The organism is Pseudomonas sp. 25 R 14, from assembly GCF_900004755.1.
Classification (GTDB): Bacteria; Pseudomonadota; Gammaproteobacteria; order Pseudomonadales; family Pseudomonadaceae; genus Aquipseudomonas; species Aquipseudomonas brenneri.
This window is the reverse complement of sequence record NZ_CVTS01000069.1, coordinates 1-56,358: the sequence shown is the minus strand read 5'-3', so window position 1 is coordinate 56,358 and position 56,358 is coordinate 1. Positions and strand designations below refer to the sequence as shown.

Here is a 56,358-nt window from a genome sequence, read left to right as displayed (position 1 = left end):
ATTGAGGTGCAACACCCCAAAGCCCATGTCAGCGCCCAGGCCGAACACCGTGGCGATAATGCCAAAGCCGTCCACCGCATAGCCGATGGGGCCGTTGATGCGCTTGCCGATCAGCGGGTACAGCGCCGAGCGCAGGGCCAGCGGCAAGTTATGTCGATAGGCGAAATACGCCAGGGCCATGCCGACAAACGCAAACACGCCCCAGCCATGCAGCCCCCAATGCAGGAACAGCACCTGCATGGCCTGGCGCGCCGCATCGGCATTCAAGGCTTCACCCTGAGGCGGTTGCACCAGGTGGGTCAACGGCTCCGAGACGCAGAAGAAAAACAGCGTGATGCTGATCCCGGCGGCGAACAGCATGCCGGCCCAGGACAGGTAACTGAATTCGGGCTCGTCGTGGTCGGCACCGAGTTTGATCTTGCCGTAGCCAGACAGCGCGGTGACCACCACGAAGACCAGATACAGGGTCATCGCCAGCATGTAGTACCAGCCAACCGTATTGGCCGCCCAGTTTTGCGCGGCCAGCAACCAGGCACCGGCCTGTTCGGGGATCGCGATGACGGTGAGGCCAAATAGCAGGATGAAACTCGCGGCGAAGTAAAAAACCGGCGCATTCATGCGCACCAGGCCGCTTGAAGGGGTAGAGGATGCACTCATGAACGGTGCACCTCGATGGGGTCGGATGTGGCTGTAAAAAACGGACTCAGCAAAGGTAAGCCTCCTGTTGTGAGCGGGCAGCGAACCACCGGTTTAACTTGAACGAACGTTCAAGTTAAACATGGATAGGTGGTCTGGGACTAATCGCAGGGCTGAGTGGTAGGTAATTCCTACACTAGCTCAAGGAAGGGTATGACGGGTGGGAAAGGCAAAACGTTCAGCATTTACTGATTGAATTTGGAATACAGGCAAATGTGGGAGCGGGCTTGCTCGCTCCCACATTTGGGTCTTCATTGTCCTGAATGATGCGCTCGCAACACTACTTCTGCGTACCGTCATCATGCTGCAAATTCGCCTGCGTGATGTTCGCCCCCGCCGGCACGCTGCGGGTCAGCCACACATTGCCGCCAATGGTCGAGCCCTTGCCGATGGTGATCCGCCCCAGGATCGTCGCCCCGGCATAGATCACCACATCGTCCTCGACAATCGGGTGGCGCGGGTGGCCCTTCTGCAACTGCCCATCTTCGTCTGCCGGGAAACGCTTGGCGCCCAGGGTCACCGCCTGGTAAATGCGTACTCGCTCGCCAATGATCGCCGTCTCGCCAATCACCACGCCCGTACCGTGGTCGATAAAGAAACTCGGGCCGATCTGCGCGCCTGGGTGAATGTCGATGCCGGTGGCCGAATGCGCGATTTCCGCGCTGATCCGTGCCAACAGCGGTAACCCGGCACGATACAAATGGTGGGCCAGGCGATGGTGGATCACCGCCAGGATCCCCGGATAGCACAGCAATACCTCATCCACACTGCGTGCGGCCGGGTCGCCGTGATAGGCCGCCAGCACATCGGTATCCAACAGGCTGCGCAGTGCCGGCAAGGCCAGGGCAAAGTCCTGGATCAAGCGGATGGCCAGCGCATCGACCTGATTGTCGGCTTCGCCACCCTGGCGTGCGGCATAACGCAACTCCAGGCGGGCCTGGGTGAGCAAGGCATTCAAGGCCACGTCGAGGGTATGGCCGACATAGAAGTCCTCACTTTCTTCGCGCAAATCCACCGGCCCCAGGCGCATGGGGAACAGTGCGCCACACAACGCTTCAAGAATCTGCGCCACCGCCTCACGGGAAGGTAATTCACGACCACCCTGCTCGCCGCTGACCCGCCCGTTGCGGGTACGCCACTGATCCCGGGCGCCTCGCAACTGGCTGACGATGGTCTGTAATTGCCAATGACTGGAACGCTCGCTCACGATATTCACTCCTGACGTAATGGCCATCACTTTACGATATGCCACCGGGTCGCCATTAAGAACCAATGGTGCATTGCTAATAACCATTTGGCATAAGCAACTGAAGGTTGCCCGCGCAAAAAGCCCTGCCTATAGTCCTTCCCATCTCCTATGACTCGTGCGTAACCATGATCAAACAACAGCTCGACCGTTTTAATCGTCTGGAACTGCTGGGTGGCGCCACCGCCCTGGAAAAACTCGAACGACTGTCGACCTGGCTGGGCCGTGATATCTACATCAAGCGTGACGACACCACGCCGCTGGCCATGGGCGGCAACAAGCTGCGCAAGCTCGAATACCTCGCCGCCGATGCCCTGGCCCAGGGCGCCGACACGCTGATCACCGCCGGTGCTATCCAGTCCAACCATGTGCGCCAGACCGCCGCCCTCGCGGCCAAGCTGGGCCTGGGGTGTATCGCCCTGCTGGAAAACCCCACGGGCACCGACGACCCCAACTACCTGGGCAATGGCAACCGCTTGTTGGTAGAGCTGTTCGACGCCAAAGTCGAACAGGTCGAAAACCTGGACAACGCCGACGAGCAACTCGACGCCCTGGCCGAACGCCTGCGCAACAACGGCAAAAAGCCATACCTGGTGCCTATCGGCGGTTCCAACGCCCTGGGCGCCCTGGGTTATGTGCGCGCCGGCCTGGAACTGGCCGGGCAGATCAAAGACAGCGGCCTGCAGTTCGCGGCGGTGGTCCTGGCCTCTGGTAGCGCTGGCACCCACAGCGGCCTGGCACTGGCGTTGAGTGAAGCGCTGCCGGACTTGCCGGTGATTGGCGTCACGGTATCGCGCACCGACGAAGCGCAACGGCCCAAAGTGCAGGGCCTGGCCGAGCGGACGGCGCAATTGCTGGGGGTGGATGTACCCGACGCGTTCAAGGTGATTCTGTGGGACGAATACTTTGCCCCACGCTACGGCGAACCCAACGCTGGCACCCTGGCGGCAATCAAGCTGCTGGCGAGCCAGGAAGGCCTGTTGCTCGACCCGGTGTACACCGGCAAGGCGATGGCGGGGTTGCTTGATGGTATCGGGCGCGGGGCATTCGAGGACGGCCCGATCATCTTCCTGCACACCGGCGGGGCGCCGGCGTTGTTTGCCTATGACTCATTGTTCTGACGGGAGGCATGTCCGCTCTCACAATTGAATTTTCATCGAATTCATATTCCTTAATAGAATATAAAACTTAATTTATATTATTTTTAACACTTTAAAACCCGCCCTATAGTCGCGCTCCCACACACCGCGTTTTTAGGGCAGGATACGACCACTGCGTCACCTGCTTCGCACACCATAAAAAACACAGGGGCTTGTCATGACTATTTCTGTATTGCGTCGCACATTGCTGGTTGGCACGTTGGGCCTGGCCCTTGGCGCCGGGTTGCTGGGCCAGGCGGTTGCCGGCGAGCAACTGGACAAGATCAAGAAGGCCGGCGAGATCAAGATCGGCCTGGAAGGCACCTACCCACCGTTCAGCTTCGTTGATGAAAGCGGCAAACTCAGCGGCTTTGAGGTCGAGTTGTCCGAAGCCCTGGCCAAGGAGCTGGGCGTCAAGGTCAAGCTGCAAGCCACCCCATGGGACGGCATCCTCGCCGCACTGGAATCCAAGCGCCTCGACGCCGTGGTCAACCAGGTGACGATCTCCGAAGAGCGCCAGAAAAAGTACGATTTCTCCAAGCCCTACACCGTCTCCGGGATCCAGGCCCTGACCCTGGCGAAAAACGTCGACACCATCAAGACCGCCGACGACCTGGCCGGCAAGAAAGTCGGGGTAGGCCTGGGCACCAACTACGAACAATGGCTCAAGGACAATCAACCCAAAGCCATCATCAAGACCTATAACGACGACCCGACCAAGTTCCAGGACCTGCGCATCGGCCGTATCGACGCGATTCTGATCGACCGCCTGGCGGCCCTGGAATATGCCAAGAAAGCCAAGGACACCGCCGCTGCCGGTGATGCCTTCTCGCGCCAGGAAGCCGGGATTGCGCTGCGCAAAGGCGAGCCTGAACTGCTCGAAGCGGTCAACCAGGCTCTCGACAAACTGCGCGCCAACGGCAGCTTGAAGAAGCTGTCCGAGAAATACTTCAACGCTGACGTCACTCAATAATGGAAGCAGGTTTCCAACTCGCGCTCGACTCCGCGCCCTTTCTGCTCAAGGGCGCGTATTACACGGTGATCCTCAGCCTCGGCGGGATGTTCTTCGGCTTGCTGCTGGGCTTCGGCCTGGCCTTGATGCGCCTGTCGCGCTTCAAGCTCTTGAGCTGGACCGCCCGGGTGTACGTGTCGTTCTTTCGCGGCACGCCGTTGCTGGTGCAGCTGTTCTTGATCTACTACGGCTTGCCGCAAGTGGGGATCGAGCTGGATCCGATCCCGGCGGCGATGATCGGCTTTTCGCTGAACATGGCCGCCTACGCCTGTGAAATCCTGCGCGCCGCCATCGGTTCCATCGAGCGTGGCCAGTGGGAAGCTGCCGCCAGTATCGGCATGACCCGCGCGCAGACCCTGCGCCGGGCCATTCTGCCGCAGGCGATGCGCACGGCCCTGCCACCTTTGGGCAACAGCTTTATTTCGCTGGTCAAGGACACGGCGCTGGCCGCTACCATCCAGGTGCCCGAGTTGTTCCGCCAAGCCCAACTGGTGTCTGCGCGCACCTTTGAAATTTTCACCATGTACCTGTCTGCGGCCCTGATCTACTGGGTCCTGGCAAGCATCCTGGCGCATTTTCAGAATCGCCTGGAAGACCGGGTCAACCGGCATGACCTGGAGTCTTGAAGCATGATCGTGGTTGAAAAACTGACCAAACAATTCAAAGGTCAGGTGGTGCTCAACGGGATCGACCTGGAGGTCAAGGAAGGCGAAGTCGTCGCCATCATCGGCCCCAGCGGTTCTGGCAAGACTACCTTCCTGCGCTGCCTGAATTTCCTCGAAGAACCTACAAGCGGCCGGATCAAGGTGGGCGACATCGAGATCGACAGCAGCCGCCCGCTCAACCAGCAACAGAGCCTGGTACGGCGCCTGCGCCAGCACGTAGGTTTTGTATTCCAGAGCTTCAACCTGTTCCCCCATCGCACCGCGCTGGAAAACGTCATCGAAGGCCCGCTGGTGGTCAAGAAGATGCCGCGCGAAGCGGCCGACCGCCTGGGTCGCGCACTGCTGGCCAAGGTCGGCCTTGCAGGCAAGGAAGACGCCTACCCCCGGCGCCTGTCCGGTGGCCAGCAGCAGCGGGTGGCCATTGCCCGTGCGTTGGCGATGGAGCCTGAAGTGATCCTGTTCGATGAGCCGACCTCGGCCCTCGACCCGGAGTTGGTCGGTGAAGTGCTGGCGACCATCCGCAGCCTCGCTGAAGAGAATCGCACCATGGTCATCGTCACCCACGAAATGAGCTTTGCGCGGGATGTAGCCAACCGGGTGATCTTTTTCGACAAGGGTGTGATCGTCGAGCAAGGCGAAGCCAAGGCGTTGTTTGCCAACCCCAGGGAGGAACGGACCCGGCAGTTCCTCAGCAAATTCCTCACCCACTAAAACAACCCTGGCCTACTGTAGGAGCGAGCTTGCTCGCGAAAAACGTCAACGATAACGCGCAGAATCAGATTAACCGTGTCGTCTGGGCGTTCTTCGCGAGCAAGCTCGCTCCTACAGGGATTGGCGCTACTCACATAGAAAAGCACCCCACCCGATCCCGCCTTTAAAACCCCTCTCAGTAAGACCCTTCTGAATAATCCCAAACCCGCCGTTTAGCCTTTTGCCGCCATTGACGCCCTCCGGCCAACCCTCTTATCTAAGGCCCAGAGGATTGGATCCTATCCTGGCTTTTCAAAAAATCGTTCCTTTCGAACCCCATCCCTGAGGTTCGGAACGATTGCTGCTGGCTGCATCAAGGAGATTATTTATGACGTACATCCGCCCCCTGGCCATGCTCGCCGCGCCGACACTGCCCCAGGCCATCAAACAAGGTATCAATGCGCAGGCCGCTACCCATTTGCAGGTCGATATCGCCCCCTATCCGGACATGGGCAAGGGCGACTTGATCGAGCTGTTCTGGAACAACTGCTTTGCCGCCTCCAAGCGCGTGAGTACCGCCGATATCGGCCAACCCAGCAGTCTGCGAGTGCCGGAGAGCTTTGTGCAAAATGGCGCCGCGCGGGTTCATTACCGGGTCATGCAGGTGGGGCGCGGACCGGCACGTTCCCTGATCACCCGCGTGCAGGTCAAGACCGCTTGCCCAGGCGGCCAGCCCTCGGTGCTATGCGGTGAAGAAAACCAGAGTCTGGCCCCCGTCGACCTGCCTGAAACCATCCGCCGCCATGGCGTCAACCCCAGCCAGATTCGCCGGGGCGTACCGTTGACCATCGAGCCATACCTGAACATGGCCGCCGGTGATGCAATCACCCTGCGCTGGGGTGATGCGCGCCTGGACCTGCCTCGCATCCAGGCCAACGAGGTGGGCCAGCCTGTACAAGTGTGGGTGCCTTCGGCGCTGATCCTGGAAGCCGGCGACGATGCCCGCCAGGAGGTCACCTACTGCGTGATAGACCGCGTGGGCAACAACTCCCGCTGGGCACCGGCACGTACCGTGAGCATCGCCCAGGCGCATGCGCATGGCTCGGCAGGCAGCCTGTCGGTGTACCAGCCACGGCGTCCTGGCTCGCCCTGCGAGCCGGGGTGACAGACCTTCTATGCATATTCCTAAAAGTTAGTTTATTTAAAAAATAAACACGCTTAGGGTATATGAACCGGACCACCGGACATTCCTGATTTTTAAGCTTTCCACGGATGTGAGGTAGGTATGGTCAAAATTACCCCGGTGCACAACGCCAGGGCATTACGTGTCGCCACGCAGGGGCGCACCGATGTCTAACTTGGCGCAATCGCCTCTCCAGAGTGATCTGGATATCGCCCCGCTGCTGTTGCCCACCAAGGTGTTGCGCAACGACAGTGAAGCCCTTGCCGCTGCCCATGAGCTTGCCCAGGCCGCCCGCCTGCAAGCCGGGCTGCGCGACCGCCAGCGCAAACTGCCCTGGGCCGAGATCGAACAGTTCACCCGCAGCGGCCTGGGCAGTATTTCCATCCCCCGCGAATACGGTGGTCCGCAAGTGTCGTTCGTGACCCTGGCCGAAGTGTTCGCGATTATCAGCGCCGCCGACCCGGCCCTGGGGCAGATCCCGCAGAACCATTTCGGCATCTTGCATGTGTTGCAAGGCGCCGCCAGCCAAGAGCAGAAGAAGCAGTTGTTCCAAAGCGTCCTCGATGGCTGGCGCATCGGCAATGGCGGCCCGGAGCGCGGCACTAAAAACACCCTGGACTTGAAGGCCCGGATCAGTGCCGAGGGTGACGGTTTTGTCATCAACGGCCAGAAGTTCTACTCCACCGGCGCGCTGTTTGCCCATTGGGTCGCGGTCAAGGCGCTGGACGACGAAGGTCGCCAGGTCATGGCTTTTGTGCGCCGCGCCGCGCCGGGGTTGCGCATCGTCGATGACTGGTCGGGCTTTGGCCAGCGCACCACCGCCAGCGGCACCGTACTGCTGAACAACGTGCCGGTGGACGCCGATCTGGTGGTGCCGACCTGGCGCCTGGGGCAAAGCCCCGGCATCCAGGGCGCGGTCTCGCAATTGATCCAGGCGGCCATCGACGCCGGTATCGCCCGTGGCGCCCTCGACGACACCATCAGTTTTGTACGTGAGCGCGCGCGACCCTGGATCGACGCCAAGGTCGAGCGCGCCAGTGATGACCTCTACGTGATTGCCGATATCGGCAAACTGAAAATCGAACTGCACGCCGCCGAAGCGCTGCTGCGCAAGGCCGGCCAGGTACTGGACCAGGTCAGCGCCGCGCCCATCACCGAGCACTCCGCCGCACGGGCCTCGATTGCCGTGGCACAAGCCAAGGTGCTGACCACCGAAGTCTCGTTGCTGGTCAGCGAGAAGCTCTTCGAACTGGCCGGCAGCCGCGCCACCCTTGCCGAATTCAACCTCGACCGGCACTGGCGCAATGCACGGGTACACACCCTCCACGACCCGGTGCGCTGGAAGTATCACGCGGTGGGCGCCTGGCACCTCAACGCAACATTGCCGGCCCGGCATTCCTGGATCTGACGACCAGACATCTGGAGAAAAACATGACGCTTTCCCATCCTGTCGCGGTCATCACCAGCGATGAACAAGCCCTGATTGTCGCCAGCGACCTGGCCGAAGACTTTCGCCGCGACAGCGCCCTGCGCGACCGCGAACGCCGCCTGCCGCTCGCCGAGCTGGAAGCCTTTTCCCGCTCCGGCCTGTGGGGCATCAGCGTGCCCAAGGCCTACGGCGGCGCTGGCGTATCCAACGTCACCCTGGCCAAGGTCATCGCGCTGATCGCCCAGGCCGATGCTTCATTGGGGCAGATCCCGCAGAACCATTTCTATGCCCTGGAAGTGCTGCGGGTCAATGGCAGCCCGGCTCAGCAGCAACGCCTGTACGCCGAGGTCCTGGCCGGCCAGCGCTTTGGCAATGCCCTTGCGGAACTGGGCACCAAGACTGCCCATGACCGGGTGACCGCGCTTACCCGTGACGGCGACGGATTTCGTATCAGTGGCCGCAAGTTCTACGCCACCGGCGCGATCTACGCCCAGCGCATTCCCACCTCGGTGGTGGACGAGCACGGCGTGCAGCAACTGGCTTTTGTCCCGCACGACAGCCAGGGCCTGACGGTGATCGACGACTGGAGCGGCTTTGGCCAGCGCACCACCGGCAGCGGCTCGGTGGTGTTCGACAAGGTATGGGTCGCGGCCGAAGACGTGATCCCATTCCAGAGCGCCTTCGAGCGCCCGACCACCGTGGGCCCGCTGGCCCAGATCCTCCACGCCGCCATCGACACCGGCATCGCCCGCGCGGCCTTTGAAGATGCCCTGCATTTTGTGCGCACCAAGACCCGGCCGTGGATCGACTCGGGCAACGACAAGGCCAGCGAAGACCCGCTGACCCTCAAGAGCTTCGGCCACCTGAGCGTGCGCCTGCACGCCACCGAAGCCCTGCTGGAGCGCTCCGGTGAATACCTCGACCGCGCCCAGGCCGACAGCAACGCGCAAACTGTCGCTGCGGCGTCGATTGCGGTGGCCGAAGCCCGCGCCCTGAGCACCGAAATTTCCCTGGCCACCGGCAGCACCCTGTTCGAACTCGCCGGCAGCCAGGCGACCCTCGCCGAACATGGCCTGGACCGCCACTGGCGCAATGCCCGGGTGCACACGTTGCACGACCCAGTGCGCTGGAAGTATCACGCAGTCGGCAATTACTACCTCAACGATGAAAACCCGCCACTGCGGGGGACCATTTGATGCCGAAGAAAAAGATCCTGCTCAATGCCTTCAACATGAACTGCATCGGGCATATCAACCATGGGCTGTGGACCCATCCACGGGACACCTCGACCCAGTACAAGACCGTCGAATACTGGACTGAACTGGCGCAACTGCTGGAGCGCGGCCTGTTCGACGGATTGTTCATCGCCGATATCGTCGGGGTGTACGACGTCTATCAAGGCTCGATCGACGTGCCGCTCAAGGAGTCGATCCAACTGCCGGTCAACGACCCGCTGCTGCTGGTCTCGGCCATGGCCGCCGTGACCAGGAACCTCGGCTTCGGCCTGACCGCCAACCTGACCTACGAGCCGCCGTATCTGTTCGCCCGGCGCATGTCCACCCTGGATCACCTGAGCCGTGGCCGGGTGGGCTGGAACATTGTCACTGGCTACCTGGACAGCGCCGCCAAGGCCATGGGCCTCACCGAGCAGGTCGAGCATGACCGGCGCTACGACCAGGCCGACGAATACCTGGAGGTGCTGTACAAACTCTGGGAAGGCAGCTGGGAAGACGACGCGGTACTCAACGACCCGCAACAACGGATCTATGCCCTGCCGGGCAAGGTGCACAAGGTCGAGCACCATGGCGAGTTCTACCAGGTGGAGGGCTATCACCTGTGCGAGCCCTCGCCGCAGCGCACGCCGGTGCTGTTCCAGGCCGGCAGTTCGGAGCGCGGCCTGCTGTTTGCCGGGCGTCATGCCGAGTGCGTGTTTATCAGCGGGCAGAACAAGGCCGCGACCAAGGTGCAAGTGGACAAGGTACGCGCCAGTGCGGTCGAGGCCGGGCGCAACCCAGACGACATCAAGGTGTTCATGGGCCTCAACGTGATTGTCGGCGCCACCGAGGAACTGGCCTGGGCCAAGCATGCCGAGTACCTGAGCTACGCCAGTGCCGAAGCCGGCGTGGCGCATTTCAGTGCGTCTACCGCCATCGACTTTTCGCAGTACGAACTGGATGAACCAATCCAATACGTGAAGAGCAACGCCATCCAGTCAGCCACCAAGGCCTTGCAAAACAACGACTGGACCCGTCGCAAACTGCTGGAGCAACACGCCTTGGGCGGGCGCTATATCACCCTGGTGGGTTCGCCTGAACAGGTGGCCGATGAGCTGGAGTCCTGGATCGCCGAGACCGGCCTGGATGGCTTCAACCTGACGCGCATTGTTACACCGGAGAGCTATGTGGACTTTATCGAGCTGGTGATTCCCGAGTTGCAAAAGCGTGGGTCATACAAGACTGCTTATGACGCGGGCACCCTGCGCGAAAAAGTCTTCCACCGCGATGCCCATTTACCCAAACAACACACCGGCTCCACCTACCGCCACTAACCCCTGTAGGAGCGAGCTTGCTCGCGAAAATCGTTAACGATAACGCGGGGTGCCTGATACCCCGAGGCGCACTCAGGGCTTTCGCGAGCAAGCTCGCTCCTACATTTGGAATATCAATGATGAAAAAAACACTGCTCTCCCACCCAGTCAAAGCACTGGCCCTGGCCCTCGGTCTATTCAGCTCGGCGGTGTTTGCCGCCGATGCGCCGCTCAAAGTCGGCACCACCGCCGCCTTTGCCATTCCCCTGGAGGCCGCCGTCGAAGAGGCCGGCAAGCAGGGCCTGAAAGTCGAGTTGGTGGAATTCACCGACTGGATCGCGCCCAACGTCAGCCTCGCCGCCGGCGATATCGACGTGAACTACTTCCAGCACATTCCGTTCCTGGAAAACGCCAAGGCCGCCGCCGGTTTTGACCTGGTGCCGTACAAGCCCGGGATCATCAATAACGTGGGCCTCTACTCGAAAAAATACAAAAGCTTCGACGAACTGCCCCAAGGCGCCAGCGTGGCCATCGCCAACGACCCGATCAACAGCGGGCGTGGCCTGCAACTGCTGGCCAAGGCGGGCTTGATCACCCTCAAGCCGGGCGTTGGCTACAAGGCTACCGAAGAAGACATCGTCGCCAACCCGAAAAAGATCAAGATCCTGCAAGTCGAAGCGGTGCAACTGGTGCGCGCCTATGACGATGCCGATCTGGTGCAGGGCTACCCGGCGTATATCCGCCTGTCCAAGACCTTCAATGCCGAGTCGGCGCTGCTGTTCGACGGCCTCGACCACCCGGAATACGTGATCCAGTTCGTGACCCAGCCCAAAGGCACAACCGACCCACGGGTGATCAAGTTCGTCGAGATCTACCAGCACTCGCCGGTGGTTCGCGCGGCCCTGGATAAATCTCTGGGCAAGCTCTACCAAGTCGGCTGGGAAGGCTAAGCATGAGCGCCGCCAACGCCCAACTGCGCGACCTGGGCACACCGCCCAGGGACGCCCGGCAGACAGAACTGCATCCTGACCTGAACCACGCCCATGTGCGTTTTATCAACCTGGGCAAAACCTATGACGGCACAGTGCATGCGCTGCAAGGCATCGACCTGGCGATCCAGCGCGGCGAAGTCTTCGGCATCATCGGCCGCAGCGGCGCCGGCAAGTCGTCGCTGATCCGCACCATCAACCGCCTGGAGCAACCCAGCAGCGGCCGGGTGCTGATCGATCAAGTGGATATCGGCGACTTCGACGAAGACCACCTGGTGGCCCTGCGCAGGCGCATCGGCATGATCTTCCAGCACTTCAACCTGATGTCGGCCAAGACCGTGTGGCAGAACGTCGAACTGCCGCTGAAAGTCGCCGGCGTACCCAAGCCACAGCGCGAGCAAAAAGTGCGTGAACTGCTGGAACTGGTGGGCTTGCAGGACAAGCACAAGGCTTATCCGGCGCAGTTGTCCGGCGGCCAGAAGCAACGCGTGGGCATCGCCCGCTCGCTGGTGCACGACCCGCAGATCCTGCTGTGCGACGAGGCCACCTCGGCCCTGGACCCGGAGACCACCCAGTCGATCCTCGGCCTGTTACGCGAGATCAACCAGCGCCTGGGCCTGACCATCGTGCTGATCACCCATGAGATGGCGGTGATCCGCGAAATCTGTGACCGCGTGGTGGTGCTGGAGCACGGGCGGGTCGTCGAGCAGGGCCCGGTGTGGGAAGTGTTTGGCAACCCTCGGCATGACGTCAGCAAGACCTTGCTCGCGCCCCTGCAACACGGCTTGCCCGAGGAGCTGCAAAAACGCTTGCAGGCCACGCCACAGTCAGCAGATGCGGCCGTGGTGCTGCGCCTGCAATTCACCGGCGCCAGCGCCGACGAGCCGGACCTGGCAGCGCTGTTCAGCGCCCTCGGCGGGCGCGTGCGCCTGCTGCAAGGCGGGGTCGAACGCATTCAAGGGCATGCACTGGGGCAGTTGCTGCTGGCGGTGACGGGCTCAACCCTGGACGCCGACACATTACGCACCCGCGCCACGCGCTGGGCACAACAGGTCGAGGTGCTGGGCTATGTGGTTTGATCGTTTATTGCAGGGCGCCATCGACACCTTGTTGATGGTGGGCGTGTCGTCGCTGATCGCGTTGCTGGTGGGTATCCCGCTGGCGGTGTTCCTGGTGACCAGTGACAAGGGCGGCATCTACCAGGCCCCGGCGTTGAACCGGGTGCTGGGGGCGTTCGTCAATCTGTTCCGCTCCATCCCGTTCCTGATTCTGATGGTGGCGCTGATCCCCTTCACCCGCCTGATCGTCGGCACCACCTACGGCGTGTGGGCCGCCGTGGTACCGCTGACCATCGCCGCCACGCCGTTCTTTGCGCGGATCGCCGAGGTCAGCCTGCGCGAAGTCGACCATGGCCTGATCGAAGCCGCGCAGGCCATGGGCTGCCGGCGCTGGCATATCGTCTGGCATGTGCTGTTGCCGGAAGCGCTGCCGGGGATTGTCGGCGGGTTCACCATTACCCTGGTGACCATGATCAACTCGTCGGCCATGGCCGGGGCGATTGGCGCCGGTGGCCTGGGCGATATCGCCTACCGCTACGGCTACCAGCGCTTCGACAGCCAGATCATGCTCACGGTAATTGTGCTGCTGGTGATCCTGGTGGCGGTGATTCAACTGGGCGGCGATCGCCTGGCGCGCGTGCTCAACAAGCGCTGAGGTATAGTCGGCACCTCTCTTTGCCCTGGTGCCGACTGCCATGAAACTCGCCCCCGACGACCTCGACCAGATCACCTCCACCACCCTGGGCCACTACAACCAGGTGGCCGAGGACTTTCGCGAAGGCACCCGCGACCATGATGTGAGCCAGAACATCGAGGCGTTGCTGCGGCATATCCAGGGTGATGCACCGTTTACCGTGCTGGATTTCGGCTGTGGGCCGGGGCGGGATTTGCAGACGTTTACCCGGCGGGGGCATATCGCCGTCGGGCTCGATGGCGCCGAGCGTTTCGCGCAGATGGCGCGCCAGGACAGCGGCTGCGAGGTGCTGCACCAGGACTTCCTCAAGCTCGACCTGCCGGCCGGGCGGTTCGATGGGATCTTTGCCAATGCGGTGCTGTTTCATATTCCCAAGCAGGAACTGCCGCGTATTCTCAGGCAGTTGCATGGAGCGTTGAAGCCGGGTGGGGTGTTGTTCAGCTCCAATCCCAGGGGGGAAAACCAGGAGGGCTGGAATGGGCCGCGTTATGGCTCGTATCACGACCTTGCGGCCTGGCAGGAGCTGCTGACCACGGCGGGGTTTGTGGAGCTGGAGCACTACTATCGCCCGGCAGGACTGCCGCGCGAGCAGCAGCCCTGGTTGGCCAGTGTGTGGCGTAAGGCTTAGAGACCGGGGTGTCTGATCTGGCGCTTTCGCGAGCAAGCCCGCTCCCACATATTGATTTGTGAACACTCTCAAATGTGTGTGCGAGCTTGCCCGCGATGGACTCACAGGCGCCGCTAATCCACCTGATACACCACCGGCTCTGCCCCCACCACCAACGCCGTCACACTGCGCCCCGCATACCCCTCCCTCTGCTCACTCGCAAAATTGGCCACCAACCGCGTGCCATCGGTAAAGGTCGTCTGCTGCAGCAGCCGGTCGCCGCTCAGCCAGCGAAAATCTGTCAGTGCCTGGGTCGCCAGACGCTCATGCAACGGGCGAAAGAACCCATCCTGACGCTGGATCATTGGCAAGCGCTGTTTCAACGTAGCAGCGCTCAAGTGATAGAGCGGCGGTACGTTGTAAAGCAGTTGGGTCAGTTCGTTCTCCGCCTGCACATTGCTCAGCTTCAGGCTATCGAACAGCCAGTGATGGGTGGTGATGACCGAGCCATGGAACACCGCCTGATACAGCGGCAGGCGCATCGCCGGGGCAAAGTACACAGTGCGCAGCGGCTCTTTGAGTGGCACGCGCTTGAAGAATACCGCTGGCTGTTCCGGTGGGTACCAGGCCCCCACGTAGTAAGGCGATTGTTTATCCTGGGTCATCTCGCGGTCGCCCCAGCCCATGACCGGCGTCTGCATGCCATGGGCGAACAGCACGCCTCGGGCGGTGGTGGCGTTGCCGTCTTCGGAACCCACCGGCAACTGGAGGTGGTTGGCGATCCAGCGCGCCGCGTCGACATTCCCCTCGGCGTTCTGCGCCTGGGTCATGCCCAGTACTGAGCGATAGCTGTCAAACAGCATGCCGGTGGCGTAGGCATCGAGAAACCAGGCATTGAACCCGGCCTTGGCCTGCACCGCCGCCACCCGTGCTTGCAGCAGCGGGCGCACGCAACGTGGGTCGGTGTAGTGCCCGGACTTCTGGAAGCCGGTCTTGAGCTGGCCATTCTTCAGCATGATCGCGCAGTCACGGTAGGCACGGCTGCCCAGGTGCGCGGTGGTCCAGTCAGGGTTTTCCGTATCTGCCAGTGCGGTCTCGTAGGAGTCGTAAGGCGCCATCAAGTACCCGGCCTCGACCCCCTTGCGCACCACCTCCGGGTGCCAGAGCCCGCCCTCCCAGCCTTCGCCCAGGGTCAGCAGCAGGCGTTGCAGGCCGCTGTCCCGTAGGGTTTTTATCGTCGCAGCGGACAACGTGCTACCCCAGGTTTCGGGGGTGACACTCAAGGCGCCGGCGAACGCCAGCGCCAGTTGCCGGCGGACAGTGCCATAGCCTTCGGCAAGCGCGTGCATGTCGGGCTCGGTCCTGGCTTGCCAGCCCTGGCGCGCCTTTTTGTTAAGCGCCGCATTGAGTCCTCGCAGCAGCACGGCTTGCTGGTAGCGATCCAGAAACGGCTGGGCGGCTTGCACCACCTGCGCCGCCTCAGCATCCAGCAGGCCATTGAGTTGCGCGCCCAACCCATCCGGTGCGCGCAACAATGCGCGTAACTGCACCCAGTCGCGTACATCGCCAAGGCCAAGCAGGTCATTGCCCCACAGGTACACATGGCTCGCGCCCAACAGTTTTTCGCCGGCAGGCAGGCGTTGCAGTTTTTCTGCCAGCGGCTCGTACAGCCCCTGCTCCACCAGCCACTGGCGATAGCGCTTGGCACCGGCCAGCAAGTCGGCCTCGCCCAGGTTCAGGCGCAGGGTCATGGGCGCGGCCGGGTCCAGTGCGGTGAACTCATGGCGCACCGACAACCCCAGGCGCTGCCCCTCGGCCTGCCACTGCAAGCGATTGTTGTACGGGTTGGTCAGCAGCCAGTTGAGGGTAAACGTGCCATGGTCGACGCCCCATAACGGCAGGCTGAGGTCCTGAGTGCTGTTCACATCGCCATATTCAAGCAGGAAGTCTTGCCACAGGCGATTGCCGGCGGGGATGTAATGCCCTTCGGCGAGCGGCCAGATCAAGCCCTTGCCCATGGCGCTGGCCGGTTGTCGGAGGATTTCCAGCTCAGCCGCCTCGCGGGCGGTGACGGTGAGGATCAGGTCGCGCTGGTCCAGGGTGGCACTCAGGCGATAGGCCCCGTTATCCCATTGCCAATCGGCCTGTCGGCTGGACTGTTGCAACTGGCTGACCCCATGGGCCGCAACGCCACTGGAGGCCTGCACCGGCTCGCTGCCAGCAGGGGTGACGCGCACGGCCAGGGTCGCCGGGTCGAGCTCAATGCGCCATAGGGCGTTTTCCAGCACGGTACCGGCAATCGCCAGGGGCGAGAGCAACAGCATGCAAACCATCAAGGTATGGCGCAGACAACGAGACATGGCAAAGACCTTCACACAAGTGAAAGCCTGGAGGGTAAAACAATTGGTTACCCGAAAAGCGACCCATTAAGACTTTGAGACGTTTCCCACAGCCCCCACCGCACTGTAGGACCCGTCTTACCGGTTCCTACGAGGGCTCGCGGATTTTGTACCAGGCCACATACAGCGCCGGCAAAAACAGCAACGTCAGCAAGGTGGCGATGATGATGCCGCCGATCATCGCGTAGGCCATCGGGCCCCAGAACACTTCCCGGGCGATGGGGATCATGCCCAGGCTGGCCGCCGCCGCCGTCAGCAGGATCGGCCGGCGCCGATGCTCGGTGGCCTGCACCACGGCATCCCACGGTGTGTAGCCCTCCGACTCGTAGGCATCGATCTGCGTCACCAGGATCACCGAGTTGCGGATGATGATGCCGATCAGCGCCAGGATCCCCAGGATCGCCACAAAGCCCATGGGCGTACCCGTGGGAATCAGCGCCAGGACCACGCCGATCAGCCCCAGCGGGGCGACGCTGGCGACCAGGAACATCTTCTGCACACTGTGCAACTGGATCATCAGGAAGGTCGCCATCAAAAACAGCATCAACGGCACCACGCTGGCAATCGGGCCCTGGGCCTTGCCGCTTTCCTCCACGGTGCCGCCGGTAGCGACCTTGTAGCCCACCGGCAAACCGGCGCTGAACTTCTCGATCTCAGGCTCAAGCTGCTTGACCAAATCGGTCGGCTGCATCTCGTCGCGCACGGCGGCCTTGATGGTGATGGTCGGCTTGCGATCGCGGCGCCATACCAGCGGCTGCTCCAACTCGTAGCGCACGGTGGCAAAGGCCAGCAACGGGATCGACGTGCCACTCGGCGTGACAATCTGCAGGTTCTGCAAGGTTTCCGGCGTACCGCGCTCAGCGTCTTCGGCACGGCCAACCACGTTGATCAGGTAGATATCATCGTGCACCTGGGTCACAGCCGAGCCGCTGACCACGCTGTTCATCAGTTGCGCCACGTCTTCGGACGACAGCCCGAGCTGGCGCGCCTTGTCCTGGGCGATATCGACCCGCAGCACTTTGCCCGGCTCATTCCAGTCGTAGATGATCTCGCCCAGGTGCGTGTTTTTGTCCAGCAGCGTCGCCAGTTCGATGGCGTGTTTGCGCACCTGGTCGATGTCCTTGCCCGATACCCGGTACTGGATCGGGCGCCCGACCGGCGGGCCCATTTCCAGGGGTTGGACAAAACTGCCGACGCCCACGAAGTCATCACGCAGGCGTTTTTGCAGGCGCTCGATCAACGCACCGCGCTCTTCCAGGCCCTTGCTGACAATCACCAGTTGCGCGTAATACGGGTTCTCCAACTGCTGGTCCAGGGGCAGGTAGAAACGGATCGCGCCCTGGCCGATGTAAGTGCTCCAGCGCGCGATATCCGGGTCGTCCTTGATGATCGCTTCAAGCCGGTCCACGGCCTTGCGGGTTTCGTTGATCGAGGCGTTTTGCGGCAGGTTGAGGTCAACGAGGATTTCCGGGCGATCCGACGACGGGAAAAACTGGTTCTGCACAAACTGCATGGAAAACACCGACGCCACGAACAGCAGCACCGTCAGGCCGATCGCCCACCAGCGATTGCGCATGGCCCACAGCATGCCGCCATTGAATGCCCGGCCAATGCGCCCCGGCTCTTCATTGTGCGGTTTGACCTGGCTGCTGAGGATATGCACGCCAATCACCGGCGCAAACAACACGGCCACCACCCACGACACCAGCATCGCCACGGCAATCACCGCAAACAGGGTAAAGGTGTATTCGCCGGCCGAGCTGGCGTTGAGGCCAATCGGCACAAAGCCGGCCACGGTCACCAGGGTGCCGGTAAGCATCGGGAACGCGGTGGAGGTGTAGGCGTAGGTCGCGGCCTGCTCCAGGGTTTCGCCTTTTTCCAGGCGCGTGATCATCATTTCCACGGTGATCATCGCGTCATCCACCAGCAAGCCCAGGGCGATGATCAACGCGCCCAGCGACACGCGCTGCATGGTGATGCCGCTGTACTCCATAAATACAAATACCAGCGCCAGTACCAGCGGGATCGAGCACGCCACCACCAACCCGGCGCGCAGGCCGAGGCTGATAAAACTCACGACCAGCACGATGATCACCGCCTCGAACAGCGCACTGGTGAAGCCGCCGACCGCTTCTTCCACCACCTCTGCCTGGTCCGACACCTTGTGTACGCCAATGCCCACCGGCAGATCGGCCGTCAGCTCATCCATGCGCTGGTGCAGCGCCTTGCCGAATTCCTGGATGTTGCCGCCCTTCTGCATGGCGATGGCCAGGCCAATGGCTTGCTGGCCGTTGAAACGGAACATCGGCCGCGCCGGGTCGACATAACCCCGGCTGATATCAGCGATATCCGCCAACCGATAGAAACGATCATTGAGCCGCAGATTGACGTCGGCCAGATCCTTTTCCGAGGCGAATTGCCCGGAGGTGCGCACCGAAATCCGCTCCGGCCCGGCCTCGATCACCCCCGCCGGGGTCACCGCGTTCTGCGATTGCAGGCTCTGCACCACTTGGCGCTGGTCAATCCCCAGGGCGGCCAGTTTGCGTGTGGAGAAATTCAGGTAAATCACTTCGTCCTGCTGGCCGATCATCTCGACCTTGCCCAACCCCGGCACCGCACGGATCTCGGCGCGTACCTGCTCGACGTAATCGCGCAACTGGCGCATCGACATGCCATCGGCGGTAAAGGCGTAGACCGAGCCAAACACATCGCCGAACTCGTCGTTGAACGACGGCCCCTGCAAGCCCTGGGGGAAGGCGCCACGGATGTCGTCGATCTTCTTGCGCACCTGGTACCAGATCTCGGGGATCGCCTTGGCGCTGGTGGTGTCCTTGAGGAACACGAAGACCGTGGATTCACCGGGCCGGGTGTAGCTTTTCACATAGTCCAGCGAGTCCAGCTCTTCGAGCTTTTTCTCGATGCGGTCGGTGACCTGCTTGAGGGTTTCTTCCTGGGTCGCGCCCGGCCAGCGGGTCTGGATCACCATGGTCTTGATGGTGAAGGACGGATCTTCTTCACGCCCCAGATTCATGTAGGAAAACACGCCCATCAGCAGCGCGACGAACATCAGGTACCAGACGAAGGACTGATGCTTGAGTGCCCAGTCGGATAAGTTGAAGCTCCCTTTCATCGCGGGCTGTCCTCGTCGGTTTTGACTTTTTGTCCGGGCTTGAGGCTGTTGACGCCGGCGCTGACCACGCGCTCGCCAGGCTGCACCCCGCCGTTGAGCACCACATGGCTGGCATCGCGACTGACCAGGGTCACCTCACGGGGCTGCACGCTCTGTTGTTGTGTATCGATGACCCAGATGCGGGTCTTGCCCTCGACATCCTGCACCGCGCTGGCGGGCAGTTCGATGCGCGGGGCGATGGCCGAGCTCAGGGTCACGCTGATCGCCGTGCCCAAGCGGAACGCCGCGGGCGTCTGGGCCAGGGTCAGGCGCGCACGACGGGTACGGGTTGCGCTTTGCGCCTGGGGCTCGATCTCGCGCACGGTGGCGGTGGTGTTGATGCCGGGATCCAACTGGCTGGCCACCACAAACACTACGTCGACCGGCAGGCGTTCGGCGAGGCCGGCGGGCAGGTCGATCACCGCCTCCTTGATATCCGGGCGGGCCAGCGTCACCACTTGTTGGCCGGCACTCACCACTTGGCCGGCTTCGGCATTCCAGGCCGTGACGATGCCGCCGTGGTCGGTGCGTAACTCGGCGTAGTTGAGCTGATCCCTGGCCTGGTCCACCGACGCCTTGGCCTGATCGAGGGAGGCCTGGGTGGTTTTCAGGTCGGTCTGGGCAACGTCCAGTTGTGCCTGGGCGCCAACACCACGGTTGAACAACTCCTGCTGGCGGCGCGCATTGGCCTGGGCATTGATAAATTGCGCCTGGATTCGCGCCAGGTCGCCCTGGGCGGCGCGCAACTGGTTCTGCTGGTCAGTGGGGTCGAGCACTGCCAACAAGGCGCCTTTTTCGACTTCGGCGCCCACATCGACCGCGCGCCGCGCAATGCGCCCTGGCACCCGGAAGCCCAGGTTGCTTTCATAGCGCGCCTGGATACTGCCGGCAAAGCGCCCGAGGTGGGCCTGGTCTTCGGCTTTCACCTCGACCCAAAGCACCGGGCGCACAGGCTCCGGCGCCGGTTCTTCCTTGGAGCAGGCGATCAGCAACAGGCTGCCGGCAAGGACCAACGTCAGGCGCTTCATGGCTGCACCCCCTTGGCCTGGGCCTGATCCGGCGCCTGGGCGATCTCCACCAACATGCCTGGGTGCAGCAATTGCCCACCGGCCACCACGACTTTTTCGCCGCCCCTGAGGCCATCGCTGATGATCACCTTGCCGGTCAGGTAGCGCGCGACAGTGACCTTGTGCAGTTGCGCCTTGCCGTCACCATCCACCAACCAAACGGCGGGCTCGCTGAGATCCTTGGTCAGTGCCGCCCAAGGCAGTTCGATGCTGGCCTTGGCTTGCCCGTTGGCGGTGGCGCTGACCACCGAGCCCAGTTGCATGCCCTTGGGCAAGGCATCCAGGGCGATCTTCACCTGCACCGTGCCGCTGTTGGCCGCAACGGCCGGGGTCACTTCACGCACCCGGCCCACGGCCTTGATGCTCGGGTTATCCAACAGGTTGACGGTGATCGGCGCATCCGGCGGTGGCTCCGCCAGCAGTGATTCGTAGACGTTGAACACCGCGTCGCGCTCGCCGTCACGGGCCAGGCTGAAAATCGGCACGGTGGCCTGCACCACCTGGCCGACTTCGGCCTGGCGCGCGGTAATCACCCCCGGTGCCTCGGCGATCAATGCGGTGTAGCCCAGTTGTTCGCGGGCATTGGCCAGTTGAGCCTGCGCGGCGGCCAGGGCACTTTGACTGCTACGCAGCGCGGCCTGGGCAGCGTCGTATTCGCTGCGGCTGGTGTAGCCCTTGGGCAGGAGTTTTTCCTGGCGCACAAAAGCCGCCGCAGTCTGTTTGACCCGCGCCTGTTCCGCCACCACCTGGGCCTGGGCGGAATCGACATTGGTCTGCAAATCCTTGGGATCGAGCCTGGCCAGCACTTGCCGGGCCGTCACGCGGTCGCCGACATCGACCATGCGCTGGATAATCTTGCCACCGACGCGAAATGACAAATCGGTCTGCACCCGCGCCTGGATATCCCCGGTGAGGGTCACCGCCGCCGCAAATTCGGTGGGCTGCACGGTTTGCACAAACACCCTGGAATGGGCCTTGGCTTCAGGTTTTTCCTGGCCACAGCCGCTCAGCAATGCCAGCAGGGCAACGCCACAAATAACGGTTGAAGTGGGACCGCCCATGCAGACTCCTTTTGCGTGATACCGACGTGCCAGTGTGTATGCGACTGTGAGCTTAGTTCAGGGTTCCGCCTTCGCCTATGTGAATTACATGGCGTCGGTTGATCGCCGGCAAGCCGGCTCCTACAGGGTAAGATGGCGGTCTACACAGGCCGGGAACGCCCTTGATGCTGAAAACCTTAGCGGTGGCCAATTACCGCTCGATCAATAAATTGGTGGTACCGCTGGATCGGCTGAACCTGATCACCGGCCCCAATGGCAGCGGCAAATCCAACCTGTACCGCGCCTTGCGCCTGTTGGCGGAAACCGCCCAGGGCGGTGTGATCAATGCCCTGGCCCGCGAAGGTGGACTGGATTCAACCTTCTGGGCCGGCCCAGAAAATATCAGCCGACGCATGCTCAATGGCGAAGTCGCCGTGCAACTGAGCGTACGCAGTGGCGCCAAGCGCCTGCGCCTGGGGTTTGCCGGGGAGGATTTCAGCTACGCGATCTCCCTGGGCTTGCCAGAACCCAGCGCGTCATATTTTTCCCTGGACCCCGAGATCAAGAAAGAATGCATCTGGGCCGGCCATGTCTATCGCCCGGCCAGTCTGTTGGTGCAGCGCTCCGGGCCGATGGTCCGTGCCCGTGCCGGCCGCGCCTGGGATGTACTGGCCCAGCACACGCCCAACTACCACAGCCTGTTTGATCAAGTCGGCAGCCTGCGCGGCTCGCCGGAGGTGCTGATGCTGCGCGAAAGCATTCGCGGCTGGCGCTTTTATGATCACTTTCGCAGCGACGCCGATGCACCCGTGCGCCAGCCGCAGTTGGGCACGCACACACCGGTCCTGCATCACGACGGCCGTGACCTGGCGGCGGCGCTACAGACCATCCGCGAAATCGGCGATCCCGAAGCCTTGCAACAGGCGGTGAGCGATGCGTTTCCCGGCGCGCGTTTGCATATCGAGCCATTGCGCGGCGGACGTTTTGCCATTGAGTTCTATCAGGAAGGACTGCTGCGGCCACTGTCGGCGGCGGAGCTATCGGACGGCACCTTGCGCTACCTGCTGCTGATCGCCGCGCTGCTGACGCCGCGCCCGCCAACGATGATGGTGCTCAACGAGCCGGAAACCAGCCTGCACCCGGATCTACTGCCGGCCTTGGCGCGCCTGATTATCCAGGCATCCAAGCACTGCCAGGTGTGGGTGGTGTCCCATGCCAGCCGCTTGATCGCAGCGTTGCAGCAGGATGAGGGGTGCAATTCGATTGTGTTGGAGAAGGTGCTGGGGCAGACGCAGATTGTGGGGCAGCGGGTGCTGGATGAGCCGGCTTGGCATTGGCCTCAGTAGGCGGCGCCTGTACTGCCGCCATCGCGGGCAAGCCCGCTCCCACATTTGGAATGCATTCTCCTGTGGAAGCTGGCTTGCCTGCGATAGCGGTGGATCATTCAGCGCAGATTCAACCCTGCCACTTACCGCCTTCAACAATCACACTCTCAGGCTTGGTGTCATCGCTCAGTTCTTTACGCACGTACTGGTCATACAGCTTGAGCAAGAACTTCTCTTCACCCAACTTCGCCAACTCGGCATTCACCCAGTCGCGCAGTTCGATATTGCCCTTCTTCACCGCCGGCGCAATCGGCGCTTCATCGCCCAGTTTTTCTTCCAGCACGCGGTAGCCCGGGTTCTGCTTGGCCCAGCTGAACAGCACCAGGTTGTCCTGGGCATAGGCATCGCCACGCCCGGCCGACAGCGCTTGCAACGACTCGGAGTTTTTTTCGAACTTGAGCAGTTTCCAGTCCGGGTGGTTCTTGGTCAGCCAGATATCGGCGGTGGTGCCGGTGGTGACGATGGTGGTGCGGGTCGCCAGGTCGTCGAGGCTTTTCACCGTGCTGTCGTTAGGCACCAGAGCCTGGACCGCGACTTTCAGGTTGGGGTTGGTGAACTCCACCGCTTCCTTGCGCTCCGGGGTCACGGTCATGTTGGCGAGGATCAGGTCGACCTTGTCGCTCTGCAGGAACGGGATGCGGCTGGCCGGCTCCACGGCCACGAACTCGACCTTGTTTTCGTCGCCCAGCAGGTCCTTGGCAAACTGGCGGCCGATATCGGTATCAAAGCCCACATAGCGCCCGGCTTCATCGACAAAGCCAAACGGCGGTTTATCGGTGAACACGCCGACGATCAGCTTGTCGCGGGCCTTGATCTTGTCGATATAGCTCACCGCCGCCGGCTCGGCAGCGGCGGGTTTGGCCGGTTCTTCAGTTTTGTTGCAGCCGGCCAGTAAGGCGAGGCCGAGCAGCGGCAGTAACAACTTGGCAGTTTTCATGACAGCTCCAGTTCCTTGATTTTCTTGGGCAGTGTTGAAACAAAGGAGAACTTCTCCAGGAACTGCTGCGCGCGTGCGGTCTGCGGGTTCGTAAAGAATGCCTCGGGGGTGTTGTGTTCGAGGATGCGGCCGGCCTCCATAAACACCACGCGGTCGGCGACGGCGCGGGCGAAGGCCATCTCATGGGTGACGATCAGCAGGGTCATGCCATCGCGCGCCAGGTCCTGGATCACCTCCAGCACTTCCTTGACCATTTCCGGGTCAAGGGCGGCGGTGACTTCATCAAACAGCATGACCTGGGGGTTCATGCACAACGAGCGGACGATGGCGATGCGTTGCTGCTGACCACCAGACAACTGACGCGGGAACGCATCGCGCTTGTCGGCGAGCCCTACCCGCTCCAGCAGTTTTTCCGCCTGCTCACGGGCTTCGCGGGGTTCGCGTTTTTGCACTTTCAGCGGGCCCAGCAGGATGTTGTCGAGCACGCTCATATGGGGAAACAGGTGATAACTCTGGAACACCATGCCCACATCCTGGCGCACCTGGCGCCAGTCGGTGTGTTTATCCAGTAGCTCTTTGCCGGCAAACCGCAGGCTGCCGCTGTGGGCCACTTCCAGGCCATTGAGGCAGCGCAGCAAGGTGCTTTTACCGCAGCCGCTGGGGCCGAGGATTACCACCACTTCACCGCTTTGCACGCTCAGGTCGATGCCGTTGAGCACCTGCTGTTCGCCAAAGAACTTGTTGAAACCCTGGAACTCGATCAATGCGCTCATGCTTGGGCCCAGCGCCGTTCCAGCACCTTGGAGGCGGCTGACAACGGGTAGCAGATAAAGAAGAAAAACAGGAACAGCGCGCCGTAGATCAACACCGACTCATAGGTGCGCTCGATGATTTGCTGGCCGACCTTGATCACGTCCACCACGCCGATCAGCACTGCCAGGGAACTGGTCTTGATGATCCGCGTGTAGACGTTGATGGTCGGCGGCGTCATGCGCTTGAGCGCCTGGGGCAACAGCACGTAGCCGTAGAGCTGCGGCGCCGACAAGCCAATCGACAGGCCCGCCTCCCGCTGCCCGCGCGGCAGCGAATGCAAGGCGCCACGCACCACTTCACCCACTTCACTGGCGCCCCACAACGACAGCACCAGCACCGCGCACCAGAAACTGGGGATGCTCAGGCCGGTGAAAATCGGCAGGCCAAAGAACAGCAGATACAGCCACACCAGCACCGGAATCGCGCGGAACAACTCCAGGTAAATACGCAGCAGCAGGTTGATCGCGCGCACATTCAAGGTGCGCAGCACCCCATACAACACCCCGCCAACCGTGCTGAAGGCGATGCTCAAAAAGGAAATCGACAGGGTTTGCGCGGCCCCCTTGCCCAGTTGCGGCAACGACACCCACAACAACTCAAGACCCGAACTGGCCATGCTGGAGCCTCCTTTCCAGGCGGCTGAGCAACAGCGACAGCGGCAAGAACAACAGCACGCAAATCAGCGTGAGCACGGCGAGCATGTCGTAAGTCTTGTAGTAGAGGGCGATGTAGCTTTTGGTGGTGTAGAGAATCTCCGGCACTGCCACTGCCGAGACCACCGTGGTCTCCTTGAGCAGGAAAATGAAATTGGCAAACAGCGCCGGCAGGCTGAGGATCCCGGCCTGGGGCAGGATCACATGGCGCAGCAGTTGCCAGTCGGACAGACCGATGGACTTGCCCGACTCGATCTGCGCCAGCGGCACCGCTTCCACCCCGGCACGCAGCACTTCAGTGAGGTAGGCACCGCCGAGGAAGGTCATGGTGATGATCGCCGCCCAGAACCCGGAGATATTGAAGCCCAGGGCCGGCAGGGCGAAGTACACGAAGAACAGCTGGATCAGCAGCGGCGTGTTACGCGCCAACTCCACGTACAGCGCCACCAGGCGCGACAGGTACGGGGTGCGAAACACCAGCAAGGCCGAGTTGATCAGCGCCACCAGCAGCGAGGTGGCAATGGCGATCAAACCCACTTGCAAGGTCACCCCCACGGCCTTGAGAAACGCCGGCAGGGTGCTGAGGATAAAGGCGTAATCGAAGGTCATTTCTAGTCCTGGGCGCCACAGGGGTAATGCGGCGTAAACGCAGTCCGGTTCGACGTGGGTAACGTCGCGAAGCGCTGACTTTAAAGGTATAAAAAATAAAATTTAAATACCGAAATAGCATATTGATATCACCCAAAAAACTAACCTGTGGGTTCGCCGGGTTGGCAGATGACAGCTATGGTTCTGGGGCGTGTAGGAAGGGTCTATTTTTCAGCGCTGAACGACAGGGATGGACAGCGCATGGCCAGACTGAGGGCCATTTAACCAGCGAGGGAATGACAGATGAGCGAGGCGAAACCGATTGATCCGCAGGAATTGGTGAAGTGGTTGGTGGCGTTGCGCCGGGCGATCAACAGCCGGGATTTGCAGGCATAACACCCACCCATGTGGGAGCGGGCTTGCTCGCGAAAGCGGTGGCTCAGTCAACAGAGATAGTGACTGCACCACCGCATTCGCGAGCAAGCCCGCTCCCACATGATGTTCAGCGTTCAAACCTTGAAGGGGGTTTGCTCAATCAGAACGCCGGCACCACCGCGCCTTTGTACTTCTGCTCGATGAAGGCTTTGACTTCAGGGCTGGTCAGGGCCTTGGACAGTTTCTGGATGGCGGCACTGTCCTTGTTGTCTGGACGGGCTACCAGGAAGTTCACGTACGGCGAATCGGACGATTCAATGATCAGCGCATCCTTGGCCGGGTTCAGGCCGGCTTCCAGGGCGTAGTTGGTGTTGATCATGTCCAGGTCAACCTGGTCCAGGACGCGCGGCAGCAGGGCCGACTCCAGTTCCTTGAACTTCAGGTTCTTCGGGTTGCTGGCGATGTCTTTTGGCGTGGACAGGGCATTGGTCGGGTCTTTGAGGGTAATCACACCGGCCTTCTGCAGCAGCAACAGGGCACGACCGCTATTGGAGCCTTCGTTGGGAATGGCAACAGTGGCGCCATCTTTCAGGTCTTCGATTTTCTTGATCTTTTTCGAGTAGCCGCCGAACGGTTCAACGTGCACGCCAACCACGGTGACCAGGTTGGTGCCTTTACCCTTGTTGAAGTTCTGCAGGTACGGCAGGGTCTGGAAGTAGTTGGCGTCCAGGCGCTTCTCGGCCACTTGCACGTTCGGCTGCACGTAGTCGGTGAAGACCTTGATTTCCAGGTCCACGCCTTCTTTGGCCAGGGTCGGCTTGATCAGCTCAAGGATCTCGGCGTGCGGCACCGGCGTGGCCGCGATCACCAGTTTTTCGTTAGCTTGAGCGATACCGGCAGTCAGGGCAGCCGCCAGTGCGGTGAACAACAGAACCTTTTTCATGCAGTGTCCTTAATCGAAAATCCGGGACGTCGGTGACGGCCACTTCTTATAGGGGAGTGCCAGCGATGTGCTATCGCGGCGTGAAAGTGACAATACCGATATTTTTTATTCCCGAACAATACCTTTTATTCACGTTGATATTCCATTTCGTTCATACAGAGCCTAAGCCTTGAAACAGACGCGTCAACGCTATGCGCTCGACTTCGTTGCCGCTGCTCAGGATCTGGCGCACCTGCTGCTCAATCTGTACCACCGAGGCCACCGGCAGGTTCAAATGCTCCGGCAAGATCTCATCGCCACTGCTGACCAGCAGCGCAAAGTGGATCACGTTCTCCAGTTCCCGGGTATTGCCCGGCCAGCTGTGCTGCTCCAGCACCTGCTGCGCGGCCTCGCTGATCAACGGCACCGGCAAGTCCAGGCGCTGGCTGTAGATGCCCAGGAAGTACTCGGCCAACGACAGGATGTCACCCACCCGCTCGCGCAGCGCCGGCAGTTCCAGTTGGCCTTCGCTGAGGTAATGGAACAGGCGCTCATGGAATTTTCCGACCGCCACGGCCTGGGCCAGGTCGATGCTGGTGGCGGCAACCAGACGCACATCCACCGGGCTCGGTTGATGGGCGCCGACGCGGGTGACTTCGTGGTTTTCCAGGGCGGCGAGCAGCTTGATCTGGATCGGCAACGGCAAGTCGCCGATCTCATCGAGGTACAAGGTGCCGCCGTTGGCCGAGCCGAACCAGCCAGCCCGGCTGCTGGCGGCGCCGTTGTGGCTGCCGGCGGCATAGCCAAACAATTCGGCATCGGCGTAGGTAGGGCTGATCGCGCCGCAGTTGACCGAAACAAACAGGCCGCTGCGGTCACTGCCGCGATGGATATGGCGCGCCAGCAATTCCTTGCCGCTACCGGTTTCGCCACGAATCAACACCGGCAAGGCACGCGGGGCCAGGCTTTCGAGGTCTTCGCGCAGTTGCCTTGAACGGGGGTCGACAAACACCAGCGCCTTGGCGCGAATGCTCAGGGGGCTTTTTTCAGCGTCGGGGAAGGTCAGCAGTGGCTGGCCAAAGGTTTCATGCAGGCTCATGGCAGGCTCCCGCCCCAATTCCACTCATAGGGACGGGGCGTTGAAAAGATATTAGGCGCGGCGCCGGGAGTGATGCTCCAGACGGTTTTGCAGACGATAGAGGTAGGCGAAACCCTGCTCCCAGCGCTGGTGGCCGGACTTCACGTTGATATGCCCGGCGCCTGCGAGAATCCCGGCTTCCGCCCCCCAGTGACGCGCCAGTTCCAGGGCCCGAGGGGCGCTGACTGCACTGTCGTTGTCGGAGCTGACGACCTGGCTGGGAAACGGCAACAGGTCACGGGGAATCGGTGCAAAGTTGCGCAATGCCGGCGCACATGCGGGGCGCTCGACATCCGCCGGGGCCACCAGCAAGGCACCACGCACCTGGCGCAGGAACTGCAACGGCGCGCTGGCCGCCCAGTGCGCCACGGTGATGCAACCCAGGCTATGGGCGATAAGGATCACCGGAGTGCTGTCGGCCGCAATGGCTTCGGCCAAGGCCGCCACCCAATCTTCGCGGCGTGGGGTCAGCCAGTCGGCCTGCTCCACGCGAGCGCTGTTGGGCAGGCTGTTCTGCCAATGGGTTTGCCAATGATCTTCTGGCGATCCTTGCCAGCCCGGCACGATCAGGTAACGGATCAACTCGCTGTGCATGGGTGTGCCCTCCTGCAGCGTTTAACGTTGCTGACCAGTATAGGGATGGGGCATATATTCGTTAAGGAATAAGAAGCTATTTATTAATAACCAAAAACACAGCCACATCGATCAAATAATGTGGGGGCGGGCTTGCTCGCGAAAGCAGTGGGTCAGGCAACATCAATGCTTGCTGGGCCGACGTCTTCGCGAGCAAGCCCGCTCCCACATGAGCTCACTCCCATAATTTTTTGTGCCGTAACTTAAATCCCAGGCAAAAAAAAGGCCGCACCCTGCCAAGGAGACGGCCAAAAAATTGTCGAGGCTTTTGACACTAACGCGCAGTAATCACCGACAGCTTGGTAATCCCCGCTCGCTCAATCGACGCCATGGCCCGAGCCACTTCGCCATAGTTCACGCCATCGTCAGCCTGCAGCTGTACCCGCACCTGCGGGTCCTTCGCCTTGGCGGCCTGCAGGTTGAATTCCAGCAGGTCCGGCTGGATTTCATCCTTGTTGATAAACACTTTGCCGGCGCCGTCGATGCTCACCACCAGCGGGTCTTTCTGCTCCACCGGGGCCACGGCTTCGGTCTTGGGCAGGTTGATCGGGATCGCATTGGTCAGCAGTGGGGCGGTGACGATAAACACCACCAGCAGTACCAGCATCACATCCACCAGGGGCGTGACGTTGATCTCACTCAGTACCTCGTCGCTGTCTTGGGTGGAGAAGGCCATATCAGGACGCCTCCTTCACTTTTTGCGCGCTGCCCTGGGCGGTGTTTTTGTGCAGCGCCGGGTGGACCAGCACGCGGAACGCATTTTTCTGCGCCAGGCTGTAGAAGTCATGGGCGAAGTCATCCAGGTCGGCAGCGGTCAGCTTCAGGCGACGCAGGAAGTAGTTGTAGACCAGCACTGCCGGCACGGCGACGGCGATCCCCACACCAGTCGCGACCAACGCCGCGCCAATCGGACCGGCCACGGTTTCGAGGCTGGCGGAGCCGGCGGCGCTGATGCCTTTCAACGCTTCCATGATCCCCCACACCGTGCCGAACAGACCAATAAACGGCGAAGTACTGCCGATGCTCGCGACCACCGCCAGGCCGGTTTCCAGGGAGCGCCGTTCACGCACGATCTGCTGGCGCAGGGCACGTTCCAGGCGGTCCTGATGGTTGATCGCCTGGCTCAAGTCTGCGGCGTGCGGTGCATCGCCCACCTGGATCGCGGCGTAACCGGCCTGGGCCACACGAGCGGCAGCGCCGGGGTGGGTTTCGCTCAGCTCGGCGGCCGAATCCAGGCTCGACGCCGCCCAGAACTGTTTGTGGAACTTGCGATCCTGAGCCTTGAGGCGGCCGAACTGCACGCCCTTGAGCAGGGCCAGGCCCCAGGTGGCGACGGAAAAAACCACCAGCAGCCAGATCACCGCGCTTTCGATGGATTCAAGTGGAGATGCCAGTAACGTCATGATGTGGTCCTCGGTGTAAGCGATAAAGTGTCGAGCACAGGCTCAATGAATCTTGAAATCGATGGGCACGCTGACCCAGCCGTCTTGCGCCACGTCGCCCTGCTTGGCCGGGACGAAGCTCCAGCGCTTCACGGCGGTCAGTGCGGCGTCGTCGAGTTGCTGGCGACCGCTGCTCTTGTGCACCTGGATTTCACCGGGCTTGCCGCTGGCCAATACATGCACCCGCAGCAACACCGTGCCTTCCCAACCACGGCGCTGGGCCAGTGAGGGATACTCGGGCGCCGGGTTCTTCAGGTACGCGGCGTTGGCCGAAGCTGGGGTTACCGGCGCGAGCGCAGGGGGTGCCGGCTTGGGTGCGGGCGGTGCAGGCACAGGCGGCGCAGGTGGCTGTTCGACCGGCTTGGGTTCGGGCTTGGGCACCGGTTTGGGCTTGGGCTTTGGAATCGGCTTGGGTGGCGCCGGCTTGGCCGCCAACTCATCCACCACAGGTGGCGGTGGTTCCACGACCGCAGGCGGCGGTACAGGCGGTGGCGGCTCCACCACCGGCGGCGCCGGCTGGGAAAACTCGATGGTCATCGGTGGAATTTCCGGCGGCACAATCGGCAGCACCGGCAGCGGTTTCTGGCTGACCCAATAGATCACCGCGCCATGCAGCGCCAGCGCCAGCAGGCCCAACAAAATGCCTTCACGCCGGCTCAAGATCCCCTTGGGGGTTTTCTGCAAACGCAACTGCCCCAAGGGCGCGCGGTGCGGCCGGCCAAGGTCGACCAACTCACCACTCGGTGCCTGGCGCCACTGCGCCTCATGTGCACTGGCGGCGGTCTGGACATTGCCCATTGATTAACTCCCTGCTTTCTTCAGCGAAAAAACCGACGGGCCTGCGGGGCAACCGTCGAGAGCTGAATCATCGGGGGCAGACGCTTATCTCTTAAAGTAATCTTTAAAGTTATACATAGACCAAACGGGAATATGAAAAATCATCGGATCCGCTAAAGCCACGCCCCACGTGGCCTGGCGGCGAGAGGCAAAATCATGATGCTTTGCAGGCATGCAAAATATTCCTCAAGGGCATGGCCTCAGCGCGGGTTGGCCTCGCATAAATCCCACAATTGACGCTGCAGGCTCTGCCCCGCCGCCCCCATCCCATTGCGCCCATACAGCGCCAGCCGCACGCCCTGTACTGCGGGTAAACCGCTGTCGGCGCCGAGCACCACATGCCCGGCCTGCACCACCCGCTCCGGCAACAGGCTGATGCCCAACCCCGCCGCCACCGCCGAACACACACTGGCCAGGCTCGCACTGGAATAGCCAATGCGCCAACGCCAGCCACCCACCTCCAGGTGCTGGAGCATTTCATTGCGGTACAGGCCGCCCACCGGGAACGCCACCAACGGCAATGGGTCGCGGCCCAGGGCTGGCATGCGGCGGCTGTCGACCCAGCACAATGGCTCCGGCCAGGAGGCCAGGCAGTCGTCGCTGTCGCCCATCTGCTTGACCAGCAACACATCGAACTCACCGCCGCGATACTGGCGCAGCAGCGCCGGCCCCAGGCCGCTGGTGACCTCCAGGCGCACCCGTGGATAGGCCACGACAAACGCCGAAAGCAACGGCATCAAGCGCTCGGCGGCGAAGTCTTCAGGCACGCCCAGGCGCAGCACGCCATCGCTCTGCTGGTTGATCAGCACGTCGGCGGCTTCTTCATTGAGCGCCAGGATGCGCCGCGCATAGGCCAGCAAGCGCTCACCCTCGACCGTCGCCACCACCCGGCGCTGGTCGCGGTCAAGCAACTGGCATCCGGTGCTGTCTTCCAGACGGCGGATCTGCTGGCTGACCGTGGATTGAGTCAGGTGCAACCGCTCGGCCGCACGAGTGAAGTTCGCGCAATCGACGACGGCGATAAAACTGCGCAACAGCACGGGATCGAACATGGGCATCACCATCGTATTAGCCACTGGTTGGCATGGTTATATTTAATTTCAGAATACCCCAGCCGGTGGCCATACTTCCTGCTCATTGCACTGAAACGAGGTTCTCATGGCATGGCGTATTCCTTTCAAAGCGGCCGTTCTGACGCTGGGTTTGATAGTGGCAAGTAGCACTATGGCTGCCGAAAAAAGCCTGCTCGATGCCGTACGCGCCGGGCAGTTGCCCCAGGTCGAGCAACTGCTGGCCAAGGGCGCCGATCGGGATGCCCGCGCCATCGACGGCAGCACTCCATTGTTACTGGCCACCGAGGCCAATCGCGTCGATATCGCCCGCGTCCTGATCGAGGCCGGGGCCGACGTGAACCGCAAGAACCTGATGCAAGACAGCCCTTACCTGCTGGCCGGTGCCAGCGGCCACACTGAAATCCTGGCCATGACCCTGGCCCATGGCGCCGACCTCAAGAGCACCAATCGCTACGGCGGCACCGCCCTTATTCCAGCATGTGAACGTGGGCACGTGCAGACTGTGCGCCTGTTGATCGATGCCGGCGTCGACGTCAACCATGTCAACCGCCTGGGCTGGACCGGCCTGATGGAGGCCATCGTGCTTTCGGACGGCGGGCCGCCGCACCAGCAGATCGTCGCCCTGTTGATCGCCGCGGGCGCCGACGTGAACCTGCCTGATCGCAACGGCGTCAGCCCGCTGCAACAGGCGCAAAAACGTGGCCAGGTTGCCATCGCCAAACTTCTGAAAGAAGCAGGTGCCCAATGAGCCCACAGCACGATCAAACCTGGCTGCAACGTGCCGTCGCCCTGGCGCAGGGCAACGTGGCCCGCGGCGGACGGCCGTTTGGCGCAGTCCTGGTCAAGGAGGGTGAAGTGCGGGCGGAAGCGGTCAACGAGATTCACCTCAGCCAGGACCCTACCGCCCACGCCGAGATGCTCGCCATTCGCACGGCCAGCCAAACCCTCGGCACCAGCCTTGAGGGCTGCGTGATCTACGCCAGCGGCCAACCGTGCCCGATGTGCCTGGGGGCAATGTACTTGTGTGGTGTGTCCCGCGTGGTGTTTGCCGCGAGCAATGAAATGGCGGCGCCTTTCGGTCTGTCGACTGCGGCGATTTACCAGCAAGTGGCGCTACCGCTGGCCGCGCAGAAACTGCCCGTACAGCACCTGCCACAAGCGGCAATGCAAACGCTTTATGCGCACTGGAAGGCTTTGCATGACGCTCAATAAATCCCTCGCCGGCTGGGGCCTGCTGGTGGTGCTGGGCCTGAACCTGCGGCCGATTCTCAGCTCGATCAGCCCATTGCTCGGGGAAATCCGCCTGGCTACCGGCCTGAGTTTCCAGAGCAGTGCCTTGCTCACCAGCCTGCCGGTGGTGTGCATGGGGTTGGTGGCGCTGGTGGGCATCCGGGTCGAAGCGCAGTTGGGCGAACGACGCGGGATCGCCCTGGGTTTGATGATGATTCTGCTGGCGTGCCTGGCGCGCTGGCTGCTGGCACAGGCGCCCGCATTGCTGGCCACGGCGCTGCTGGGCGGGGCTGGCGTGGCGCTGATCCAGGCGCTGGTGCCGGCGATGATCAAGCGTCAGTTTCACCAGCGGGTGCCGCTGGCGATGGGGGTGTATTCGGCCTCGTTGATGGGTGGCGGTGGTTTGGCGGCGCTGCTCAGCCCGCTGGTCGCCAGCCATTTCCAGCACTGGCAGGCCGGCCTGGGCATCTGGCTGCTGCCGGCGCTCGGCGCTTTGTTGCTGTGGGCATGGCTACCGTTAGGCGCGGCGAAAAACCTACAGGTGACGGCGCCGCTCCAAGGCCTGCGCAATCGCCGCGCCTGGTTACTGGCGCTGTATTTCGGCCTGGTGAACTGCGGGTATATGAGCATGGTGGCGTGGCTGCCGGCGTACTACCAGCAACTGGGTTGGGGCGTGCTGCCCAGCGGCTCGCTGCTGGCGTTCATGACGATTTTCCAGGTGATTGCCGCGCTGTTGATGCCGGCGCTGGCGCAACGCGGCATCGATCGCCGGCCCTTGCTGACCATCAGCTTGCTGGCTCAGACCGTGGGTTACCTCGGCCTGCTGTTGGCGCCGCTGCAATACCCACACCTGTGGGTGGCGCTGGTCGGCTTCGGCCTGGGGGCGTGCTTTGCCCTGAGCCTGCTGCTGACCCTGGACCATCGCCGCGACCCGCGCGAAGCCGGGCAACTGGCGGCATTCGTACAAGGCGTGGGCTTCTTGATCAATGCCGTGTCGCCATGGATGACCGGCTGGCTGCGCGAACTCACCGGCAGTTTTGTCAGCGCCTGGGTGGTGCTGACCGTGACGGTGATTGCGATGCTGGTGGTGACCCGGGTGTTCAGCCCGGCCACCTACCGCACCGCCGCAGTCCCCACCTAGAAAACGGCTTGCTGATTTTTGTAGGAGCGAGCTTGCTCGCGAAAAGCGTTAACGATAACGCGCAGAACCAGGTTAACCGCGTCGTCTGGGCGTTCTTCGCGAGCAAGCTCGCTCCTACAGGGGATCGGTGGCTAGAAGTCGTAGCGCCCGGGGTGCCCAGCAGCCCTTCATAGCCACCGTTTACCGCAGCGCCGCCGTCCCCACCTAGAAAACGGCTTGCTGATTTTTTGTAGGAGCGAGCTTGCTCGCGAAAAACGTTAACGATAACGCGCAGAATCAGGTTAACCGTGTTGTCTGGGCGTTCTTCGCGAGCAAGCTCGCTCCTACAGGTGATCGGTGGCTAGAAGTCGTAGCGCCCGGTCACGCCCAGGGTGCGCGGGGTGCCCAGCAGCCCTTCATAGCCACCGTTGCCGCCTGTCCACAGGGTGGTGTAGTAGGTTTTGTCGAAGGCGTTTTTCAGCCACAACGACACATCCCACTGGCCCTGCTGGAAGTCGCCACGCAAACCCGTGGACAGGTTGACCAGCCCATAACCGGGAATCTGCCCATAGTCCGAATCCTCGACCGTGCCCACCGCCTTCGAGCGATAGGCATAGCTGGCGGTGACATAGGGTTCGAAGCCGTTGTCCAGGTTCCACTTGTACTCACCGTTGGCGTTGGCAATCCACTTCGAGGCGCCTACCACTTGATGCCCGCTGAGGTCGCACGAGGCCGGTGCGCCTGGGCGCAGGCTGACTTCCGGTGGGCATGGCGCATCTTTGTACGACAGGTAACGCACGTCGTTGAACGAGCCATTGATATTCAGCGTCAGCCCCCGGATCGGCACCAGGGTGCTTTCCAACTCGACCCCACGGGAGCGTACGGAACCGGCGTTGGTCAGGTACTGCACGCGGTTGCCGGCATCGTAGGCGTTGGTCTGATATCCGTTGACCTGGGTCCAGAACAGGTTGGCATTAAGTTGCAGGCGGCGGTCCCACAGCGTGCTTTTAAAACCCAGTTCGGCGTTGTTGGCACGCTCGGTACCAATCAACAGTGAGTCCGCACCAGCGGTCGGTGCAGAGCCCACCACCAGGTTGACCCCGCCGGACTTCTCGCCATGGGACAAGGTCGCATAGCCCAGCAGGTCATCGCTGAAACGGTAGCTGAGGTTCAGTAAACCGGAGGGGCTGGTGCTGTACTGGCTGAGATCACCGGAATCGTAGGCACCGGCACGACCACGGCGTGCGGTAGCCGCCGCGCCGGCTACCGTTGCACCACCCTCTGGCGCGTTGCGGCTGACCCAGGCACTTTTTTCTTCATAGGTACCGCGCAGGCCAGCAGTGAAATCCAGGCGTTCGGTCAGGTGCCAGGTCCCTTGGGCGAACAAGGCAAAACTGTCGGTGCGGATATGCCCATTGCCAATGCTGGTGACATTGCTCAAGGCCCCTGTCGGCGTGCCGTTCCAGATATCAGCCTGGGGCCCGTAATAGGCGAAGGATTTATTGTCCAAGTCAGAGCCGAAGTAGTAGGCCCCGAGCACGTAATCGAAGAAGCCACCGGTCGGTGACGCCAGCCGGAACTCCTGGGACCACTGCTTATCTTCCACCGACACGCCAGCGTTATAGGACGCCGGCACGTTGAGGCCGTCGTCGTTGCGCGGGGTGAAATTCCACCAGCGATAGGCACTGACCGACGTCAGGGTGAAGTCGCTGGGCAGGGTCCAATTGGCCTCAAGGGACGTCCCGCCCTGGAACACCGTGACACGCTGGTCGTTGTCTAGGTTGACCTTGCGGTGGGAACCGTTGACCAGGGTCGCCCCGGCCGCCCGCGCCCTGGACTCATATTGGTTGACGCCATTGATGGTCGGCCCGGTGCTGTACAACACACGGGTGCCGGCGCTGGAAGCTTCTTCGTTGTAGTCGCCGATCCAGCGCAGGTTGAATGCCTCGTTGGGCTTGTACAGCAACTGCCCGCGAAAGCCCTGGCGTGAACCACCATTGAGATCGTGACCGTTGTATTCGTTCTTGATATCGCCATCGCTGCGCGTGCGATAGGCGGAAAAACGCCCGGCCAGTTCATCGTTGAGCGGCCCGGAAATCGTGCCCTTGGTCTGGAAGTAACCGTCCTCGCCCACTGAGGTTTCGATGCTGCGCTCCGGGGTAAAACTTGGCGCGCGGGTGCTGATATTGATGACCCCGGCCGTGGTGTTCTTGCCGAACAACGTACCTTGCGGGCCGCGCAACACCTCAAGCTGCTCGATGTCCATCAGGTCAAACACCGCCATGCCCGGGCGCCCGAGGTACACGTTGTCGATGTACAGGCCGACGCTGCCCTCCAGGCCGTCACTGGCCGGGTTATTGCCCAGCCCGCGAATCGACACGCTGGATTGACGCGCATGCATGTAGGCGACGTTGACGCTGGGCACCAGCTGTTGCAGATCCTGGATCCGATAAATTCGCTGACTCTCCAGGGCCTGCCCACCCACCACACTCATGGGCGTGGGCACGTCCTGGGCGCTTTCGGTGCGTCGGCGTGCAGTCACGGTGACCGTCTCCAGTTGCCCACTGGCGCTCTCGCCCTTGCTCGCGGGTGCTGGCGCTTCAGCCGCCTGGCTCGGTGACCAACTGGCACTGCCCGCCAGCAATAACGCCAGGGGTAGGCGCTTGAGCCGCCAGGCAGAGGACGGTACAGCAGGCTTCGACACACTCATGAGCGGCTCCGGAATCGAGGAATATGCACAATCACATATTCTTTAAAGTTATTTATTTATGTTTTTACAAGCTTTTACTGCATAAGAGATAGCCTTTATAAGGAGTCGACCTAATGCATAGCCAATGCATTTCCCCGATATTTTTAATGTGAAAAATGCATATCGATCTGCGCCAACTCCGCCACTTCATCGCCCTCGCCGAACAACGCAGCTTTGTCGCCGCCGCGGCCACGGTGAACCTGTCGCAATCGGCCTTCAGCCGCAGCATCCAGGCCCTGGAACACAGCGCCGGGTGCCAGTTGGTGGATCGCGGGCGCAAGGACCTGGCCCCGACCAAACAAGGCCAGGTGCTGCTTGAACATGCGCGGCGGCTGGTCAGCGGTGCCCAGCAGTTGGCCAACGAGATCAGCCAGTTCAATGGCCTGGAAGCCGGCGAGCTGCGCTTTGGTTGCGGCCCCGCACCGGCCTCCGGGTTGGTGCCACGGGCCATCGGCAGTTTTATCGGGCGCTACCCCAAGGCACGGGTGCAGTTCCAGGTGGACGACTGGCAAAGCCTGGGCAAGCGCCTGCTCAGTGAAGAGTTCGAGTTTTTCGTCGCCGACACCCGCCACTTCGAAGCCAACCCGGACTACCAGACCTACCGCCTGCGCCCGCGAAAGTGGCACTTCTGCTGCCGCAGCGGCCATCCGTTGGCCCAGCAGGAAACTGTCAGCGCTGCCGAGCTGATGAGTTATCCCCTGGCCGTGACCATCCGCCCGCCGAACCTGCGCAAGGTCATCGTCGACCTCAGCGGCCGCCCCGACTACACGCCCAATGTCGAGTGCGAGAACGGCTACAGCCTGCTGGGCGTGGTGCTGCGTTCCGACGCCATCGGCATCGTCAGCGCCAACAGCGATGCGCTGCACCTGACCCGGGGCGAGCTTGTGCGGTTGACGATCGAGGGGTTGGCCGAGGACCTGGAGGAGCGCTACACCCGCTATGGCATCGTCAGCCGCGCCGGGTATCGATTGTCACCGTTGGCCGAGGCAATGATCGAGCAGATCAAGCAGGTGGATGAGCAGGATGACGAGGTGTGCTCGCTGGAGAACTTTGCGGTCTGAGCCACCGCTATCGCAGGCAAGCCATGCACCCACTGCATAAACCCCATTCCCCAAATGCACTTGCCTCAACCCCCTGCAACCAGCGAAAACCCTCACCTGCCCCTCATCCGGTGACCCTCATGCCCCACGTACGCAATGTGCTCTACATCATGTGCGACCAACTGCGTCGCGATTACCTCTCCTGCTACGGCCACGCCCACCTGCACACGCCCAATATCGACCGCTTGGCCGCTTCTGGCGTGCGTTTCAGCCGCGCCTACACCCAGGGCACGATTTGCGGGCCGTCGCGGATGTCGGCCTATACCGGGCGCTACGTCAGCAGCCATCAGGTAGCGTGGAACGCGGTGCCGTTGCCACTCGAAGAGCTGACGATTGGCGACTACCTACGCCCCCATGGCATCCGTACCGCGCTGGTGGGCAAGACCCACGCCACGCCCAATCTCGACGCCTTGCAACGCCTGGATATCGACCCCGACAGCGCACAAGCGCAGCCCCTCAATGAGGTCGGTTTCGAGGCGTATTTGCGCCATGACGGGATCTTCCCAGACAGCCCGCTGTTCGCAGATAAACGCGAGTCCGCGTCCTACACCCATTACCTGCGCGAGCAAGGATATGCCGGGAGCAACCCCTGGCATGAATGGGCCAACGCCGCAGCCGGCGAAGCCGGGGAAGTCCTGAGCGGCTGGCACATGCGCAACGCCCACTTGCCGGCACGAGTAGCCGAGGCGCATTCGGAAACGGTCTACACCACCGACCGCGCCATCGACTTTATCCACGAGCAAGGCGAGCAACCCTGGTGCCTGCACCTGTCCTACATCAAGCCGCACTGGCCCTATATCGCGCCCGCGCCGTATCACGCGCTGTATGGCGTCGATCAGGTGCAGGCACCGATTCGCGCCAAGCCCGGGCAGGCCAGCGATCACCCGGTGTACCAGGCGTTTCGCCAACACCAGGAGAGCGTGAATTTCTCCCGCGACGAAGTGCGGCTGCGGGTGATTCCCACCTATATGGGCCTGATCAAGCAGGTCGATGACCAGCTCGGCCGCCTGTTCGATGTGCTGCAAAGCAATGGCCGCTGGGATGACACGCTGATTGTGTTTACCAGCGACCATGGCGACTTCCTCGGCGATCACCACTTGGGCGAAAAAGAGTTTCTGCTGGAGCCGGCAGTGGGCATTCCGCTGATCGTGCGCGACCCACGCGCCGCGGCCGATATCAGCCGGGGCACGACGGATAGGCGCCTGGTGGAAACCATCGACGCCCTGCCGACCTTCCTTGAGGCCCTGGGCTTGCCGAGCGCCGAGCATCGTCTGGAAGGCCGTTCATTGATCCCCCTGCTGCATGGCGTAGAAACGGATTGGCGCCGCTACGCCATCGCTGAATACGACTATGCGTTCCAGGCCCCGGCCCGCGAGCGCCTGGCGCAACCCATCGACCGTTGCCGCATGACCATGGTGCGCAGCGAGCGCTGGAAATACCTGGCGTATGACGGCTTTCGCGCCCAGCTGTTCGACCTGGAAAACGACCCGCAGGAATTGCACGACTTGGGCGCAGACCCGGCGTATACCCAGGTACGCGAAATGCATCAGGGCTATCTGTTCGAATGGCTGCGGGGTTTGAAGCGGCGCACCACCATCAGCCACACCGAGATTGATCTGCGTGGTCAACAGTTTCGCTATGGAGAGCCAGAGGCAGAGAAGGTGGTGCAGATCGGCGTCTGGTAAACACCCAAATCCCTTGTGGGACGCGGGCTTGTGTGGGAGCGGGCTTGCTCGCTCCCACATTTGATCTGCGGTGGGCTACAGGCCTTTGGTGGTCTGGCTGCGCTGCCCCTGCACGCTCACCGGCACATCGCCCTTGAGGGTCACGCGGCGCACGATGCGTTCCTGGGTGCCGTAGTCATCCACTGCGTAATGCTGGGTGGCGCGGTTGTCCCAGATCGCCACGTCACCGGTGTTCCAGCGCCAGCGCACGGTGTTTTCCAGGCGGGTGACGTGGCTTTGCAGCAGGTTGAACAGGTGCGCGGAATCGGCCTGCGAATAGCCCTTCAGGCGTTTGACAAAGTGCCCCAGCAGCAAGGTTTTTTCGCCGCTGACCGGATGCACGCGCACCACCGGGTGCTCGGTCTCGTATACCGTCGAGGTGAAGATCTTGCGGTACTCCTCAAGCTTTTCCGGCGCCACATCCGGCTTGCGCGCGGCGTAGTCGTATTCGTTGCTGTGCACCGCCCACAGGGTGTCGGCCAGGGCACGCACCTCGGCGGTCAAGTCGTTGTAGGCGCTGGCGGTGTTGGCCCAAACCGTGTCGCCACCCGATGCCGGCGCCAGCACCGAACGCAGGATCGAGGCCTTGGGGTACGCATCGACGAAGGTCACGTCGGTGTGCCAGGAGTTGGCACGCTGGCCGCGCCCGCCGTCCAGTTCCATCAGAAAACGCGTGCCATCGCGCACCGGCACCGTGGGGTGGGCAATCGGCTCGCCGAGCAAGTGGGCGAAGGCTTCCTGGCTCTGGTCATCGAGGTGGGTCTGCTGGCGGAAGAAGATCACCTTGTACTGCACCAGCGCGTGCTGGATGGCTTCGACCGTGGCGGCATCCAGATCGCCGGACAGTTTGATGCCCCGGATCTCGGCGCCGATACGCCCAGCAACCGGGTGAATATCCAGCGCCAGGGCGACGGGTTGAACAGCGAGTGCGGCATTGCTCATTGGATGACCCTCATGTGTCTGCTTACGGTGGGGTGACGCTGCGCCAACGCTCTATTCATATGCAATTTAGGTCTAGCAAATGAACATATGCTTCGTTGACGGAATAAGAGCTTGCATTTAAAACCTCAGCTCCCCTGGTCGCAAATGCCTTCGACCTATTTTTAAAATGCCGGGAAAGCATATGGATCTTCGCCAACTGCGCTACTTCATCGCCCTTAACGAACACCGCAGTTTTGTCCGCGCGGCCGACGCCATGGGCATCACGCAACCGGCGTTCAGCCGCAGCATCCAGGGCCTGGAACAGGAGTTCGGCTGCGTGCTGGTGGACCGTGGCCACAAGGATCTGCGCCCCACCCCGGAAGGCCAGGTGGTGCTGCAACATGCCTTGAGCCTGGTGCATGGCGCCGCCCTGTTGAGCAGTGAAGTCACGCGCATGACCAAGCTCGATGCAGGCGAGCTGCGCTTCGGTTGCGGCCCGGCGCCAGCCGTGAAACTGGTACCGGATGCCGTGGCGAGATTCGTCAACGCACACCCGAAAATCCGTACGCGCTTCCAGGTGGATAACTGGGAAACGCTGAGCCGCAGCTTGAGCCGGGAAGAGATCGAATTCTTTATCGCCGACATCCGCCAGTTCGAAGCCGATCCGAATTTCCAGACCCGGGCGCTGACGGCCAAGCGCGGGGTATTCTTCTGCAGGCCGGGGCATCCGCTGCTGGCCAAGGACAGCCTCTCGACCAACGACATGTTCGATTACCCGCTGGCGTCGCCGCTGATCTCCCAGGGCATTCGCAAACTGCTGGCGAACCTGAGCGGGCGCATGGATTTCTCACCGAGCATCCAGACCGAGCACTTTCCAGCGCTGGTGAAGATCGTGTTGCAGTCCAACGCCATTGGCGTGGGCACCGAGGAGGCTTTTGCCGAGGACATCGCCCGGGGCGCACTGGTGCTGCTGCACTGGCGCAACCTGCCACAGAACATGGAGACCATGAGTGCGCGGTGCGGGATAGTCAGCCGCACCGGTTCGCGTTTGTCGCCGGCGGCCAAGGCGATGATCGAGACGTTGGTGGCGGTGGATCGGCAGGAGGTGGATGTGGCGGTCTAGCAGGCGCCATCGCGGGCTTGCCTGCGATGAGGCCAGTTCATGCACTGTAGATTTCAGATCCCAGCCGCCGCCAACCCCGGCACCACCCAATCACTGACCTGGAACGGCTTGCGAATCAGCCGCTCCTTCGACGCCAGATCCACCGCATCCTGCAGCTTGCCCAGGAACACCGGATCCAGGGTCGACGGGAAAATCTCGCTAAGTTTCTGATCCTTCAAATCATTGGTCAAAATCACCGGCGGATAACTCGCCAGCCCAGACACCAGTTCGATATACGCCTGCTTGTTGTTGTCATCGGTCAACCACTGCACCGCCTGCTGCTGGGCCTTGAGCAGCTTGGCCACCACCTCGGGATGGGCGTCGACAAATTTGCCACTGCCCACCAGCACCGCCTGCACGCTGCCCGCGCCGCCCAGGTCCTTGGTGGTCAGGGGGATTTCGGCCAGGCCCTTGGCCTGTAGTGAACTCAGGTTCGACCCGCCCCAGGTCGCATCGATCTGCTTGGCGGCCAGGGCGGCCACGGCCGCGTTGAAGTCCAGGTTGATGATTTTCAGGTCCTTTTCACTCAAACCCTGGCTGGCCAGGGCGCCGTCGAGGGACAGTTGGGTGGCCGTGCCGCGAAACACCGCCACGCGCTTGCCCTTCAGGTCCTGCAAGGTTGTGATCCCGGAGCCCGGTACCACGCCCAGGTATTGTTTAACCCCGCGAGCGGTGGCGCTCAGCAGACGGGTATCGAGGCCATTGGAACGGCCGATGATCGCTGCCAGATCGCCCAGGTAAGCCAGGTCTACCTGGCCGTTGGCGAAGGCTTCATTGATCACGGGGCCGGCGCCCTTGAAGTAATTCCACTGGATCTTGATGCCCTGATCGGCGAAGGCTTTTTCAAAGATCTGCTGGCTCCTCAGGACATCCGTCAGGCCACCACCGCTGTTCTGGGTGCCGGCACTCAGGTCGGGCACGGCAATACGGATTTCCTTGAGGTCGGCGGCGTGTACCAGCCCGGCGAGCGCTGTGCCTGCGACCAGGGTGATCAAGCGTTTGAAGGGCAATTTCATAGAGTGTGCTCCTGTGGGCGACGGTGGCCTGGGGAGCAGAAAGTACGCACAACGCGGTCAAAACTTTAAATACTATAAATTCACAATTTAATAGCTTTTTGATCTATGCGCACTGCGGCCCCGGCGCCAGAGGGTTATGCATCAACAGCATGGAAAATATTCTCCAAATGCATTGGATGCGTGTCGGGCAGAGGCTTTAAATGGTTTTTCTTATCCCTAAATAATCTTGATTGTTTGTTTATAAGATCAAAATAACATAACGCACTCGCCGACACCGGAGGTCTTCCATGGCCCGAATTTCACTGTTGAGCCTGCCGCTCGCCGCCCCTGCCAAGGGTGGGCGGGCACATTGGCCGAACCTGAGTGAACGCCTGCTGCCATGGCTGCTGCCACTCACGCTGTTTGCCCTGTGGTGGCTGGCCAGCCGCAATCACTGGATGAGCGAGCAGATCCTGCCGGCGCCTTCGCTGGTCTGGAGCAGTGCCGTGGAACTGGCCGGCGGCGAGTTGTGGAGCCACTTGGCGATCAGCCTGCAACGTCTGTTCTGGGGGCTGTTGGCGGGCGTCGGGGCCGGGGCGTTGCTGGGCGCGCTGCTGGGCTTCAGTGCCCGTGCCGAGCGCCTGGTGTTCCCGACCTTCAGCGCCCTGTCGCAAGTCCCGACCCTGGCCTGGATCCCGCTGTTCATGGTGTTTTTCGGGATTGGCGAAACCCTCAAGCTGGTGGTGCTGGTCAAGGCCATTGTGGTGCCCGTGACCCTGCACACCCTGGTCGGCGTGCGCGATGCCCAGCCCGGTTTGCGTGAGGCTGCACGCGTGCTGCGCTTGCCCAGCCATCTGTTGATCCACCGCCTGATCCTGCCCGCTGCATTGCCCGCGTTCATGGCCGGGGTACGCCTGGCCCTGGCCGCCGGCTGGACCTCACTGCTGGCGGTGGAGCTGCTGGCCTCCAGCGAAGGTATTGGTTACCTGATGGTCTGGGCGCGGCAGTTGTTCATGCTCGATATCGTGTTTGTGTGCATCGTGGTCATTGGGGTGCTGGGCGTGGTGATGGATCGCGGCATTGGCTGGCTGGATCGCAAGTGGGTGCATTGGCCCCATCCCGCTACCGCGCAGATCCGTCGTGGCCCACGCTACCAAGGCTGGCAACGCCTGCAACCGTGGTTGCTGCCCTTGAGCCTGTTGGCGCTGTGGCAGTCGGCGACCGCCCTGGACTGGGTCGATCCCAATATCCTCGTCAGCCCCTGGACCGTGTTGCACACCACCGCCAGCGGCGTATTCGATGGCAGCCTGCTCAGCGCCCTGGGCAAAAGCCTGGGACGCACCTTGAGCGGGTTGCTCCTGGGCGGCGGCCTGGGCTTTGCCCTTGGCCTGTGGCTGGGCCTGTCACGCCGCAGTGAGCGAGTGCTCGGCCCGACCCTGGCGGCCCTGCGTCAGATCGCCATTTTTGCCTGGGTGCCGCTGCTCACCGCCTGGTTCGGCCTGGGCGAGTTGGCCAAGTCGGTGTTTATCGCCCTGGCCGCGTTCTTCCCGCTGTTTATCGCCACCCAACGCAGTGTGCTGAACCTCTCGCCACAGCTCAATGAAGCCGCCCAGGTGCTGCGCCTGAGCCTGGCCTTGCGCCTGCGTCGCCTGGTATTGCCAGGGGCGGCAGCGGGGATTTTCGCCGGGCTGCGCCTGAGCCTGATCTACGCCTGGCTGGGCACCATCGGCGCCGAGTATTTCATGCCGTCCAACGGTGGCATCGGCAGTTTGATGATCGGCGCCCAACAGTTGCTGCGCATGGACCTGATCATGAGCGGCATGCTCCTGGTCGGCCTCACCGGCGCAGCACTCAACCTTATCGGCCAACGCATCGAAACCCGCGCCACGCGCTGGAGACACGCATGACTGCACCTATTGTCAGCTTCAACCATGTGGGCAAGACCTTCGACGTCGATGGCTTCGAGCTGGAAGCCATTCGCGAATTCAACCTGGATATCGCCGAAGGCGAGTTCGTCGCGATTGTCGGCTCCAGCGGCTGCGGAAAATCCACGCTGCTGCGCCTGCTGATCGGCCTGGACACGCAGTTCCGTGGCGAGATCCGCGTCGATGGGAAGGCCGTGGAAGGCATCGGCGGCGAGCGCGGCATCGTGTTCCAGGAACACCGTTTGTTCCCGTGGCTGACGGTCGCGCAAAACATCGGCCTGGGCCTGGTCAACGAGCCCTTGAGCGAGGCCCAGCGCCAACAGCGCATCACGGACTTTATCGAATTGGTGGGCCTCACCGATTTCACCCGCGCCTACCCGCACCAATTGTCTGGCGGCATGGCGCAGCGGGTGGCGATTGCCCGTGGCCTGGTGGCCAGCCCACGTATCCTGCTGCTGGACGAGCCCTTCGGCGCTCTCGATGCCCTGACCCGCCAACAGATGCAGGATGAGCTGCTGGCGATCCGTGCCCGCGCGAAGATCACCACAGTGCTAGTGACCCACGATGTGGAGGAAGCGATTTTCCTCGCCGACCGCGTGGTGGTGATGGAGCCCCGGCCCGGACGGATCAAGCAGGTGGTGGATATCGCCCTGCCCCATCCGCGCCAGCGCAGCAGCTTTGATTTCCACCAACTGCGCGAAGAACTGCTGCACGAACTGATCAGCGACGACCACTACCAGCCGCCGCTGCGTGAACAGATCCGTGACCTGCCCCTGGCGTTTATTGCTTGCTAATGAGAAATACCTTGATCGCGCAAAGTCCTGCTTTTTAGCGCGTTGACCTAAGGGTCGTCAGGTCTCTACTTAACGGTGTCTTTCGACACAGCTAGAAACAGTCATCAGGAAAACCCTACATTTTATTTTACGATCAACAGTCAACTGGCAGAGTAAGCTGAGTAATGGTATAGGTGCTGGACACTGTAAATGAGAAGACCCTTCACGCAGGGCGGACGTATTATGAACTTCACCCTCTCACTCGGCGCCACGTCTATATTCTTCGCTCTACTGACAACAAGCTGTGGCGTCCACGAGTCCGGCCGGTTATCTCCCGAAGAAAAATTACCTACTGAATTTTCAGACTACAAGTATATCGATGAAATTACCGAATTTGAAAACTATACCGTCGAAAAGTTTAAAGTCCCACCACGTTCCACAGTGGAACACAGCCTCAACAAAACAACAAACAACATCATTATTGAAATTGCCACAGATGTTGACGACCACACTCGCCAGCACACTTTCTACAAACTGAATACCTCAGGCAATATCATTGATAGCCATCAATTTTCAAGAAGCTTCCTGATAGCAAAAAAAACCGGGGACGAGCAATTGGTTGGCGGCACTTTTTTGGTCAACAAAGAAAACAGCTATTACTCTACCTGGCCGTTAAATGGCGACAAAACAAAAAGACCATTTACTCCCATCAACCAGGACTTGGCTTGGAGTACAGAACAGGTCGATGCGTACTACAAAGAAATCACAAAAAAAAGCGCACGCCTGGACGATGTTGAAACCTATGAAAAAATCAGCGCCCACGAAAATAAAAGGCGTATCCGAAAAGTATACTACCTTAACACTACCGGCAAATGGTATGTCCTCTACGGCAACTCACTGACGAGTGACTTCAGCGGCAAACGATTATCCGGTTTCAATACGCTATTTAAAGACTTCACAGACGTCGAACGTGGCTTCGGACGATATACACCACCCTCCAACATCACTATTCCCTACTTTGAAAAGCAGACTTACAGCAAATATTGCGCCCAAAATGCTGGCAGCAGTGGTTGCAGCATGAATTATACCTGGGAGGGCATAGGGTATTACCAAGTCACAATAGCCGACGTTATTTTTAAATTCAAAAACAAAGGCAGTTTGTCACGTTCTGATTTTAAAGGTACAGCGTTCCCGCCCAAAGAAACCCTCCTCAATAATTTCGCCTATTACACAATGCCGGCATTAACGTATTCGTTGTTTTCAGCAAACGAAGAACTCTACCTGATAAAACACAAATAAATCCCATGACCCGACTTATGCAAACAATCACCCGCTGTCTATTAGCCACATTAATCATCATTTTTAGCAACGCGTCTGCAGCTGACCCAATAAAAAGCACGAAACCCACGGAGGCTTCACTTGATAACGACAACAAAAAAATTATCTCTGCCACGTGGATGACGAGCGATTTCAGCAGCGAAATCACAACGTCCAGTAATGGAGGAGCGGTGGGGATTCTTATTAAAACAGTAGGCTACGCACCCGGAGAATCACTTTCAGTCCGGATTGCGGATCAAGAAACCAATGATGATGGAGGGAGCTATAGCATCGTTCGCGAACTTACAGGCGTGGTTGATAAAAATGGCGAAGCCAGAGCAATTTATAAACCCTAAGGGTTCCGCCCTTTTAACATCCTTGAAAGCTCAGCCATACTCGAAGAGCGAACAATGACTTGTGGCGAGGCGGCCTTTAAGACGCCGCGTCAACCCTGCGCCATCTCCCGCAACCGCGGTGCATCAAGTATTTCAATCTCGCCATACCCCAACCGCACAACCCCCTGCCCTTGCAGCTCCTTGAGCAGCGCATTGGTCGTCTGGCGCGACACCCCCAGCATCGCCGCCAAGTCCTCCTGCGCCAACTGCACCACACGCCGCGAGCCATCGATCTCGCCATACCCCTCGGCAATCATCCACAACCGATGGGCCAACCGCACCGACGCGGGTGCAAGGCTCAACTGCTCGATATTGATAAAGCTCAGCCGCAACTTCTGGCTCATCAGCAAGGCCATGTCCCGCCAATAGGCCGGGCTTTGCGCAAGCAAGTGCAGCATCGCCGACTGCGGCACCTGCAACAGGGTGCAAGGCCCGACCGCACACGCATCGTGGGTACGCGGCAGGCCGTCGAACACGGCGATTTCGCCAAACCAGAAAGGCGCTTGCGCCAGACTCAACAACGCCTCCTTGCCCTGCTCGTTCACCGCGCTGATGCGCAGGCTGCCCTCCAGCACCGCGTACAGGCCGCACGGCGGGTCGCCACGCTTGAACAGCACCTGCCCCGCCGCCAACTGCCGCACGCGGGCGTGGGCCAGCAAGCTATGCTGCAAGGGAGCAGGCAGATGACGGTACCAGTGGCCGCTGGACAACCGTGCATGCCAAGACTCTGCGTCCATGAGAACTCCAAAGATTGTCGCCCAGTTGACAGTTTGTCGCAGTCCTACAGGGCATGATCAAGCATCCTACAGGAGGAATAACAATGAAAAGCCTCGTCGACCACCTCAGCCAATACGCCGCCTACCACCGCGACCCGCGCAACATCGTCAGCCACTTTATCGGCATCCCCATGATCGTCGTCGCCGTCGCCGTACTGCTGTCGCGCCCCGAATCGCAAGTGGCCGGCCTGTGGCTGTCGCCTGCAGTGTTGCTGGCGGTGTTTGCCGCCGGGTTCTACCTGCGCCTGGAACTGGCGCTTGGCATGTTGATGAGCGTACTGATGGGCCTGTCGGTATGGGCCGGGCATGTACTGGCAGCGCAAAGCACGCTGGTGTGGCTCAGCAGTGGTATCGGCCTGTTTGTGGTGGGTTGGGTGATCCAGTTTGTCGGCCATTACTACGAGGGGCGCAAACCGGCCTTTGTCGATGACGTGTCCGGGCTGATCGTGGGGCCACTGTTTGTGGTGGCGGAACTGGCGTTCCTGGCGGGGTTGCGGCATGACCTCAAGCGGCAGATCGAGGAGCGGTCGGGGCCGGTGCGGGTGAAGCGTAAGGATTTGGTGGTTTGAGTGTGCAGCGTCAGTGAAATTTATCCCACAGGAGCGATACCGTGCAGCGAAACAACCAGAAAAAACCCCAGTAACAGGGCCAGACAACCCAGCGTTTGAGCGCTAATGGAATGGCGGCAAGCTCCTCATGACTTACATCGCCAAGCTTGATGTACCTGGCAGGGTGAAACAGGAAACAGACGATCACACTCATTCGCATCGTTTTGTCGATGTGGCGGTTTTTCGACCAAAAACGTTTGTTTCGCTGCACCACTTCGTTTTCGCTGAAATAACTCTCCAGTTCTTCCAGCTTTGTGTATTCAACGAACAATAAAAGCCCTACAAGAACAAGGGATTCAAGCAAGGGCAAGGCAGAGAAAAAAAGCTCATCAGTCATAGTCAGTGTTCGATTGTTTCGTACAAAATTTCGCCGTGTTTGGCTGCCGCTGTACCCAATTTATCTCCTCCAGCAGAGCCACCTGCAATACCACCGATAATTCCACACACAAGCCCCCCTTTTCCCTTAGTCACAACTCCCAAGACGGTCGTACAGACATATCGCCCAACATACGCGCCCAACTTTCCACCTCCGGCCGCACCGCTAACACCCCCTACCAATCTCGCCCCTTCCACATACTGCGCCCGCCGACACTGCGCCTCTCGCCCCGTCATGCACCCCTCCTTGATCGCCAACCCCGCCACGCCCACATCCAGCGCTAACCCCACATACGTGCCCTTGCCCAAGAACCGCGACGTCTGCGCAATGCTCCGGATTCGCTGCGCATAGCCCGCTATCTCACTCTTGTGCAGATAGCTTTTGGTCGATATCCCCAGCACTTTTTTTAACGACGTATTGCCCTGCAAGCTCGTACCAAACCGAGCTGCGCCCTTCAGTTGAGTGTCCAGGCGCTGGAACAACCCCTGGCGCTGACGAATGAACGCCTCCCGATCCAGGGCCCCACTCTTGAGTTGCTGATGCAGGCGCTCGACTTCCTCCAGCGTATGCCGGACCTCATCCAGATGCCGTGCCCAACCCGAACTGCCGGCCCCCACACCCAGTGAGGTATACCCCAACAGGCTCTGCAATAAATCGTAGTTATTGATGACGGCAATCCCAGCCGCTGAATTCAACTCCAGGGCACGACGGATTTCCTGTGCATGGCGCATCAACCACGCGTCATTGAGGGTGCAGGCAACAGCGTATTCGTCAGGCACAATCACCATTTGCCCGGGCGTTACCAAGCTATGACGCAGGTGCAGGTTCAGCGCATCGAACTGCTCCGCCGACTGCTGACTGGTGAGGCGCAAAAGCTGGGTTTTCAAACTGTGATAATCAATGGTGCGCTCATTGATATACGCCTGCGTCATCTCCTACATCCTTGATGTAATGAATATGGCGTCGGAATATAAGTAACTAAAAGGCGTATCGCACAAGCTGGCGGGGCATAAAACCGGGAGGAATTTAAGTTTCGGAAGCTGCCCACACAGCGAAGAAAAAGTACCTACAAATCTCCCCTAAAGACTCTCGACCAAGAGCACTCAGGCCACTGGCGGCGGAGATGACTTCGGACATGTCCCAGACGGTTTGGAACACCCTTTTCACCAGCACCACCAAGCCAGCTCCCCCACAAGCCACCCCCACAGTTGATCGGGCAGGCCAAAGATTCAGGCTTTTTGCCAGACCTTGGGCTTGAAGAACAACGTCGCGCCCCGCGTCAGCCCGGTGAGGCTGTCGTGGTCCTTCACCACTTCGGCTTCGATCAGTTCGCTCTGGCCTTCGACCTTCAGCGTGATCCGCGTGGTGGCGCCCAGCGGGCGGATGTCACGCACTTGCGCGGCATGGTGATCTTCCAGTTCATGGCGTGACAGCGACACTTCGTGCGGGCGGAACAGCACGTGCTGGTCTTCGCCCAGGTGCAGGCGGTTGGAGTCGCCCAGGAAGTGGTAGACGAAATCGCTGGCCGGGTTTTCGTAGACGTCGCCCGGTGAGCCGATCTGCTCGATCACGCCCTTGTTCATCACCACGATGCGGTCGGCGACTTCCATGGCTTCTTCCTGGTCGTGGGTCACGAATACCGAGGTCAGGTTGATGTCCTCGTGCAGGCGTGCCAACCAGCGGCGCAGCTCCTTGCGTACCTTGGCATCCAGGGCGCCGAAGGGTTCGTCGAGCAGCAGCACCTTGGGCTCCACCGCCAGGGCGCGGGCCAGGGCGATACGCTGGCGCTGACCGCCGGAGAGTTGTTCCGGGTAGCGGTCCGACAGCCAATCGAGTTGCACCATGTTCAGCAATTCATGGACCTTGGCCGCGATCTGGGTTTCATTCGGGCGCTGGTTCTTGGGCTTCATGCGCAGGCCGAATGCGACGTTGTCGAATACGGTCATGTGGCGGAACAGCGCGTAGTGCTGGAACACAAACCCGACGTTGCGATCACGCACATCATGGCCGGACACGTCCTCGCCATGGAACACGATACTGCCGGCGTCCGGGGTTTCCAGGCCGGCGATGATGCGCAGCAAGGTGGTCTTGCCGCAGCCGGAGGGGCCCAGCAAGGCCACCAGCTCGCCACTCTGGATATCCAGATTGATGCTGTCCAGGGCCTTGAAGGCGTTGAAGTTCTTGCTGACGTTACGGACTTCGATCGACATGACTTATTCCTCAGCCGCACCGGCGCGCAGGCGGTTAATTCGGTTCTCGCTCCACTGCTTGAGCAGCAGGATGAAGAGCGCCAGGATCAGCAACAGACTCGCCACCGCAAACGCAGCGACGTGGTTGTATTCGTTGTAGAGAATCTCGACGTGCAGCGGCAAAGTGTTGGTCACGCCGCGAATGTGGCCGGACACCACCGACACCGCGCCGAACTCACCCATTGCCCGCGCAGTACACAGCACCACGCCGTAGATCAAGCCCCACTTGATGTTCGGCACGGTGACATGCCAGAACATCTGCCAGCCATTGGCGCCCAGCAGACGCGCGGCTTCTTCTTCCTGGGTGCCCTGCTCCTGCATCAGCGGGATCAACTCGCGGGCCACGAATGGCACGGTGACGAAGATGGTCGCCAGCACGATGCCCGGCAAGGCAAAGACGATCTGGATATCGTGATCCTGCAACCACGGCCCGAAGAAGCCCTGGGCGCCGAACATCAGCACATAGACCAGACCGGCGATCACCGGCGAGACCGAGAACGGCAGGTCGATCAGGGTCACCAGCATGCTCTTGCCACGGAACGAGTACTTGCTCACGCACCAGGCCGCACTGACCCCGAATACCAGGTTGAGCGGCACCGAGATCAGCACCGCAATCACCGTCAGCTTCAATGCCGACAGCGCGTCCGGCTCGAAGATCGCGGCAAAGAATGCGCCGAGGCCGAGCTTGAGGCCCTGGGATACCACGATAAACAGTGGCAACAGCAAGAACAGGGCGAAAATCAGCCAGCCAAGGCCGATCAGGATACGTCGCGAAACCGCACTGCCACGACGGGCAGCGTTGGCCGAGGACGCGGCGGAAATAGACGATTGGGACATGTTCCGCGCCTCCTTATGGACGTTCGATGCGCCGCTGCAGCAAGTTGATCAGCAGCAGCAAGACAAAGGAAACCACCAGCATCAGCACGCCGATGGAGGTAGCGCCGGTGTAGTCGTATTGGTCGAGCTTGACCATGATCAGCAACGGCAGGATCTCGGTTTTCATCGGCATATTGCCGGCGATGAAAATCACTGAGCCGTACTCACCCACACCTCGGGCAAACGCCAGGGCAAACCCGGTCAGCCACGCTGGCAGCAGCGCCGGCACGAGGATGTAGCGGAACACTTGCAAGGGCTTGGCGCCGAGGCAGGCGGCGGCTTCTTCGATTTCCCGGGGGATATCGGCCAAGACCGGCTGCACGGTGCGCACCACAAAGGGCAGAGTGACGAAAGTCAGGGCCAGGGTGATGCCCAATGGGGTGTAGGCGATCTTGAAGCCCATGTCCGTGGCGAACTGGCCAACCAGGCCGGACGGCGCGTACAGCGCGGTCAGCGCGATACCGGCCACGGCGGTGGGCAGGGCGAACGGCAGGTCGATCATCGCGTCGATAATCTTGCGCCCGGGGAAGGTGTAGCGCACCAGCACCCAGGCCAGCAGCGTACCGATCACGCCGTTGATCAGCGCGGCGTACAGGGCCGTACTGAAGCTCAACTTCAACGCCGCCCACACTCGCGGCGCCGAGATGATGGCCCAGAACTGATCCCAGGTGAGTTGGGCGGCGTGGACGAACATGGCCGCCAGCGGTATGAGCACAATCAGGCTGAGGTACACCAAGGTGTAGCCCAGCGTCAGCCCGAAGCCGGGTATGACGGGGGAGATACGACGCGACATAAAAGTCCTTGGTTAACAGGTAGATACCACTGCAGGAATGAGTTTTTGTGGGAGCGGGCTTGCTCGCGAAAGCGGCGTGTCAGTCACTAAATGCGTTGACTGGCACACCGCTTTCGCGAGCAAGCCCGCTCCCACACAAGCCGCATTCCACAGGGAGGCCGTGTTGGTTATTGGGCCGTGTAGATCTGGTCGAACACGCCACCGTCATTGAAGAATTTCGGTTGGGCAGTTTTCCAGCCGCCGAAGTCTTTGTCGATAGTCACCAGCTCCAGTTTCGGGAACTGCTGGGCGTATTTGGCGGCCACATCCTTGTCACGCGGGCGGTAGAAGTTCTTTGCCGCGATCTCCTGGCCAGCCGGGCTGTACAGGTGGTTGAGGTACGCCGTGGCGATTTCGGTGTTGCCCTTTTTCTCGGCGTTCTTGTCGACCACGGCCACGGGTGGCTCGGCGAGGATCGACAGGGACGGCACGATGATGTCGAACTTGTCGGCGCCACCGTCTTCCTTGAGTGCCAGGAACGCTTCGTTTTCCCAGGCCAGCAACACGTCACCCTGACCGTTGTTGACGAAGGTGATGGTCGAACCGCGCGCGCCGGTGTCGAGGATCGGTACATGCTTGAACAGTTCTTTCACGTATTCCTGGGCCTTGGCTTCGCTGCCACCGGCCTTCAGGCCATAGGCCCAGGCGGCGAGGAAGTTCCAGCGGGCACCGCCGGAGGTTTTCGGGTTCGGCGTGATCACCGACACGTCGTTCTTGATCAGGTCGCCCCAGTCCTTGATGCCTTTGGGGTTGCCCTTGCGTACCAGGAACACGATGGTCGAGGTGTACGGTGTGCTGGCCTCAGGCAGACGGGTCTGCCAGTTCTGCGGAAGGGTCTTGCCCAACTTGGCAATTTCGTCGATGTCGCCGGCCAGGGCCAGGGTCACCACGTCGGCGCGCAGGCCGTCGATCACCGCCCGGCCTTGCTTGCCCGAACCACCGTGGGACTGCTGGATCTTCACGTTGTCGCCAGGGTGCGCTTTTTTCCAGAAGCTGGTGAATTCGGCGTTGTAGTCCTGGTACAGCTCACGGGTCGGATCGTAGGAAACGTTGAGCAGCTCGTAATCCTTGGCGACAGCAGAACCGGCAAACACGGCGCTGGCCAGGGCGGCCAGGGCATAACGGCGAATCGACGACATAGACAAGCTCCTGAAATTCTGGGGTGTTGGCTTTTCTTATAAGTACGGGTCCCGCAATCGAAGCGCCGTGTTGCCTCAGCTCGGTTTGTTGCCCGGGCTCTGCAAGCGGAATTTCTCTTTGCGTTCGATCTGCACCACTTGGGCGTTGTGTACGGTGATTTCCACTGCGCCAAAGCGCAGGTCACGCAATGCGCTCTGGATCTCGCGCAAAATGGCTGCTTCGTCCTGGCCGTCAACGCTGCGTAGAGATGCGCTCATGGTCGTGCTCCTGAAATGAGAAGTGCCTGGCAGTGGCGGCACTGCTTGCGGCGTGAGGGCGATAGTAGATAAGCGCGGATATTCTTAAAAATACTATTTAAGAATGCTTATATAACCAGAAAGAATTTTCAGGCAGGACACGACGTTACACAGAGTGGAGATCCAAATGTGGGAGCGGGCTTGCTCGCGAATGCGGTGTATCAGCTAGCAAACTCGGTGACTGACACACCGCATTCGCGAGCAAGCCCGCTTGTATGTTTAAACTTGAAGGGGTGGGCGGTGACTAAAAGCCCGATTCCGACTCTAGCCAGTACGGACCGTGGGAGACTTCTCGTCCCGCCCTTTCTACCCCAAGCGCCGATAAGGAATTCATCGGGAAAACCGACGATAGAGGCAAGCCAGCGCTGGGGTAGACCCCGACAAGCCCTTAAACACTAGCTCCGAGGATTTGTTATGACAATCCTTACTTCACCAACGGTTCTGGGTATCGATGTGGCCAAGGCCGACGTCGTCGCCTACCGCGAAGACCTCAAAGCCATTCAAACCATTACCAACGACCGCGATGCTCTTGGCCGCTGGCTCAAAACGCTACCTGCCAACAGCTCAATTGCCCTGGAAGCCACCAGCACTTACCACTTGGACACAGCTGAACTCGCCCATGAAATGGGACATCGGGTTTACGTTGTAGACGCTTATCGGTTGAGCCATTACCGCGAAAGCATTGGCCAACGGGCGAAAACAGACCCTTGCGATGCGCGTTTGCTGGCGCGCTACCTGAGCAGCGAGCAGGAACGGCTGCGGCTCTGGAGCCCACCTCCGCAGGCTTATAAGCTATTGAAAAGCTTACTGCACCGACGTGCAGAGCTTATCAACTTGCGCGTGAGCCTAACGCTGAGTTGGTCGGGCGAACCGCTTTTGAAGGACGAATTGGCCCAGCAGTTAAAGTCCTTCAAACAAGCTGAGCTGGTCATTCAGAAGTTGCTGCACAAAGTCAGCAAAGAGGCAGGCATCACCGAAAACATCAAGCGCTGCAAAGCCATTGAAGGGGTTGGTGATCTTACGGCTACGGGTCTAGCGACAGCCTTCATGCGTGGCCATTTCGCCAGTGGCGATGCATTCATCGCTTTCTTGGGGATGGATCTGAGACCAAAAGACTCCGGAAAGAAGGCCGGTCCTCGGCACCTGAGTAAAAAGGGCGATTCGGAGTTACGGCGCCTTGCTCACAACGCAGCAATGGCCGCTAGCCGATCGCCGACCTGGAAACCCTATTACGAGTCCTACCTGGCCCGAGGATTGGCAAAGACCCAAGCCCTGGTGATCCTCGCCCGCAAGCTCTGCCGGGTGGCATTCGCGCTGATGAAAAACCAGAGCGAATATCAGCCGAATTTAAGGTTGCAGGGTTTCCCTGCAACATAGAATCTCCCACA

Annotated in this window: 53 protein-coding genes (1 of these 53 only partly in view); 25 read left to right on the top strand and 28 right to left on the bottom strand. The window is 61.0% G+C overall.

Annotation, left to right across the window (positions count from 1 at the left end):
* Positions 1-618 carry the 5' portion of a choline transporter BetT gene (gene betT, locus BFQ03_RS27885; protein ID WP_167360839.1) on the bottom strand. 1,347 nt of this gene lie to the left of the window's left edge, so only the first 618 of its 1,965 coding nucleotides appear in the window; it begins with the start codon at positions 616-618; the stop codon falls past the left edge of the window.
* 358 nt (positions 619-976) lie between these two features.
* Positions 977-1,903: a serine O-acetyltransferase EpsC gene (epsC, locus tag BFQ03_RS27880; RefSeq protein ID WP_032856575.1), complete on the bottom strand. Its 927-nt coding sequence runs from the start codon at positions 1,901-1,903 to the stop codon at positions 977-979.
* Positions 1,904-2,070: 167 nt separating this feature from the next.
* Between epsC and BFQ03_RS27875 the strand changes: the two genes are divergently transcribed.
* The 12 genes from BFQ03_RS27875 (at position 2,071) to BFQ03_RS27820 (ending at position 13,956) form a co-directional block, all read left to right on the top strand.
* On the top strand, positions 2,071-3,063 hold the full coding sequence (locus BFQ03_RS27875; protein ID WP_065944480.1) for a D-cysteine desulfhydrase: 993 nt from the start codon (positions 2,071-2,073) through the stop codon (positions 3,061-3,063).
* A gap of 196 nt (positions 3,064-3,259) precedes the next feature.
* The gene (gene tcyJ, locus BFQ03_RS27870) at positions 3,260-4,054 is read left to right on the top strand and encodes a cystine ABC transporter substrate-binding protein (protein WP_065944479.1); all 795 of its coding nucleotides are present in this window, start codon (positions 3,260-3,262) and stop codon (positions 4,052-4,054) included.
* Positions 4,054-4,719: a cystine ABC transporter permease gene (tcyL, locus tag BFQ03_RS27865; RefSeq protein WP_029299561.1), complete on the top strand. Its 666-nt coding sequence runs from the start codon at positions 4,054-4,056 to the stop codon at positions 4,717-4,719. The genes tcyJ and tcyL overlap by 1 nt, the downstream gene beginning before the upstream one ends.
* A 3-nt stretch (positions 4,720-4,722) precedes the next feature.
* A complete protein-coding gene (gene tcyN / locus BFQ03_RS27860) occupies positions 4,723-5,469 on the top strand; it encodes an L-cystine ABC transporter ATP-binding protein TcyN (RefSeq protein WP_032856572.1) in 747 nt (248 codons plus the stop codon).
* Positions 5,470-5,836: 367 nt separating this feature from the next.
* Positions 5,837-6,613: a hypothetical protein gene (locus BFQ03_RS27855; RefSeq protein ID WP_032856571.1), complete on the top strand. Its 777-nt coding sequence runs from the start codon at positions 5,837-5,839 to the stop codon at positions 6,611-6,613.
* 184 nt (positions 6,614-6,797) lie between these two features.
* Positions 6,798-8,039 (top strand): SfnB family sulfur acquisition oxidoreductase, encoded by a 1,242-nt coding sequence (locus BFQ03_RS27850; protein WP_065944478.1) that lies wholly within the window; start codon positions 6,798-6,800, stop codon positions 8,037-8,039.
* Positions 8,040-8,062: 23 nt separating this feature from the next.
* Positions 8,063-9,256, top strand: a complete 1,194-nt coding sequence (locus BFQ03_RS27845; protein ID WP_065944477.1) for an SfnB family sulfur acquisition oxidoreductase — start codon at positions 8,063-8,065, stop codon at positions 9,254-9,256.
* Positions 9,256-10,608 (top strand): LLM class flavin-dependent oxidoreductase, encoded by a 1,353-nt coding sequence (locus tag BFQ03_RS27840; protein WP_065944476.1) that lies wholly within the window; start codon positions 9,256-9,258, stop codon positions 10,606-10,608. The genes BFQ03_RS27845 and BFQ03_RS27840 overlap by 1 nt, the downstream gene beginning before the upstream one ends.
* 119 nt (positions 10,609-10,727) lie before the next feature.
* Entirely contained in the window at positions 10,728-11,537 is an 810-nt protein-coding gene (locus BFQ03_RS27835; protein ID WP_065944475.1) for a MetQ/NlpA family ABC transporter substrate-binding protein, read from the top strand.
* A gap of 2 nt (positions 11,538-11,539) precedes the next feature.
* Entirely contained in the window at positions 11,540-12,655 is a 1,116-nt protein-coding gene (locus BFQ03_RS27830) for a methionine ABC transporter ATP-binding protein (protein ID WP_032856566.1), read from the top strand.
* Positions 12,645-13,289 (top strand): methionine ABC transporter permease, encoded by a 645-nt coding sequence (locus BFQ03_RS27825; protein WP_032856565.1) that lies wholly within the window; start codon positions 12,645-12,647, stop codon positions 13,287-13,289. Before BFQ03_RS27830 ends, BFQ03_RS27825 begins: the two co-directional genes overlap by 11 nt.
* A gap of 40 nt (positions 13,290-13,329) precedes the next feature.
* Positions 13,330-13,956: a class I SAM-dependent methyltransferase gene (locus tag BFQ03_RS27820; RefSeq protein ID WP_065944474.1), complete on the top strand. Its 627-nt coding sequence runs from the start codon at positions 13,330-13,332 to the stop codon at positions 13,954-13,956.
* A 113-nt stretch (positions 13,957-14,069) separates the two neighbouring features.
* Here the strand turns inward: BFQ03_RS27820 and BFQ03_RS27815 are convergent, their stop codons facing one another.
* The 4 genes from BFQ03_RS27815 to BFQ03_RS27800 form a co-directional block, all read right to left on the bottom strand.
* Positions 14,070-16,295, bottom strand: coding sequence for a glycoside hydrolase (locus tag BFQ03_RS27815; protein WP_065944473.1), 2,226 nt, complete (start codon positions 16,293-16,295; stop codon positions 14,070-14,072).
* A 127-nt stretch (positions 16,296-16,422) separates the two neighbouring features.
* Positions 16,423-19,464, bottom strand: coding sequence for an efflux RND transporter permease subunit (locus tag BFQ03_RS27810; protein ID WP_065944472.1), 3,042 nt, complete (start codon positions 19,462-19,464; stop codon positions 16,423-16,425).
* Positions 19,461-20,531, bottom strand: a complete 1,071-nt coding sequence (locus BFQ03_RS27805; RefSeq protein ID WP_065944471.1) for an efflux RND transporter periplasmic adaptor subunit — start codon at positions 20,529-20,531, stop codon at positions 19,461-19,463. Before BFQ03_RS27805 ends, BFQ03_RS27810 begins: the two co-directional genes overlap by 4 nt.
* Complete coding sequence (locus tag BFQ03_RS27800) at positions 20,528-21,631, bottom strand: efflux RND transporter periplasmic adaptor subunit (RefSeq protein WP_065944470.1); 1,104 nt, start codon at positions 21,629-21,631, stop codon at positions 20,528-20,530. The genes BFQ03_RS27805 and BFQ03_RS27800 overlap by 4 nt, the downstream gene beginning before the upstream one ends.
* 164 nt (positions 21,632-21,795) lie before the next feature.
* Here BFQ03_RS27800 and BFQ03_RS27795 point away from each other — a divergent pair, with 164 nt between their 5' ends.
* Complete coding sequence (locus BFQ03_RS27795; protein ID WP_032856560.1) at positions 21,796-22,956, top strand: AAA family ATPase; 1,161 nt, start codon at positions 21,796-21,798, stop codon at positions 22,954-22,956.
* A gap of 109 nt (positions 22,957-23,065) precedes the next feature.
* Here BFQ03_RS27795 and BFQ03_RS27790 read toward each other — a convergent pair whose 3' ends face one another.
* The 11 genes from BFQ03_RS27790 to BFQ03_RS27740 form a co-directional block, all read right to left on the bottom strand.
* Positions 23,066-23,932 (bottom strand): transporter substrate-binding domain-containing protein, encoded by an 867-nt coding sequence (locus tag BFQ03_RS27790; RefSeq protein WP_065944469.1) that lies wholly within the window; start codon positions 23,930-23,932, stop codon positions 23,066-23,068.
* Positions 23,929-24,705, bottom strand: a complete 777-nt coding sequence (locus tag BFQ03_RS27785; protein WP_065944468.1) for an amino acid ABC transporter ATP-binding protein — start codon at positions 24,703-24,705, stop codon at positions 23,929-23,931. Before BFQ03_RS27785 ends, BFQ03_RS27790 begins: the two co-directional genes overlap by 4 nt.
* Complete coding sequence (locus tag BFQ03_RS27780; RefSeq protein ID WP_065944467.1) at positions 24,702-25,361, bottom strand: amino acid ABC transporter permease; 660 nt, start codon at positions 25,359-25,361, stop codon at positions 24,702-24,704. The genes BFQ03_RS27785 and BFQ03_RS27780 overlap by 4 nt, the downstream gene beginning before the upstream one ends.
* A complete protein-coding gene (locus tag BFQ03_RS27775) occupies positions 25,342-26,007 on the bottom strand; it encodes an amino acid ABC transporter permease (RefSeq protein WP_065944466.1) in 666 nt (221 codons plus the stop codon). The genes BFQ03_RS27780 and BFQ03_RS27775 overlap by 20 nt, the downstream gene beginning before the upstream one ends.
* A 514-nt stretch (positions 26,008-26,521) precedes the next feature.
* A complete protein-coding gene (locus tag BFQ03_RS27770; RefSeq protein ID WP_032856555.1) occupies positions 26,522-27,304 on the bottom strand; it encodes a MetQ/NlpA family ABC transporter substrate-binding protein in 783 nt (260 codons plus the stop codon).
* A 151-nt stretch (positions 27,305-27,455) separates the two neighbouring features.
* Complete coding sequence (locus BFQ03_RS27765) at positions 27,456-28,382, bottom strand: sigma 54-interacting transcriptional regulator (RefSeq protein WP_065944465.1); 927 nt, start codon at positions 28,380-28,382, stop codon at positions 27,456-27,458.
* A gap of 51 nt (positions 28,383-28,433) precedes the next feature.
* Positions 28,434-29,015, bottom strand: coding sequence for an alpha/beta hydrolase (locus BFQ03_RS27760; RefSeq protein ID WP_065944464.1), 582 nt, complete (start codon positions 29,013-29,015; stop codon positions 28,434-28,436).
* 313 nt (positions 29,016-29,328) lie between these two features.
* On the bottom strand, positions 29,329-29,730 hold the full coding sequence (locus tag BFQ03_RS27755) for an ExbD/TolR family protein (RefSeq protein WP_032856552.1): 402 nt from the start codon (positions 29,728-29,730) through the stop codon (positions 29,329-29,331).
* Between the two features lies 1 nt (position 29,731).
* Positions 29,732-30,457 (bottom strand): MotA/TolQ/ExbB proton channel family protein, encoded by a 726-nt coding sequence (locus BFQ03_RS27750; RefSeq protein WP_032856551.1) that lies wholly within the window; start codon positions 30,455-30,457, stop codon positions 29,732-29,734.
* A 42-nt stretch (positions 30,458-30,499) separates the two neighbouring features.
* On the bottom strand, positions 30,500-31,294 hold the full coding sequence (locus tag BFQ03_RS27745) for an energy transducer TonB (protein ID WP_065944463.1): 795 nt from the start codon (positions 31,292-31,294) through the stop codon (positions 30,500-30,502).
* Positions 31,295-31,533: 239 nt separating this feature from the next.
* The gene (locus BFQ03_RS27740) at positions 31,534-32,385 is read right to left on the bottom strand and encodes a LysR family transcriptional regulator (RefSeq protein ID WP_065944462.1); all 852 of its coding nucleotides are present in this window, start codon (positions 32,383-32,385) and stop codon (positions 31,534-31,536) included.
* 172 nt (positions 32,386-32,557) lie between these two features.
* On the opposite strand from BFQ03_RS27740, the gene BFQ03_RS27735 reads away from it, so the two are divergent.
* Genes BFQ03_RS27735 through BFQ03_RS27725 form a run of 3 tightly spaced genes read left to right on the top strand, consistent with a single transcriptional unit; the run spans position 32,558 to position 34,777 of the window.
* Positions 32,558-33,154 carry an ankyrin repeat domain-containing protein gene (locus BFQ03_RS27735; RefSeq protein ID WP_223232736.1) on the top strand — a complete coding sequence of 199 codons (597 nt, stop codon included), beginning with the start codon at positions 32,558-32,560 and terminating at the stop codon, positions 33,152-33,154.
* Positions 33,151-33,618 carry a nucleoside deaminase gene (locus tag BFQ03_RS27730; protein WP_065944460.1) on the top strand — a complete coding sequence of 156 codons (468 nt, stop codon included), beginning with the start codon at positions 33,151-33,153 and terminating at the stop codon, positions 33,616-33,618. The genes BFQ03_RS27735 and BFQ03_RS27730 overlap by 4 nt, the downstream gene beginning before the upstream one ends.
* Complete coding sequence (locus BFQ03_RS27725) at positions 33,605-34,777, top strand: CynX/NimT family MFS transporter (RefSeq protein WP_065944459.1); 1,173 nt, start codon at positions 33,605-33,607, stop codon at positions 34,775-34,777. The genes BFQ03_RS27730 and BFQ03_RS27725 overlap by 14 nt, the downstream gene beginning before the upstream one ends.
* Before the next feature lie 340 nt (positions 34,778-35,117).
* Here BFQ03_RS27725 and BFQ03_RS27720 read toward each other — a convergent pair whose 3' ends face one another.
* The gene (locus BFQ03_RS27720; RefSeq protein ID WP_065944458.1) at positions 35,118-37,466 is read right to left on the bottom strand and encodes a TonB-dependent receptor; all 2,349 of its coding nucleotides are present in this window, start codon (positions 37,464-37,466) and stop codon (positions 35,118-35,120) included.
* 155 nt (positions 37,467-37,621) lie between these two features.
* On the opposite strand from BFQ03_RS27720, the gene BFQ03_RS27715 reads away from it, so the two are divergent.
* Positions 37,622-38,566, top strand: a complete 945-nt coding sequence (locus tag BFQ03_RS27715; RefSeq protein ID WP_032856545.1) for a LysR family transcriptional regulator — start codon at positions 37,622-37,624, stop codon at positions 38,564-38,566.
* 119 nt (positions 38,567-38,685) lie between these two features.
* Positions 38,686-40,290, top strand: coding sequence for an alkaline phosphatase family protein (locus BFQ03_RS27710; protein WP_065944457.1), 1,605 nt, complete (start codon positions 38,686-38,688; stop codon positions 40,288-40,290).
* A 75-nt stretch (positions 40,291-40,365) separates the two neighbouring features.
* Here the strand turns inward: BFQ03_RS27710 and BFQ03_RS27705 are convergent, their stop codons facing one another.
* The gene (locus tag BFQ03_RS27705) at positions 40,366-41,271 is read right to left on the bottom strand and encodes a TauD/TfdA dioxygenase family protein (RefSeq protein WP_065944456.1); all 906 of its coding nucleotides are present in this window, start codon (positions 41,269-41,271) and stop codon (positions 40,366-40,368) included.
* 181 nt (positions 41,272-41,452) lie between these two features.
* On the opposite strand from BFQ03_RS27705, the gene BFQ03_RS27700 reads away from it, so the two are divergent.
* A complete protein-coding gene (locus BFQ03_RS27700) occupies positions 41,453-42,373 on the top strand; it encodes a LysR family transcriptional regulator (protein WP_065944455.1) in 921 nt (306 codons plus the stop codon).
* A 53-nt stretch (positions 42,374-42,426) separates the two neighbouring features.
* Here the strand turns inward: BFQ03_RS27700 and BFQ03_RS27695 are convergent, their stop codons facing one another.
* Positions 42,427-43,428 (bottom strand): ABC transporter substrate-binding protein, encoded by a 1,002-nt coding sequence (locus BFQ03_RS27695; protein ID WP_032856541.1) that lies wholly within the window; start codon positions 43,426-43,428, stop codon positions 42,427-42,429.
* A gap of 287 nt (positions 43,429-43,715) precedes the next feature.
* Here BFQ03_RS27695 and BFQ03_RS27690 point away from each other — a divergent pair, with 287 nt between their 5' ends.
* The 4 genes from BFQ03_RS27690 (at position 43,716) to BFQ03_RS30120 (ending at position 47,778) form a co-directional block, all read left to right on the top strand.
* Complete coding sequence (locus tag BFQ03_RS27690) at positions 43,716-45,314, top strand: ABC transporter permease (RefSeq protein ID WP_065944454.1); 1,599 nt, start codon at positions 43,716-43,718, stop codon at positions 45,312-45,314.
* Entirely contained in the window at positions 45,311-46,126 is an 816-nt protein-coding gene (locus BFQ03_RS27685) for an ABC transporter ATP-binding protein (protein WP_032856539.1), read from the top strand. The genes BFQ03_RS27690 and BFQ03_RS27685 overlap by 4 nt, the downstream gene beginning before the upstream one ends.
* 222 nt (positions 46,127-46,348) lie before the next feature.
* The gene (locus tag BFQ03_RS27680; protein WP_032856538.1) at positions 46,349-47,404 is read left to right on the top strand and encodes a hypothetical protein; all 1,056 of its coding nucleotides are present in this window, start codon (positions 46,349-46,351) and stop codon (positions 47,402-47,404) included.
* Positions 47,405-47,421: 17 nt separating this feature from the next.
* Positions 47,422-47,778: a hypothetical protein gene (locus tag BFQ03_RS30120; RefSeq protein ID WP_139115755.1), complete on the top strand. Its 357-nt coding sequence runs from the start codon at positions 47,422-47,424 to the stop codon at positions 47,776-47,778.
* Positions 47,779-47,867: 89 nt separating this feature from the next.
* On the opposite strand, the gene BFQ03_RS27675 is transcribed toward BFQ03_RS30120, so the two are convergent.
* A complete protein-coding gene (locus BFQ03_RS27675) occupies positions 47,868-48,554 on the bottom strand; it encodes a Crp/Fnr family transcriptional regulator (RefSeq protein WP_032856537.1) in 687 nt (228 codons plus the stop codon).
* A gap of 83 nt (positions 48,555-48,637) precedes the next feature.
* On the opposite strand from BFQ03_RS27675, the gene BFQ03_RS27670 reads away from it, so the two are divergent.
* Positions 48,638-49,162, top strand: a complete 525-nt coding sequence (locus BFQ03_RS27670) for an Mpo1 family 2-hydroxy fatty acid dioxygenase (protein WP_032856536.1) — start codon at positions 48,638-48,640, stop codon at positions 49,160-49,162.
* Positions 49,163-49,172: 10 nt separating this feature from the next.
* Here BFQ03_RS27670 and BFQ03_RS27665 read toward each other — a convergent pair whose 3' ends face one another.
* From BFQ03_RS27665 to oscA, 7 genes are all read right to left on the bottom strand, one after another.
* The gene (locus BFQ03_RS27665; protein ID WP_032856535.1) at positions 49,173-49,538 is read right to left on the bottom strand and encodes a hypothetical protein; all 366 of its coding nucleotides are present in this window, start codon (positions 49,536-49,538) and stop codon (positions 49,173-49,175) included.
* Positions 49,539-49,540: 2 nt separating this feature from the next.
* Entirely contained in the window at positions 49,541-50,509 is a 969-nt protein-coding gene (locus BFQ03_RS27660) for a hypothetical protein (RefSeq protein ID WP_065944453.1), read from the bottom strand.
* 297 nt (positions 50,510-50,806) lie between these two features.
* On the bottom strand, positions 50,807-51,787 hold the full coding sequence (locus tag BFQ03_RS27655; protein ID WP_032856533.1) for a sulfate/molybdate ABC transporter ATP-binding protein: 981 nt from the start codon (positions 51,785-51,787) through the stop codon (positions 50,807-50,809).
* 3 nt (positions 51,788-51,790) lie between these two features.
* Positions 51,791-52,663: a sulfate ABC transporter permease subunit CysW gene (gene cysW, locus BFQ03_RS27650; protein ID WP_029299486.1), complete on the bottom strand. Its 873-nt coding sequence runs from the start codon at positions 52,661-52,663 to the stop codon at positions 51,791-51,793.
* A gap of 13 nt (positions 52,664-52,676) precedes the next feature.
* Positions 52,677-53,495: a sulfate ABC transporter permease subunit CysT gene (gene cysT / locus BFQ03_RS27645; protein ID WP_032856532.1), complete on the bottom strand. Its 819-nt coding sequence runs from the start codon at positions 53,493-53,495 to the stop codon at positions 52,677-52,679.
* A 167-nt stretch (positions 53,496-53,662) separates the two neighbouring features.
* A complete protein-coding gene (locus tag BFQ03_RS27640; protein ID WP_032856531.1) occupies positions 53,663-54,673 on the bottom strand; it encodes a sulfate ABC transporter substrate-binding protein in 1,011 nt (336 codons plus the stop codon).
* 75 nt (positions 54,674-54,748) lie between these two features.
* Positions 54,749-54,931 (bottom strand): sulfur starvation response protein OscA, encoded by a 183-nt coding sequence (gene oscA / locus BFQ03_RS27635; RefSeq protein WP_029299482.1) that lies wholly within the window; start codon positions 54,929-54,931, stop codon positions 54,749-54,751.
* A gap of 453 nt (positions 54,932-55,384) precedes the next feature.
* Between oscA and BFQ03_RS27630 the strand changes: the two genes are divergently transcribed.
* A complete protein-coding gene (locus BFQ03_RS27630; RefSeq protein ID WP_065942825.1) occupies positions 55,385-56,347 on the top strand; it encodes an IS110 family transposase in 963 nt (320 codons plus the stop codon).
* The last annotated feature ends 11 nt before the right edge of the window (positions 56,348-56,358 follow it).

Excerpts from the sequence above, each read along its gene's own strand:
- BFQ03_RS27875 (WP_065944480.1), top strand. The coding sequence starts at position 2,071 with ATGATCAAACAACAGCTCGACCGTTTTAATCGTCTGGAACTGCTGGGT.
- tcyJ (WP_065944479.1), top strand. The coding sequence starts at position 3,260 with ATGACTATTTCTGTATTGCGTCGCACATTGCTGGTTGGCACGTTGGGC.
- tcyL (WP_029299561.1), top strand. The coding sequence starts at position 4,054 with ATGGAAGCAGGTTTCCAACTCGCGCTCGACTCCGCGCCCTTTCTGCTC.
- tcyN (WP_032856572.1), top strand. The coding sequence starts at position 4,723 with ATGATCGTGGTTGAAAAACTGACCAAACAATTCAAAGGTCAGGTGGTG.
- BFQ03_RS27855 (WP_032856571.1), top strand. The coding sequence starts at position 5,837 with ATGACGTACATCCGCCCCCTGGCCATGCTCGCCGCGCCGACACTGCCC.
- BFQ03_RS27850 (WP_065944478.1), top strand. The coding sequence starts at position 6,798 with ATGTCTAACTTGGCGCAATCGCCTCTCCAGAGTGATCTGGATATCGCC.
- BFQ03_RS27845 (WP_065944477.1), top strand. The coding sequence starts at position 8,063 with ATGACGCTTTCCCATCCTGTCGCGGTCATCACCAGCGATGAACAAGCC.
- BFQ03_RS27840 (WP_065944476.1), top strand. The coding sequence starts at position 9,256 with ATGCCGAAGAAAAAGATCCTGCTCAATGCCTTCAACATGAACTGCATC.
- BFQ03_RS27835 (WP_065944475.1), top strand. The coding sequence starts at position 10,728 with ATGAAAAAAACACTGCTCTCCCACCCAGTCAAAGCACTGGCCCTGGCC.
- BFQ03_RS27830 (WP_032856566.1), top strand. The coding sequence starts at position 11,540 with ATGAGCGCCGCCAACGCCCAACTGCGCGACCTGGGCACACCGCCCAGG.
- BFQ03_RS27825 (WP_032856565.1), top strand. The coding sequence starts at position 12,645 with ATGTGGTTTGATCGTTTATTGCAGGGCGCCATCGACACCTTGTTGATG.
- BFQ03_RS27820 (WP_065944474.1), top strand. The coding sequence starts at position 13,330 with ATGAAACTCGCCCCCGACGACCTCGACCAGATCACCTCCACCACCCTG.
- BFQ03_RS27815 (WP_065944473.1), bottom strand. The coding sequence starts at position 16,295 with ATGTCTCGTTGTCTGCGCCATACCTTGATGGTTTGCATGCTGTTGCTC.
- BFQ03_RS27810 (WP_065944472.1), bottom strand. The coding sequence starts at position 19,464 with ATGAAAGGGAGCTTCAACTTATCCGACTGGGCACTCAAGCATCAGTCC.
- BFQ03_RS27805 (WP_065944471.1), bottom strand. The coding sequence starts at position 20,531 with ATGAAGCGCCTGACGTTGGTCCTTGCCGGCAGCCTGTTGCTGATCGCC.
- BFQ03_RS27800 (WP_065944470.1), bottom strand. The coding sequence starts at position 21,631 with ATGGGCGGTCCCACTTCAACCGTTATTTGTGGCGTTGCCCTGCTGGCA.
- BFQ03_RS27795 (WP_032856560.1), top strand. The coding sequence starts at position 21,796 with ATGCTGAAAACCTTAGCGGTGGCCAATTACCGCTCGATCAATAAATTG.
- BFQ03_RS27790 (WP_065944469.1), bottom strand. The coding sequence starts at position 23,932 with ATGAAAACTGCCAAGTTGTTACTGCCGCTGCTCGGCCTCGCCTTACTG.
- BFQ03_RS27785 (WP_065944468.1), bottom strand. The coding sequence starts at position 24,705 with ATGAGCGCATTGATCGAGTTCCAGGGTTTCAACAAGTTCTTTGGCGAA.
- BFQ03_RS27780 (WP_065944467.1), bottom strand. The coding sequence starts at position 25,361 with ATGGCCAGTTCGGGTCTTGAGTTGTTGTGGGTGTCGTTGCCGCAACTG.
- BFQ03_RS27775 (WP_065944466.1), bottom strand. The coding sequence starts at position 26,007 with ATGACCTTCGATTACGCCTTTATCCTCAGCACCCTGCCGGCGTTTCTC.
- BFQ03_RS27770 (WP_032856555.1), bottom strand. The coding sequence starts at position 27,304 with ATGAAAAAGGTTCTGTTGTTCACCGCACTGGCGGCTGCCCTGACTGCC.
- BFQ03_RS27765 (WP_065944465.1), bottom strand. The coding sequence starts at position 28,382 with ATGAGCCTGCATGAAACCTTTGGCCAGCCACTGCTGACCTTCCCCGAC.
- BFQ03_RS27760 (WP_065944464.1), bottom strand. The coding sequence starts at position 29,015 with ATGCACAGCGAGTTGATCCGTTACCTGATCGTGCCGGGCTGGCAAGGA.
- BFQ03_RS27755 (WP_032856552.1), bottom strand. The coding sequence starts at position 29,730 with ATGGCCTTCTCCACCCAAGACAGCGACGAGGTACTGAGTGAGATCAAC.
- BFQ03_RS27750 (WP_032856551.1), bottom strand. The coding sequence starts at position 30,457 with ATGACGTTACTGGCATCTCCACTTGAATCCATCGAAAGCGCGGTGATC.
- BFQ03_RS27745 (WP_065944463.1), bottom strand. The coding sequence starts at position 31,294 with ATGGGCAATGTCCAGACCGCCGCCAGTGCACATGAGGCGCAGTGGCGC.
- BFQ03_RS27740 (WP_065944462.1), bottom strand. The coding sequence starts at position 32,385 with ATGTTCGATCCCGTGCTGTTGCGCAGTTTTATCGCCGTCGTCGATTGC.
- BFQ03_RS27735 (WP_223232736.1), top strand. The coding sequence starts at position 32,558 with ATGGCTGCCGAAAAAAGCCTGCTCGATGCCGTACGCGCCGGGCAGTTG.
- BFQ03_RS27730 (WP_065944460.1), top strand. The coding sequence starts at position 33,151 with ATGAGCCCACAGCACGATCAAACCTGGCTGCAACGTGCCGTCGCCCTG.
- BFQ03_RS27725 (WP_065944459.1), top strand. The coding sequence starts at position 33,605 with ATGACGCTCAATAAATCCCTCGCCGGCTGGGGCCTGCTGGTGGTGCTG.
- BFQ03_RS27720 (WP_065944458.1), bottom strand. The coding sequence starts at position 37,466 with ATGAGTGTGTCGAAGCCTGCTGTACCGTCCTCTGCCTGGCGGCTCAAG.
- BFQ03_RS27715 (WP_032856545.1), top strand. The coding sequence starts at position 37,622 with ATGCATATCGATCTGCGCCAACTCCGCCACTTCATCGCCCTCGCCGAA.
- BFQ03_RS27710 (WP_065944457.1), top strand. The coding sequence starts at position 38,686 with ATGCCCCACGTACGCAATGTGCTCTACATCATGTGCGACCAACTGCGT.
- BFQ03_RS27705 (WP_065944456.1), bottom strand. The coding sequence starts at position 41,271 with ATGAGCAATGCCGCACTCGCTGTTCAACCCGTCGCCCTGGCGCTGGAT.
- BFQ03_RS27700 (WP_065944455.1), top strand. The coding sequence starts at position 41,453 with ATGGATCTTCGCCAACTGCGCTACTTCATCGCCCTTAACGAACACCGC.
- BFQ03_RS27695 (WP_032856541.1), bottom strand. The coding sequence starts at position 43,428 with ATGAAATTGCCCTTCAAACGCTTGATCACCCTGGTCGCAGGCACAGCG.
- BFQ03_RS27690 (WP_065944454.1), top strand. The coding sequence starts at position 43,716 with ATGGCCCGAATTTCACTGTTGAGCCTGCCGCTCGCCGCCCCTGCCAAG.
- BFQ03_RS27685 (WP_032856539.1), top strand. The coding sequence starts at position 45,311 with ATGACTGCACCTATTGTCAGCTTCAACCATGTGGGCAAGACCTTCGAC.
- BFQ03_RS27680 (WP_032856538.1), top strand. The coding sequence starts at position 46,349 with ATGAACTTCACCCTCTCACTCGGCGCCACGTCTATATTCTTCGCTCTA.
- BFQ03_RS30120 (WP_139115755.1), top strand. The coding sequence starts at position 47,422 with ATGCAAACAATCACCCGCTGTCTATTAGCCACATTAATCATCATTTTT.
- BFQ03_RS27675 (WP_032856537.1), bottom strand. The coding sequence starts at position 48,554 with ATGGACGCAGAGTCTTGGCATGCACGGTTGTCCAGCGGCCACTGGTAC.
- BFQ03_RS27670 (WP_032856536.1), top strand. The coding sequence starts at position 48,638 with ATGAAAAGCCTCGTCGACCACCTCAGCCAATACGCCGCCTACCACCGC.
- BFQ03_RS27665 (WP_032856535.1), bottom strand. The coding sequence starts at position 49,538 with ATGACTGATGAGCTTTTTTTCTCTGCCTTGCCCTTGCTTGAATCCCTT.
- BFQ03_RS27660 (WP_065944453.1), bottom strand. The coding sequence starts at position 50,509 with ATGACGCAGGCGTATATCAATGAGCGCACCATTGATTATCACAGTTTG.
- BFQ03_RS27655 (WP_032856533.1), bottom strand. The coding sequence starts at position 51,787 with ATGTCGATCGAAGTCCGTAACGTCAGCAAGAACTTCAACGCCTTCAAG.
- cysW (WP_029299486.1), bottom strand. The coding sequence starts at position 52,663 with ATGTCCCAATCGTCTATTTCCGCCGCGTCCTCGGCCAACGCTGCCCGT.
- cysT (WP_032856532.1), bottom strand. The coding sequence starts at position 53,495 with ATGTCGCGTCGTATCTCCCCCGTCATACCCGGCTTCGGGCTGACGCTG.
- BFQ03_RS27640 (WP_032856531.1), bottom strand. The coding sequence starts at position 54,673 with ATGTCGTCGATTCGCCGTTATGCCCTGGCCGCCCTGGCCAGCGCCGTG.
- oscA (WP_029299482.1), bottom strand. The coding sequence starts at position 54,931 with ATGAGCGCATCTCTACGCAGCGTTGACGGCCAGGACGAAGCAGCCATT.
- BFQ03_RS27630 (WP_065942825.1), top strand. The coding sequence starts at position 55,385 with ATGACAATCCTTACTTCACCAACGGTTCTGGGTATCGATGTGGCCAAG.